The 57671-nt window shown below is 44.8% G+C and carries 40 protein-coding genes (1 of these 40 running past the window's edge); 23 read left to right on the top strand and 17 right to left on the bottom strand.

The annotated features are described in order from the left end of the window. Window positions 1–563, bottom strand: the 5' portion of a protein-coding gene (locus ACRBG0_RS16355) for a hypothetical protein (RefSeq protein WP_431487941.1). The gene continues 163 nt to the left of window position 1, outside the view; 563 of the gene's 726 nt are visible here — the first part of the coding sequence; the start codon lies at window positions 561–563; the stop codon falls past the left edge of the window. A 185-nt stretch (window positions 564–748) separates the two neighbouring features. On the opposite strand from ACRBG0_RS16355, the gene rpsT reads away from it, so the two are divergent. The 5 genes from rpsT to ACRBG0_RS16330 all read left to right on the top strand — a co-directional run bounded on the left by rpsT (window position 749) and on the right by ACRBG0_RS16330 (window position 4471). Further along, window positions 749–1003, top strand: coding sequence for a 30S ribosomal protein S20 (gene rpsT / locus ACRBG0_RS16350; RefSeq protein WP_431487940.1), 255 nt, complete (start codon window positions 749–751; stop codon window positions 1001–1003). A gap of 230 nt (window positions 1004–1233) precedes the next feature. Next, window positions 1234–2301: a 1,2-phenylacetyl-CoA epoxidase subunit PaaE gene (paaE, locus tag ACRBG0_RS16345; protein ID WP_431487939.1), complete on the top strand. Its 1068-nt coding sequence runs from the start codon at window positions 1234–1236 to the stop codon at window positions 2299–2301. A 45-nt stretch (window positions 2302–2346) separates the two neighbouring features. After that, entirely contained in the window at window positions 2347–2925 is a 579-nt protein-coding gene (locus ACRBG0_RS16340; protein ID WP_044085405.1) for a TetR/AcrR family transcriptional regulator, read from the top strand. A gap of 220 nt (window positions 2926–3145) precedes the next feature. Beyond that, window positions 3146–4012 (top strand): twin-arginine translocase subunit TatC, encoded by an 867-nt coding sequence (tatC, locus tag ACRBG0_RS16335; protein WP_431487938.1) that lies wholly within the window; start codon window positions 3146–3148, stop codon window positions 4010–4012. Window positions 4013–4024: 12 nt separating this feature from the next. Further along, window positions 4025–4471, top strand: a complete 447-nt coding sequence (locus tag ACRBG0_RS16330) for a hypothetical protein (RefSeq protein WP_431487937.1) — start codon at window positions 4025–4027, stop codon at window positions 4469–4471. A gap of 107 nt (window positions 4472–4578) precedes the next feature. On the opposite strand, the gene ACRBG0_RS16325 is transcribed toward ACRBG0_RS16330, so the two are convergent. The 3 genes from ACRBG0_RS16325 to ACRBG0_RS16315 all read right to left on the bottom strand — a co-directional run bounded on the left by ACRBG0_RS16325 (window position 4579) and on the right by ACRBG0_RS16315 (window position 6645). Further along, on the bottom strand, window positions 4579–5193 hold the full coding sequence (locus ACRBG0_RS16325; protein ID WP_431487936.1) for a trimeric intracellular cation channel family protein: 615 nt from the start codon (window positions 5191–5193) through the stop codon (window positions 4579–4581). A 79-nt stretch (window positions 5194–5272) separates the two neighbouring features. Further along, the gene (locus tag ACRBG0_RS16320; RefSeq protein ID WP_020534732.1) at window positions 5273–5884 is read right to left on the bottom strand and encodes a tetratricopeptide repeat protein; all 612 of its coding nucleotides are present in this window, start codon (window positions 5882–5884) and stop codon (window positions 5273–5275) included. Window positions 5885–6063: 179 nt separating this feature from the next. Then, the gene (locus tag ACRBG0_RS16315; RefSeq protein ID WP_020534731.1) at window positions 6064–6645 is read right to left on the bottom strand and encodes an RNA polymerase sigma factor; all 582 of its coding nucleotides are present in this window, start codon (window positions 6643–6645) and stop codon (window positions 6064–6066) included. Window positions 6646–7253: 608 nt separating this feature from the next. Here ACRBG0_RS16315 and sucC point away from each other — a divergent pair. From sucC to ACRBG0_RS16295, 4 genes are all read left to right on the top strand, one after another. Beyond that, entirely contained in the window at window positions 7254–8459 is a 1206-nt protein-coding gene (gene sucC / locus ACRBG0_RS16310; protein WP_020534730.1) for an ADP-forming succinate--CoA ligase subunit beta, read from the top strand. Between the two features lie 119 nt (window positions 8460–8578). Next, a complete protein-coding gene (locus tag ACRBG0_RS16305) occupies window positions 8579–9847 on the top strand; it encodes a hypothetical protein (protein ID WP_431487935.1) in 1269 nt (422 codons plus the stop codon). A gap of 133 nt (window positions 9848–9980) precedes the next feature. After that, the gene (locus ACRBG0_RS16300; RefSeq protein ID WP_431487934.1) at window positions 9981–11306 is read left to right on the top strand and encodes a hypothetical protein; all 1326 of its coding nucleotides are present in this window, start codon (window positions 9981–9983) and stop codon (window positions 11304–11306) included. Window positions 11307–11400: 94 nt separating this feature from the next. Then, window positions 11401–12888: an amidase gene (locus ACRBG0_RS16295; protein ID WP_431487933.1), complete on the top strand. Its 1488-nt coding sequence runs from the start codon at window positions 11401–11403 to the stop codon at window positions 12886–12888. Between the two features lies 1 nt (window position 12889). On the opposite strand, the gene ACRBG0_RS16290 is transcribed toward ACRBG0_RS16295, so the two are convergent. The 4 genes from ACRBG0_RS16290 to ACRBG0_RS16275 form a co-directional block, all read right to left on the bottom strand. Beyond that, window positions 12890–13714, bottom strand: coding sequence for a rhomboid family intramembrane serine protease (locus tag ACRBG0_RS16290; protein ID WP_431487932.1), 825 nt, complete (start codon window positions 13712–13714; stop codon window positions 12890–12892). 9 nt (window positions 13715–13723) lie between these two features. Then, window positions 13724–16471, bottom strand: a complete 2748-nt coding sequence (locus tag ACRBG0_RS16285) for a PKD domain-containing protein (protein ID WP_431487931.1) — start codon at window positions 16469–16471, stop codon at window positions 13724–13726. Between the two features lie 405 nt (window positions 16472–16876). Beyond that, the gene (locus ACRBG0_RS16280; RefSeq protein ID WP_431487930.1) at window positions 16877–17311 is read right to left on the bottom strand and encodes a DUF983 domain-containing protein; all 435 of its coding nucleotides are present in this window, start codon (window positions 17309–17311) and stop codon (window positions 16877–16879) included. A gap of 581 nt (window positions 17312–17892) precedes the next feature. Further along, window positions 17893–19011, bottom strand: a complete 1119-nt coding sequence (locus tag ACRBG0_RS16275) for a T9SS type A sorting domain-containing protein (protein WP_431487929.1) — start codon at window positions 19009–19011, stop codon at window positions 17893–17895. 112 nt (window positions 19012–19123) lie between these two features. On the opposite strand from ACRBG0_RS16275, the gene ACRBG0_RS16270 reads away from it, so the two are divergent. After that, window positions 19124–20575: a hypothetical protein gene (locus ACRBG0_RS16270; RefSeq protein WP_431487928.1), complete on the top strand. Its 1452-nt coding sequence runs from the start codon at window positions 19124–19126 to the stop codon at window positions 20573–20575. Between the two features lie 251 nt (window positions 20576–20826). Here the strand turns inward: ACRBG0_RS16270 and ACRBG0_RS16265 are convergent, their stop codons facing one another. Together ACRBG0_RS16265 and ACRBG0_RS16260 are read right to left on the bottom strand one after the other, a co-directional pair. After that, a complete protein-coding gene (locus ACRBG0_RS16265) occupies window positions 20827–22569 on the bottom strand; it encodes a T9SS type A sorting domain-containing protein (protein WP_431487927.1) in 1743 nt (580 codons plus the stop codon). A gap of 61 nt (window positions 22570–22630) precedes the next feature. Then, window positions 22631–23293, bottom strand: coding sequence for a hypothetical protein (locus tag ACRBG0_RS16260; protein WP_431487926.1), 663 nt, complete (start codon window positions 23291–23293; stop codon window positions 22631–22633). Window positions 23294–23723: 430 nt separating this feature from the next. On the opposite strand from ACRBG0_RS16260, the gene ACRBG0_RS16255 reads away from it, so the two are divergent. Next, window positions 23724–26222: a TonB-dependent receptor domain-containing protein gene (locus tag ACRBG0_RS16255; RefSeq protein ID WP_431487925.1), complete on the top strand. Its 2499-nt coding sequence runs from the start codon at window positions 23724–23726 to the stop codon at window positions 26220–26222. Between the two features lie 300 nt (window positions 26223–26522). Here ACRBG0_RS16255 and ACRBG0_RS16250 read toward each other — a convergent pair. The 3 genes from ACRBG0_RS16250 to ACRBG0_RS16240 form a co-directional block, all read right to left on the bottom strand. Continuing rightward, on the bottom strand, window positions 26523–29515 hold a 2993-nt coding region (locus tag ACRBG0_RS16250), incomplete at its 3' end, for a WD40/YVTN/BNR-like repeat-containing protein (RefSeq protein ID WP_431487924.1). A gap of 80 nt (window positions 29516–29595) precedes the next feature. Continuing rightward, on the bottom strand, window positions 29596–30267 hold the full coding sequence (locus tag ACRBG0_RS16245) for an OmpA family protein (RefSeq protein WP_431487923.1): 672 nt from the start codon (window positions 30265–30267) through the stop codon (window positions 29596–29598). Window positions 30268–30278: 11 nt separating this feature from the next. Further along, complete coding sequence (locus ACRBG0_RS16240) at window positions 30279–30818, bottom strand: AAA family ATPase (protein WP_431487922.1); 540 nt, start codon at window positions 30816–30818, stop codon at window positions 30279–30281. Between the two features lie 73 nt (window positions 30819–30891). Here ACRBG0_RS16240 and ACRBG0_RS16235 point away from each other — a divergent pair, with 73 nt between their 5' ends. After that, window positions 30892–31473, top strand: a complete 582-nt coding sequence (locus ACRBG0_RS16235; RefSeq protein ID WP_431487921.1) for a hypothetical protein — start codon at window positions 30892–30894, stop codon at window positions 31471–31473. Between the two features lie 82 nt (window positions 31474–31555). Here ACRBG0_RS16235 and ACRBG0_RS16230 read toward each other — a convergent pair whose 3' ends face one another. Then, complete coding sequence (locus ACRBG0_RS16230; protein ID WP_431487920.1) at window positions 31556–32104, bottom strand: hypothetical protein; 549 nt, start codon at window positions 32102–32104, stop codon at window positions 31556–31558. A gap of 308 nt (window positions 32105–32412) precedes the next feature. On the opposite strand from ACRBG0_RS16230, the gene ACRBG0_RS16225 reads away from it, so the two are divergent. The 7 genes from ACRBG0_RS16225 to ACRBG0_RS16195 all read left to right on the top strand — a co-directional run bounded on the left by ACRBG0_RS16225 (window position 32413) and on the right by ACRBG0_RS16195 (window position 48820). After that, the gene (locus ACRBG0_RS16225; protein WP_431487919.1) at window positions 32413–39036 is read left to right on the top strand and encodes a PKD domain-containing protein; all 6624 of its coding nucleotides are present in this window, start codon (window positions 32413–32415) and stop codon (window positions 39034–39036) included. Between the two features lie 278 nt (window positions 39037–39314). Beyond that, the gene (locus ACRBG0_RS16220; RefSeq protein ID WP_431487918.1) at window positions 39315–40028 is read left to right on the top strand and encodes a pyridoxine 5'-phosphate synthase; all 714 of its coding nucleotides are present in this window, start codon (window positions 39315–39317) and stop codon (window positions 40026–40028) included. A 306-nt stretch (window positions 40029–40334) separates the two neighbouring features. Next, window positions 40335–43499 (top strand): SusC/RagA family TonB-linked outer membrane protein, encoded by a 3165-nt coding sequence (locus tag ACRBG0_RS16215; protein ID WP_431487917.1) that lies wholly within the window; start codon window positions 40335–40337, stop codon window positions 43497–43499. Between the two features lie 22 nt (window positions 43500–43521). Next, entirely contained in the window at window positions 43522–45219 is a 1698-nt protein-coding gene (locus ACRBG0_RS16210; RefSeq protein ID WP_431487916.1) for a SusD/RagB family nutrient-binding outer membrane lipoprotein, read from the top strand. Between the two features lie 68 nt (window positions 45220–45287). Further along, window positions 45288–46244: a hypothetical protein gene (locus tag ACRBG0_RS16205; RefSeq protein WP_431487915.1), complete on the top strand. Its 957-nt coding sequence runs from the start codon at window positions 45288–45290 to the stop codon at window positions 46242–46244. 115 nt (window positions 46245–46359) lie between these two features. Continuing rightward, the gene (locus tag ACRBG0_RS16200; protein ID WP_431487914.1) at window positions 46360–48066 is read left to right on the top strand and encodes an arylsulfotransferase family protein; all 1707 of its coding nucleotides are present in this window, start codon (window positions 46360–46362) and stop codon (window positions 48064–48066) included. A 211-nt stretch (window positions 48067–48277) separates the two neighbouring features. Beyond that, entirely contained in the window at window positions 48278–48820 is a 543-nt protein-coding gene (locus ACRBG0_RS16195) for a transposase (RefSeq protein WP_431487913.1), read from the top strand. 89 nt (window positions 48821–48909) lie between these two features. On the opposite strand, the gene ACRBG0_RS16190 is transcribed toward ACRBG0_RS16195, so the two are convergent. Together ACRBG0_RS16190 and ACRBG0_RS16185 are read right to left on the bottom strand one after the other, a co-directional pair. Continuing rightward, entirely contained in the window at window positions 48910–50688 is a 1779-nt protein-coding gene (locus ACRBG0_RS16190; RefSeq protein WP_431487912.1) for an FG-GAP-like repeat-containing protein, read from the bottom strand. A gap of 46 nt (window positions 50689–50734) precedes the next feature. Next, window positions 50735–52462: an amidohydrolase gene (locus tag ACRBG0_RS16185; RefSeq protein ID WP_431487911.1), complete on the bottom strand. Its 1728-nt coding sequence runs from the start codon at window positions 52460–52462 to the stop codon at window positions 50735–50737. A 93-nt stretch (window positions 52463–52555) separates the two neighbouring features. Between ACRBG0_RS16185 and ACRBG0_RS16180 the strand changes: the two genes are divergently transcribed. Then, entirely contained in the window at window positions 52556–53002 is a 447-nt protein-coding gene (locus ACRBG0_RS16180) for an N-acetyltransferase family protein (RefSeq protein ID WP_431487910.1), read from the top strand. 495 nt (window positions 53003–53497) lie between these two features. Here ACRBG0_RS16180 and ACRBG0_RS16175 read toward each other — a convergent pair whose 3' ends face one another. Then, window positions 53498–54475 carry a polyprenyl synthetase family protein gene (locus ACRBG0_RS16175; protein ID WP_431487909.1) on the bottom strand — a complete coding sequence of 326 codons (978 nt, stop codon included), beginning with the start codon at window positions 54473–54475 and terminating at the stop codon, window positions 53498–53500. 341 nt (window positions 54476–54816) lie between these two features. Here ACRBG0_RS16175 and ACRBG0_RS16170 point away from each other — a divergent pair, with 341 nt between their 5' ends. The 3 genes from ACRBG0_RS16170 to ACRBG0_RS16160 form a co-directional block, all read left to right on the top strand. Further along, complete coding sequence (locus ACRBG0_RS16170; RefSeq protein WP_431487908.1) at window positions 54817–55263, top strand: response regulator; 447 nt, start codon at window positions 54817–54819, stop codon at window positions 55261–55263. Window positions 55264–55340: 77 nt separating this feature from the next. Further along, window positions 55341–57296 (top strand): response regulator, encoded by a 1956-nt coding sequence (locus tag ACRBG0_RS16165; RefSeq protein WP_431487907.1) that lies wholly within the window; start codon window positions 55341–55343, stop codon window positions 57294–57296. Between the two features lie 104 nt (window positions 57297–57400). Next, the coding region (locus ACRBG0_RS16160; RefSeq protein WP_431487906.1) for an NAD(P)-binding domain-containing protein at window positions 57401–57671 on the top strand (271 nt) is incomplete at its 3' end.

Here is a 57671-nt window from a genome sequence, read left to right as displayed (position 1 = left end):
CCTTGTGGCGTTACAAAATCAGTCAGGCCATACTCTACACGTAGACCAGCTTTGAATACCATAGCCTCTGACCCGGAAAGGAAAGCCCCAAGGCCCAAAACCCCCGAGATATAACTGTCTTCATACTTCCCTTCTACAGACACTGGCTTGATACCCGAAGTCTGGGTGAGCTCCGTTATAGAAGTATATTTGGCACCACCTTCTATGTACACACCCGATTGGGGGTAAAAGCGATAAAGGCCATAGTAATCGTAGACTTCCCACTCTAGGTTGTTACGAAAAGATTCGTCTGTACTCGGGCGATATGTAATATTTTGAAAAAATGTTGCTCTCATTATTTCAAAATTCAAGCCATGATGATCTCCAATATTTAGCCCAACAGTACCTCCGTAGCTGTAGGCTAAATTAAGGCTATAGTCATGCTGATTATCACTGGCTAAGGTAGAGTTATAGTAGCCGGCTGGGCCAAAACTCGCTTTAGGACCCAGTTCCAACCATATTTGTGCAGAAGCGATGGTCGTAAAAAACAGAAAAACGAAAGTGGGAAGAATAGCTTTTCTCATAATGCTGATTAGTCGTTACAATTAAGGTGTGTAATTACAGCAGTAAGATACGGTAAAGCCGCAAAATGTTACCCCCATTAACGTTTTTAGAAAAAAAGGTCAAAAGTCTTTCATCTTCTGATGAATAATATTACCTTTGCCAACCGAAAAAATAAAAGCATAGACTAAAATTCGCAATTAAGCGTATGGCACATCATAAATCAGCTAAGAAACGTATCCGTCAAGACGCAAAGAAGCGTTTGGAAAATCGTTACTACAAAAAATCTGCACGTTCAGCAATTTCCAAGCTACGTGAGATGGAAGATTCAACCGAAGCAAGCACCTTCCTCCCCAAGGTTGTGAGCATGATCGACCGTCTGGCAAAACGTAACACTTGGCATGCGAACAAAGCATCCAACTTGAAAAGCAGCTTAACTAAGCATGTTAAAAGCCTGGGCTAAGCCTTAGGCATTTAGTGCTTTTCTTTTTAGGCATGCCTTGCATCTTTTTTAAAAGGTGCAAGGCATTTTTTTATTACCTTTACGAACGAACGTTCATTCGTAAAGACAACATGAAAATAAATTGAGCGTCCGTTTTTCAAATAGATGCCTAGGCGGTTCATTGCAAGGGTGCCAATTGTTTGGAAAACTTCAAAGCACACTCCATTTGTTTTTTTGCGTAATACAATTGTATGACTAGATTTTACCCGCTTACCGTCAAAGACATTCGCCGCGAAACCGTTGATTGTGTTTCTGTAGCATTTACTGTTCCTGAGTCTTTAGCCGACACCTTTGCTTTTAAGCAAGGGCAGTACATCACGCTCCGCACGCAATTGGAGGGAGAAGAAGTACGCCGCTCTTACTCTATTTGTGTAAGTCCTTTAGACAACGAGTTACGAGTAGCGATTAAGGAAGTCCCTGGTGGTCGCTTTTCCACTTTTGCTAACCAGCAACTACAAGTTGGAGATGTTTTAGAGGTAATGCCTCCCGAAGGTCGCTTTTTTACGCCTCTGCACTCTGAGCAAACCAAACACTACGCTGCCTTTGCCGCCGGTAGTGGCATTACCCCGGTTTTCTCTATCATGAAAACCATCCTGGAAACGGAACCCAATAGTCGCTTTACCCTTTTTTATGGCAACCAACGCACGGAGACCATCATTTTCCGCGAAGCCATCGAAGCACTCAAAAACATATACCTCCAGCGCCTTAGCGTTTATTATTTACTAAGTAAAGAACATACGGGCAGCGACCTCTTCAGTGGACGTATTGATCGTGATCGTTGCCGTACTTTCACTGAGAAGCTCATTCCTGTTGGTGATGTCGACGAATTTTTCTTGTGTGGCCCTGAAGAAATGACGCTTGGTGTTCGAGATGAATTGCGTGAGCAAGGCGTCGCCCGAGAAAACATCCACTTGGAGTTATTTGGCACCAACACTGGCAAGCGTAAGAAAAAAGAACGAACTGCTGTCAGCGGTGAATACGCTGCCGAAGTAAGTATTCAGCTGGATGGCAACGCCTTTACTTTTGTTATGAATGATCAGAATGAGAGTGTCCTGGATGCAGCACTCCGCAATGGTGCCGACCTGCCTTTTGCCTGCAAAGGCGGTGTGTGTTGTACCTGCCGAGCCAAAGTAGAAGAAGGAAAAGTGGAGATGGATGTCAACTACGCCCTTGAACCCGACGAAGTCGCCGCTGGGTTTATTCTCACTTGTCAGTCACACCCTACCACTGATAAAGTCGTTGTTAATTTTGACGCCTGATAAAATTCCTTACCTTTCCTACTTAATCTTCACTTCTTCGATCCTATGGCGACCATTGAGACATCAAAGAAACAACGTATCATGGAAGCAGCAGCTAAGCTGTTTCGCGATAGAGGCTACTCCGCTACATCAATGCGCGACCTGGCGAAGGCTGTCCATTTACAAGCTTCCAGCCTTTATAGTCACATCAATAGTAAGCAAGAAATTCTAAAAGATATTTGTTTTCAAAATGCCCATCGCTTCCTGGCTGGCATTGAACAAATAGAGCAAACGGGGCAACCACCACGTGAACAAATTCGCCAGTTAATCTTCCTGCATCTCAATGTAGCCACCAGCGACGCCACCTCTATTACCGCCTTCAACGATGAGTGGCGTCACCTAGAGGAACCCGATCTTGGGCAGTTCATCAAATTACGTAAGCGTTACGAAAACCGTTTCCTGGCCATCATCCAACAAGGTATCACCGAAGGTACTTTCAAGGAAATAGACCCAACCATTAGCATGTATACCATTCTATCTTCCCTGCGCTGGGTCTATGATTGGTACCAAGCTGGAAAAACGACCTCCATTCAGGATGTCGGTGATCAGATTACACTGATTGTTCTTGCAGGGATAGAGAAGTAAGAGTGTTTGCCCACTCATGGTTGTGTTCTTCCGCCGTGAACACTACCCCTACGCCCCAATTCATTGAAAGAGCACCACTGCGAGTACCGCGTAGCGGGATGAGCGGGTAGTGAGTACCTAATTACAAATATATTTCCGTCCTAATTAGAGGGATAGTCCCATTAAGTAAAGCGATTTTGTTAATTTTGCAGCCGGTAAATAACTATTCAACAACCAACGTATGGCCCTGGACCAGGTAGACATTGAAGAATACGAATGGCACGACGGTGAGCTTCAACCACGAGAAGACAAGGAGATGTCTTTTATGGATCATCTTGAAGAGCTACGTTGGCACATCATTCGGTCTTTAATAGCCATTTTTGCGGGTGGCATTGTGCTTTTTATTTTCCACGATTGGTACTTCAACAAAGTTATTCTTGGCCCTGCCTCTAATGATTTTGCTTCCTATAAATGGTTTTGCGACCTCTCTCACAAAATTGGTGCAGGAGAAGCCCTTTGTATGACGCTACCTGATTTCAAAATCCAGGCCGTTGCTTTTGCCGAACAGTTCATTACGACTATCAAACTGTGCTTTATTGGCGGTTTTGTCATTTCCTTCCCTTTCGTTTTTTACGAAATTTGGAAGTTTGTTGCCCCTGGTTTGTACCCCACTGAGAGATCAGCAACCAAAGGGGTGGTCTTCATTTGTTCTCTACTTTTCCTGATGGGTGTACTGTTTGGCTTCTTCATCGTTGCTCCTTTTGCGGTCAACTTTCTTATGGGCTTTACAGCCTCTGATACAGTGGCCAACAACCCTACGCTTAGCTCTTTTGTACTTTATATGGTCATGTTTACACTGCCGGCTGGTCTCATTTTCGAGCTGCCCATCGTTGTGTATTTTCTGGCCAAAATGGGCATCGTCACCCCAGCAGGCATGCGCAAATACCGCCGTCATTCTGTGATCGGAATACTGCTACTGTCAGCGATCCTTACCCCACCCGATGTAATCACGCAGTTTCTTATCGGTATTCCGCTTTACATCCTTTATGAAATCAGTATTTTAGTAGCCACACGTATGGCCAAAAAATATGAACAAGAACTCCAGTAGTTAACACCAGATATGCAAAGAATTAGCACCAACGCGACCATCTTTTTCAAGTTTTTTATCCCCGTTTTTTGGCTCGTATTTTTCGGGGCATTCCTTGCTGCCGTCTTTGCCTACGGTGCCGAAATGGCTAGTGGTTTTTCCGGTACAGGCTTCCGTATAGGGGCCGTATTGTTCTACCTCAGTGGCCTGGCATTGTTTTACTTCACCCTTTTTCCGCTCAAGCGCGTCGAAGCCGACAACGACTTTCTTTACGTCACTAATTATTTCAAGACCTTTCGCTACCCTTGGCACAATATCGAAAGCATCACTGACAGCACTTTTCTCTTCTTTACTATTGCCCGTGTCGAGCTGAAAGAGAAAGGTAACTTTGGCAAAAAAATGCCTTTCATGGCCAGCCGCCGCCTTTACCAGGATTTCTGGAAAGAACACTCCGAACTAGCTGATTTGCGCAAAGTATAATTAGGAAAAAATACAAGAGCGCGAGGTGCCAGCTATTTAAAGAATCTTAAGAAAAGTTTGATTTTCTTGTAGGGGGCTTTTGAGTTGTACAAGCGCTTGTTTCAGGATTATTGACTGTCCTTGTATAATTTTGGAATTATCCAGTTGTAACGAACTGCTAGTACCCTTAGCACAACGACCATTGTACTGGTTAGGATATAGGCCCAGTTAGAAGGTAAGGCAGTTTCCTGTAAAAGAAGATAGGTCATGCCGCCAAGAATACTTAGTGATGCATAAACCTCTTTGTGGAAAATGAGCGGTACCTCATTGGAAAGAATGTCTCGAATGACACCACCAAAGGATGCACTCAGGGTGCCTAAGAGGACACAAATGACGGGATGTAGGCCTGCTGCTACACCTATTTCTACGCCAATAATGGTGAATAAACCCAGGCCAATAGCATCAAAAAGGAACATGGTTCGGCGAACGTAGATCAGGTATTTTCTGAAAAGGATCGCAATAAGTGCTCCGGTGATAATAATGTAAGCATAATTGATATCCTGCATCCAGCCTACTGGTGTACGGCCAATAAGGACATCCCTAAGGCTACCGCCACCTACAGCAGTGACTGCTGCTAAGATCAACACTCCAAAAGGATCGAAACGATGGCGCATACCTGCCATTGCTCCGGAGATGGCAAAAACACAGGTGCCGATATAATCGAGCAATAAAATGATCGTCATTAGGAAAAGCTAGCTGAATCCTCAAAAATGGGTTTTAGTTCCGACTTCCGACTTCCGATTTCAGATTTTTGACCTTGTTTTATCTCATCTTTGGCCTTCTGCGCTTGCCTTTACCGCCTGACATGCCGTGGCCCGCGCGTCCTTGGCGCATAGCGGCTTTCATTTGGCCACTCTGGTTGATGGCCTGTTCTAATTGACGGAATTGATCCTTGAGTGGGCCTTCGGAAATTTTCAGTCCTTTCGCTTTCTTGTAATGTATTTTAGCTTCCTGGAAGCGTTGCTTGCTCAGGGCAATCTGTGCCAGCTGAATTTGCAACATGGCACGCTCGTTATCTGAAGGAACTTCAACAGCTTCCGCCATTTTGAGGTAACGCTCTCCCTCGTTTACATCTTTCCGAGCAATGGCGATAGACCCCTTAAGCATATAGAAATAGGCTTTATTGGTAGAATAGAGCCACTTGGGATTAGGTGTAAGGTTGAGCATTTTTTCGGCCTTGTCAAAATCAGAATCTTGCAATGCCTGAGCTGCTGGCCCTACAGTACCCAAAAAGATAAGGCCCAATAATAGGATAACCCCCGTAAGTACGAAGAAGAAGCCGTACCAAAAACCAAAGGCAGCCCAGAGGGCAATACCACCAACAATACCCAATACAATAAGGGCAATGCGGATATAAGGAGGAATGATGAACATAGCGTACTATTTAATTTGTCGCAAAAATAACTAAAAAACTGTGAGGTTTAGCTTAGTTGAACATATTCGTGTCAGGTATAGTTTTTCAAATACAAAAAAAAACGAGGCGAGCAGTTGGGTAACTACTCGCCTCGGGTTCAAATGGTAATTTGGGGTATTAATATCGTTTCGTCAGTTTTCTATTGTAGGACAATGTCCTTTTCCTCAACCATCTTGCGGATATTGATCAAGGCGTAGCGCATCCGCCCAAGGGCTGTATTGATGCTAACGCGGGTGAGCTGTGCAATTTCTTTGAAGCTCATATCTGCATAATGACGGAGGATAACCACTTCGCGTTGCTCAGGTGGCAGCTGATCTACCAGGTGGCGAACCTTCTGGTGTGTTTGGCTACGGATGATATCCTGCTCAGCGTTCAAGTCGTTGGACTTGAGCACATCAAAGATGTCAAATGTTTCCGTTGGAGATAGTTGCGGACGACGCTTATTGCGGCGGAAGTGATCTACACACATATTGTATGCAATGCGCATGGCCCACTGCAAGAACTTGCCTTCGTGGTTGTATTTACCCTTGCGCAGCGTATCAATGATCTTTATAAAGACCTCCTGAAAAATATCCTCAGCTAAAGATTGCTCTTTGACGAAGAGATAGATCGAGGTATAAATCTTTTGTTGGTGACGATTGAGCAGTTCTTCGAAGGCTCTTTCATTTCCATCTAGGTAACAAGCAATGAGTTGCTGGTCGTTTAATGCTGTAACTTGCATGACGTAACGATTTAGCTTTAAAAAGGGATTACAACAATTTTACATTGTTGCTAAACGTTAAGTGTAGAAGTTACGAGCTATAGAAGATAGATTAAGTGAAAGATTGAAACTGCTCCTTTAGTGAAGCTGGGTCAAATATAAGCGCATCTTATGTAAAGAACCAAGGATCGCGTGTTTTTTTTTATGGCCTTAACGCTTTTTTAACGTCTCTCTACCTAATATTAAGCGGCTTTTTTGTTGTTTTTGTAGTCGTTTCTTTTCCCTTCCAAGCCCATACTTATTGATAATTTGGTTGATTTGTGATACTCGTCGAGATAAGAATAAATTTTTAGTGATTTTTTTCTGATCTCTACCTATGACGACTCAGTAATGTATGCATCAAATGCGATAATCCATTGAACGCTGAGGAGCTCAGAGGACAATAGCGACGATCATCGCAGGTCGTTTGGGAAGCATAAAAACAGGAGGGATTAAATACTATTTACCCTTTAATCATGGTATGGTTGTTTTTTACCAAATGAAATTTCCCAAGAGGCTCTACTATTATTCTTTGCCTGTATGCGCATTTTGTCTACCTTTGCAACGTCAAAAAACAACCTGCCTCAAATATGAATTTGCACGAATACCAAGGGAAAGAAATTCTAACCAAATATAATGTACCTATTCAGCGCGGCAAAGTAGCGGAAACTGTAGAAAAAGCAGTAGAAGCTTTCCATGAGCTACGTGAAGAAACGGGTAGTGATATCTCCATCATTAAAGCCCAAATCCACGCTGGTGGTCGCGGGAAAGGTGGTGGTGTGAAACTCGCTAAAAACCTGGAAGGTGTTAAAGAACATGCCGGTAATATTCTGGGCATGATGCTGAAAACGCCACAGACTCCTGGTGGTTTGAATGGCCCAGGCAAGCTGGTTCGCAAAGTATTGGTAGCAGAAGATGCTTATGCACCTGATTTCGATGCCTGCCGTGAATTCTATGTTTCCATATTGATGGATCGTGGCCGTAAGTGCAACGTTATTGTCTATAGTACCGAAGGCGGTATGGACATCGAAGAAGTTGCAGAGAACACGCCTGATAAGGTGTTGAAAGAATATATTGATCCCGAGCTGGGACTGCAAGGTTTTCAGGCCCGTAAAGTGGCTTTCAACCTAGGCATGAGCGGACAGGGTTTCAAAAACATGGTGAAATTTATCAGCAACCTGTACAAAGCCTTTGTAGGATCTGATGCAAGCATGATCGAAATCAATCCTTGCATGTACAATCCTGGTGATGAGCGAGTGATTGCTGTAGACTGTAAGTTTACCCTAGACGAAAACGCTTTGTATCGCCACAAGGACTTGGCTGAGTACCGTGATGTACACGAAGAAGATCCTACCGAAGTAGAAGCCAAAGCTTTTGGCCTAAACTATGTACAGCTGGACGGCAATGTAGGTTGTATGGTCAACGGTGCGGGACTAGCGATGGCTACGATGGATATCATCAAGTTGAGTGGTGGCGAACCTGCCAACTTCCTTGACGTTGGTGGTACTGCTGATGCCAAGCGCGTAGAAAATGCCTTCCGTATCATTTTACGTGATGATCGCGTAAAAGCAATCCTGATCAATATCTTCGGTGGTATTGTTCGTTGTGATCGCGTAGCGCAAGGCGTCGTTGATGCTTACAAGAACATCGGAGACATCAAGGTGCCGATCATCGTTCGTTTGCAGGGTACCAATGCTGAAATTGCTAAAGAAATTATCGACAAGAGTGGACTTAATGTTCGCTCGGCTATCGCTTTACAGGATGCTGCCGATGCAGTGAAAGCTGTAATGGGGTAAGTTTAAAGTAAAGATCATTGAGCAAGGGGCAATACCGACAAGGTGTTGTCCCTTTTCCTTTTTTATCAGCTAAGCTATTAATACCTTACCTTGGCGCTAGATAAGCTTAAACTTTAAGTATGAATACGCGCAACTCGCTCTACAACCTGTTCTTTCTTGTTTTTCTAACCGCTTTTAGCTGTGAAAAGGAAAATGCTCTTGAATGCCCTGGTCAGGAGGACCGGGCAATAGATGTGATAACTGGCCCCAATTTAGGGATTCAGACAGTTGCTTATTTGACGAATGAATATGGTGGCTTACGCGATGTACAAGATGTGAGTACTTATCCTTTGTTCTTAAATTGGCTAGGTGGGTGTCAAGAGCAGTATACTGTTAATCTATTGAAAAGGAGTTATTTTGTCTTCCCAGGAGGCCCTGCCTACGAGCGTTTTTCCTTGTTCTCTTACTTTGGTGTTAGTTATGGGGAGGCCGTAAATCTGGATATAGAAATGCCCAATGAAGACAACGCTACTATTGCAACAGAGTCATTTATACTTACTATTTCAGAGGTTCCTTCTGTTGAGGAAATTGTCATTTTGCCTTCGATGTCTTTTTCTTCGTCTTCTGATCCTGGCGAGCAGACGTTAAATATCAATTTGTCGGAGTCTGGAACCAACGAAAATCAACCTTGGCGTTATGTAGGGTTGCGGCTTGCTGGATCTTCAGCGTTGGTCGCGGTTTGTATAAATATGATGGAAAATCAAAACAGAACCATCAATTTTAGTGAGTTTGATCAAGTGCTTACAGAGCAAGAAGTTTCACTTTCTGGAGAAGAAGTAAAGTTTGCCGAGGTTAAAGTTGTACTAGATATTACAGAAGAAAAAATGGTAGAGTTAGGAGTACAGACCCTTAATGAACAAAAAATAAGTACGTGGATGCCTACAGATTCCGAAGGAGTACTGTTGGAATTTTATGGTCCATATTCAAACTCGAAATCATGGAAAAAACAGGCGTATTACGAAGAGTTACCTGCTGAGGTCTCACTTCAGCCTGATATGATAGCATCTATTGAAATAGACTATGATTTTGTTAATGTTCAATTAAATAAATCTGGTTATGTGCATTTTTCAAAACCGACTTTCCCTATTGGCGTAACAGATATTGAACGTTCTCTGAAAGGGCTTGTACCTGCGGGGAAGTCCCGTGTACGCATACCAAAAGTTGCTGATGAGTTTGTAGAGCAATTTCCAGAAGCAGCATCTTTAGATAGTATCTGGGAGGTAAGAGGTTTTGAAGCGACACTCTATCATTACCCTGCAGCCCAGTCGCTAGATCAATATAAAAGGCTATCGGAGCTTTCGTGGTTGGGTCGCCAGCAGTACCAATGGTATAGAATGGAGGTTGAATGAGTTTTTAGGGGCTGTCAACTCCAGGGTTTTGATTTCTGAATTGATAAACGATATATTTGTCGGAACGTGACTTGGATCTGATCTGATCAGAATTGCCTTGCCCTTGAGGTAAAGTCATTAAAACTTACTTGTAATGCGTGTTTTCTGTCTCTCAATGATTTTCTGCACTATATTCTTTACTTGTGAAAAAGAAAAAGAAGAAATAACAATAGAGAGTTGCAATGCTATTTATGGCATTGATATAACTTTCGCCGTTATTTTAGACCCAGTGATCTGGCTCAATGATGCAGCAGATAACGTTATCTTTCAGGATGGAGAAACAGGTGCAAGAGGAACAACTTATTTCCTTAATACGATAGCCTGTGAGGAAGAATATACCCTGAGTATTGCTGGTAGAGATCGGGTTGAACTTCTTGAAGAAGGCGAAACAAATCGGATTGTAACACGGCAAATAGCACAAGTCGGACAAGGCAGCGGGATACGATTAGCTGCTATTCAGGAGGTTTTTCTGACTTCAGTGGTCCCCATTTCTCCTTCAGACTTGGTTGTGTTTAGGAATTCGCCGGAGGTTGACTCTATCATTTTTATGGGGCTGGCGGGCGAACGAGATGTGACAGGTCCACGGCCACCTGTGAGTTATTCTTATGAAGAGGAGGAGCAGGAATTAAGGGTTTATTTCAATGGGTTTGCATCAGATAATACCAAGGGGTTATTAGCAGTGAGGTTAGCGGCTAGCGGAGCTTGGGTAGGCCAGGAGGTTGACTTCTTGTCTAGAGCAACTTTTGGGCCATTTGTTGGCTTTGAACCTTTGGAGTATAAAACCTTGACCTTGAATATACCAGCAGATGTTACGGCCCATCAGTTCCGTGTAAGCTGGTTGAACGATAATATTTCTATCTCTGCTACGGTGTTAGGAGATTTCGAAAACACTTCTTCGGCGAGCTTGCTTGTACCTAGCGATGGCAATGGTTTTTTGATACGTACTGTTGTTCCCGGTGAAGCTACCTATCTGAACCAACAGTATTTTGAGCAATGGCCTACTGAAGTGAATGTGACTCCCCGTTATTTTCTTGATGAAGCTCGATTAAGTTACCCTACGGTATCGATTTATTCGAATGATGGTGATGTCGTTTTTTTAGAGAATGATTATGTTTCTCCAGGGAATAATGGAAGGTATTGGAAAAGACAATATGTTGCTCCACTTGATCCTAATTTTACATCAGTTCAAATACCAATGGCTGAAAGCTCTTTGTTTTCAGGGAGTTATAGCCTAGGGTGGAGTTACAGTGACTATAAAAATAGCTTTGACGAAGAGGTGAAGGTTAGTGTCTATGACTATCCCCTGCTGTCAGATGGGTACCAGGGATTTCTGCGTGATGCTTTTCGTATTTCCAATAGCCAGGAAGGATGGTTGAGAACGCAGGTGTATGAGGCGGTAAGCCAGCGGATAATAGATTAAGCGTTTGTTCGCAAAGTTTCCGGGCAAGCTCTTAATCGTATAGAGGGATTTAATTTTATCTTTGGTAGCGAACCAACGACAAAACAAAACGACCATGACCTTCTCCGAATACCGCCAATACGATGCGCTGGGCCTTGCCGAACTCGTGCGAAGCGGACAAATTACGGCTGCTGAATTATTGAATATTGCGATCACTCGTGCCGAGGAGGTAAACCAGCAACTCAACGCGATTAATCACCCCCTTTTCGAATATGCGCGAGAGCAACTCGCTAACCACCCACCCACGGCAACACAACTGTTTGGTGGTGTACCTTTTCTCATCAAGGATTTGGGCTTGGCGCTAAAAGGGACCCCTTTGCGGATAGGCTCTCGCTCGACAGAAGGGATGGTGTCGGAAGTGGATAGCCATTTGGTACAGTTGTTCCAAAAAGCAGGCTTGTTGATTTTGGGTAAAACCAATACCCCGGAATTTGGCCTGACACCTTTCACTGAGCCCGAAGCCTTTGGGGCTACACGCAATCCCTGGCATACCGATTATACCTCTGGCGGTAGTTCGGGGGGTAGCGCAGCAGCAATAGCCGCAGGTATAGTACCGATGGCTACTGCTAGTGATGGTGGTGGATCAATTCGAATGCCAGCTTCATGCTGTGGACTGTTTGGCCTCAAGCCATCAAGAGGTAGATTAAGCCTGGGCCCTGGTTCTGGCGAGAGCTGGAATGGCGCTGTGGTAGAAGGTTGTAACAGTCGGAGTGTGCGAGACAGTGCCGCTTTCCTGGATACTTTTTCTCAGCCGAGTATTGGCGAGTTGTACTATGCGCCCAAGCCAGAAGTACCTTATGCTGACTTGTTGACGGCATCGCCCGAGAAGTTGCGGATTGGATTTTCTACAAAACATCCTCTAGGGCTACCTGTAGATAATGATTGTAAACAAGCGGTGGAGGAAACGGCTCACCTATTGGCCGATATGGGCCACGAAGTGGAAGCTATCCCCTTGCCTTATCAGCGGGAAGACCTGACCAAGACCTTCCTGCACCTGATAATGGGGGAGGTAAGTGCAGAACTTAAGAGAATAAGCAAGACACGAGGTAGCAAGGTCGGCAGAAGTGAGGTGGAAGCCAATACTTACGCCTTGAGTTTGTTGGGGGATGCTATTTCTGCGGGCGATTACGCTTATTATCGCAGTCTTTGGAACGACTTGGCCCGCAGGCAGGGGAATTTTCACCAGACCTATCATTGTTTGTTGACGCCAACGGTAGCTATGGCGCCCTTCCCGGTAGGTAGTTTACAATCAACACCAGCGGAAAAAATGCTTGTAAATATCCTCACGCGTTTGCGCCTCGGAAGCCTGATGAAGGCCAACATTGAGCAATTGGCGGAAAAGATATTTGCTTATATGCCTTATACGCCCATTGCGAATATGACAGGACAGCCAGCAATGTCGATGCCGCTGCATTGGAATGCGAAGGGATTGCCTGTTGGGGTAATGTTTACAGCAGGTATTTACCGGGAGGATATCCTCTTTAAATTGGCTGCTCAACTGGAGAAAGCCAAGCCGTGGATGGAGCGGGTGGCGGAGGTGTAAGCTACATCTCCTTCCGATATTGATCCAGTAACTCCCTTTCTTTAGCCGTAAGACTATCAATACCTTGATGGTTGATTTTATCAAGAAGGTAATCCAGGCTTACTTTGTTATTAGAGCGAGGGGGCTTTGACTTACGAGAAACGTTAAGCCCTTCCCCCCAGTAGTTGTCAATCAATAATATGGCGGGATTGCGGACAATCAATACAAGGAAAACGGTGGCAGGTACAAGGATGAGTAAGATCAACCACCAGCTGGTTTGCAAAATAGAAGGCTTCATAATGATGGTGAGCAAGACGCCAACAATTGCGCCTCCAAGGTGGGCATCGTGGCCGATATTGTCAGATTGAGATTTAATCCCAAAAATGGAGATTACGACGAAACAAAGTCCAAACACCCAGGTGCTGATTTCAAAAGGGAGTAAAATAAGAGAGATTTTGACCTCAGGAAAGAGGACGACTGATGCGAAAATGACACCACTGATAGCACCTGAAGCACCTACGGCCTTATAATCGGGATGATTACGGTGGAGGTAGAGTGCCAAGAGATTCCCGCCTAGTAGTGCACCCACATATATCAAAAGGTATTTCGGGACTCCCAGTACAAACTCCAATGACCAACTAAAAGAGAGCAGCGCTATCATATTGAAGCCAAAGTGCATCCAGTTGGCATGTAGGAATCCTGATGAAAAAAGCCGGTCGTATTGCTTATCGATCAAAATAGGATCAGTATGGAATAAATGGCGTTCGAAATACTGTCGATCAAGGAAGCCTTTGTAGGTCGCCAAGCCAGTAAATAGTAAGATGATGGTGCCAATTACACTGGACATAGGCGTGGATTAATTAATGATTATTTCCCCAACGTAAGTCTGTTCGCCACTGCGTAAGCGGTAAGCATAGACGCCAGCGGGAAGTTGATTGATCAGTATTTCTCGTTGCCATTCTTCTCCCGACGTAGCGGGGAAGGTGATTTGCCGAAGGCGTTGCCCCAGGAGGCTAAAGAGCTCAAGTTCGACGGTTGCTGAAGAAGCTTCCTGAAGGTAGAAAGATAGCTGATGATCGGCGGGATTTGGGAAAACTCGCCAAGCTTTAGGGGCCGGATAACTGAAAGGAACGAGGTTTGAATAGGTGAAAGCACCGTCGGTAGTGGTGACTTTAACACGGTAGATATTGGCACCACGGAGAGGGCTTTCGTCGATGTATTGATAGTGCTGTAGATCAGTATGGTTACCAGTTGTAGGTATCGTTGCTAATACTTCATAAGAGAAATAGTCATTGCCACGCTGGAGCTCCATACTGGTGATGTTGTCTTCAAATTGTGTGCTCCATTGTAAGGGTATACTGGATTCCTGCACTTCGCCGGTGAGGTTGACCCATTCGACGTAGGGATCACCGCAGTAGGGGTAAATTCGTTGAGAAACTGTTGTGGATAATCCTCCGGGGTCGGTGACGGTTAACTCGATGCGGTAGAAATAAATTTCCTGTTCACAGCCTAAGGGGCTGATGAGAAAGTGACTCTCGCGGTCGAAGATGACGGGGTCGGGGTGGAAGTGGTCATTGTGATGAAGGAATGTTCGCCATTGATACATCAGTGTTTCCTCAGCATGTTCGGTATCGGTCACGTTGGCGGCCAGCCGGAGAAGAGAGGTGAAGCCAAGAGGGTATTGATCACCATCGTTGAAGGAAGATATCTCTACCTGGGGAGGCGTATTGTTGAGCGAGACGATCCGCTCTGCCGCATTGCTGGCTCCTTCTTCATCTGTGACGGTGAGGCGGACGGTGTAGCTGGTGGGATCATTGCTGTTGCTAGTAAAGGTGTGGCTGGGGTCGGAGAGTGTACTCGTTTCGCCATCGCCAAATTCCCAAAGGTAGGTGAGTGCGGTATTATTGGGATCAAAAGAGCTGCTGGCCGAAAACTGTACCGTTAGTGGCCCGGGGCCAAAGTATTTGTCGGCATTGATGACGGCTACGGGGGCGGGGTTGCCACCGTAGGTGATTTTATGAACTTCTCCGGCAAGGTTGGTGTAGTACAACGATCCGTTGGCTAAATTTTGGGCAAGGTAAATAATATCCTGGCTGTACTCATGGAAGAGGTCGACGGCACTGAGTTCGTTGTTATCATCGATGGTAAGGGTACGAATCCATCCGCTGAAGTCTACGTGGAAATATTTGCCTCGATAGTCTTCGGGGAATTGATCACCCTGGTAGACAATGCCCGCCAGACTAGAGTAACCATCAAACATCTCGCCGGTGACAGGGCTATCATCGTCGACAAGATAAATACTGCTGGGGTCTCCGGTATCCGTCCAGCCGGGTACGGCTGTGCGAGCAGGAGGATTCCAGCGGGAGTTGCTCCAGGTAATGAGCGGTTGCTGGGCATAGGTGGGGAATACATCTTGTGGGATGGGTTGGGTCGCATCACAAGGGTTGCCGGGTACATAGGGGCCACTTTCGAGTGGGCGAGCGAGCAAGTCGCGGAAGTTGAAGAAAGGCTGGTCACAATTACTTAGCGGGTTGGGGGCTAATGGATTGATCGGAGCCTCTATGATCCAATATTTCCAGGCGAGGGCATTGCCTTCCATGATTGGCCAGCCAAAATTTTGACCACCGTGCTCTATAACGTTGAGTTCTTCCCATCCGCCATTGCCGACGTCTCCGAGAAAGATAGTCCCGGGGTTACCTTGGTCGGGGTAATGACTGCCGGTATTGGGTTTGAGCATCATGCGGAAAGGGTTACGGAAGCCCATTGCCCAGGTACGTGACTGTGCAGAACGAGGTGCCTCAGGATCGTAAAAAGGGTTGGAGGCGAGGCCGTCTCCGGTGTTGGGGTCAATGCGGAGTACCTTACCATTGAGGGTGCCGAGGTATTGTGATTTATAGGACCCAAGGTCTTGGTCGGGGGTGATGATTCCCCATTCGATAGCCTGGGGAGCATACTCGTCGCCGGGTTCATTGCCAATACCGATATGGAGTCCTCCCGTTGTTTCACCTGCCGAGAAGAGCAGGGTGCCGTCTAATCCCTGGATAAGGGTACCAGCGCCGTGGAATTCGTAAAGAATAGGTACGCCGGTACTGATATCCTCTCCGAGGAGGATTTTTTCAGAATCTGGAACGACGGTTGTAAAGTTGGTTGCCTGGTCGGCTTGATAGCGAACGATCCGCGCGAAACTAGGCTTATAGGTGACGGTTGTATCTGGATGGTACTCGGGGGTGCCGTAGTGCCAATAGTGGTGAAGGTCGACGACGTAATAGAGGTAGAAGTAGCCATTGGTGGTAAAATCATTGTCGAGGCAGAAGCCATTTAGGCCGTGGTCTTTCCAGCTGGCCACTTTTTCGCTGATGTCGATTAATGGCTCGGGAAGCAGTTGCTCTGAGGTGTCCATGACGTATACTTGGCCTGCTTTTTCCCATAGGTAGCCCTGGCCATTTTGGTCGAAGGTGATGCCAAGGGGAAGTTCAAGGCCATCTATGATTTTGGTATCGTAAAAGTCGTCGGGGAGTTGACTCCAGAGTGGTGTGCAAAAACAGAGTAAGCTGAAAGTAGCGATTAAGAAAAATCGGAAATTGGAGGGATGCACTGTGGACATGATAGCGAGAAATTAGTCGTTTGTGCAAAAATAAGGCATTGTGGTGAGAATAGCGGTAGAGGGGGGCAATCGTACTAGTGCGATCTACGGTTGAGTCAAAGTGGGAGATCGGAAGTGGGAAGTCGGAAATGTTGTGACACGCGCATTAGCTAGAGGAAAGCTGACCATTAGTGGCCTTCAAAAACTTCCGACTTCTGACTTCTGACTTCTCATTTCTGACTTAGGAAAAGGTCACCCTGATCGTACCAGTACGATTGTACGTTTGGATATGGTTGTTGCGAAGCGAATAGCTGAGCTCGGGGGGCGGAGCCCGCAAGGACCAGCGGTGGTAGCCAAGCAGCGAAGCGCTGGGCGGACGACGCGGCACCAAGCCCCAAAGGGCGATGGTGGGGCCCCTAATAACAACTAATTACCGAAACGAGAAGCGGTACTTTTTTGATTGGCCTTGCTTTTACCTTTTTCGATGGCGTTGGGGTCGTAGTGGACGTGCATATTGATGTAAAGGGCGCGAGCCAATCGGAAAATGTAGACAAAGAATACCCCTAATACTACTAGTAATGCAGTGAAGCTGGCGGCAGTACTCCAGTCGAGTACCCAGTGCAGAAACAAGACGAAACCGATGGAGAAAAAGGCTGTGAAAATGTAGGACAGGAACATGGCGCCGTAGTAATAGCCGGGCTCGGGGAAGAAGTCTTCATAGCATTTGTCGCAGCGCTCTTTCATTTCGAAAGGTTCTTTGAAACTGAGGCTCCCGGTAGGGAACATATCACTTTCGGGGCACTTTGGACATTTGATGTTGAAGATGCTGTAAGCTTTGTTGCCTTTGCGAAAAATACCCATGATGCGCTTCGATTTTGTTCGAAATGCAAAGATGGGAAAAATAGAGATATTAGTGAGTGATAATGATCACATAAAGAGATGTAGAGTCGTCGAAATAAATCCAGGGCAAGGCAGGGGGGAGCTAAGGAAGAGGAGCCATCTGATCATTTGCACAGAAATCGATACCATTAAATGGCGATACCGATTTTCTGATTAAGAGTGGTTGTCTCCAAATATTTTTGAGTGCCGTTCTTTGGAAGATAGCTCGAGCGACTTGATTCTAAATGTATGAAGGTAAGTCAATCGTAGTCCACAAGTTTCGTAGTGCGTTTTTTACATTTCCTTGCGTTGGTGGATTGGTTTTTGTGTAAAATATTGATTTATAGGTGTTTGTTTTTCATGGGGTGGCTCGCTCATTATTTTGCGTGTTTCTTACGGATAGGCCGTTTGGAGCACCAGAATACGCCAGGTTTTTCAAAAAACAAAACCCCCGATTAACCATTACTGGCCAACCGGGGGAAGAATTACTGAACTTAAATTTTACAAGAGGGAAATGCCTTTCTGTTCAGTAAAATCGTTTTCAAATGGTGTCGAGGGCGTTTTTAAAGTTTGATTACCCGTTGTATGTGGGGCGTTTTTCCATCGTCATAACGCAGGATATAGGTGCCAGTGGGCCAGTTGTTCATGTCTACGGTCAGGCGTAAATCTTGGGTGTTTACCTGGTGCCATACCTTGCCGTTGATGTCCATAATTTGCACATTTCCACCTTGGGCGGGAAGCTCAATGGTGAGGCGATCAGCGACAGGGTTGGGGTAGGTTACAGGAGAAGCGGGGGTAGTAGATGACTGCTTGGTAGTAGTAGCTGTTGAGTGCTCGCCAGGGGTGTTTTGCGATGTGAGAGCTGGGTTGTGATGGCCAGGGGGGGGAGTTATCGTATAGCTAAACCCAATGCAGTTATTGTAGCTGACGATTACATCTTCTACCCAACGCATTTCCAGAATATTACCTGGAGCTAAGACATCGTTCACTTGAGTAACAAAATGCCAGTTGTTAGGACGGCCATATTCATTCATGAAGATATTATTATTTCGGTCAATAAATATCCTATTGGTATGAGCCTGGAGCACACCGACCAATAAATTATTAGGAAAAGAGGTCATCGTGTTTTTGAATACGACTATTTCAAAAAACTCGTCTTCTATTGGTGAACCTGGAGTTGTGATGTAAATATTTAGGTAGATCGCACCCGCGATACTGAGCGGCGCCAGCGGAACACTACCTACTGTCATCGTGAAAGCGTCATCTCCTGCTATTTCGCAGTTGATCGGATCAGCAATGTTTATATCCTCAACAATGATGACTAACCCGCTTTGGGTACGCGCTTTTTCCCCCTTAATAGTTTCGGGCCCAAAAGCTTCTTCTGTACACCCTGATTGAGCACCGATGGTGAAGACTGTACTAGCGGGTAAGTCATGAAAAGTAAGGAAGTTTTCTTCTGTTTGAACCTGTTGTATTAGTTCTTCACCATCGTGTATATAGAGATTGATTTGATATAAAACGGCTCCATCTACTGCTTCCCATTCAAAACTAATAGAGTGTTCTGTCTCTTCAATAATATTAAGGTCAGGAGCAGGTAGTGTACAGTCTTGGGCAAAGATTGTACTGGAGTAAATAATCAAACAGATGGTCAGGGAGAGTACTTTTGAGAATAGAAATTTCATAGTTCAGTTTGTTTAAATTAAGTATGTTTACTTGTCTGGAAGCAAAGATGAGGGAGAGTAGAAGAAAAAAAAACTACACTTTTTCCCGATTTTCTGTAACGAGCCCCTAAATATGATCAACCAAAAGTTAGTTGAAGTTCTTCAATGCTTAGACGCAGAAAGTCTAGAAAAGTTAGCTTTATTCCTGCGGTCTCCTTATTTTAATAATGCTTATAATGCAGAGCAGATCGTAAATCTATACAGTTATCTTGCTGCGCCAAGTCAGATAAGACGACTAGATAAGCTTGATAAGGAATCATTGAATACCAAGTATTTTCCTGAATACACATATCGGCCAAAGCAAAAAAATCCAATTGATGCCTTAACTACAGATTTGTTCAAACTGGTTAAGAAATTCATTCATGTCGAAATGGCCAGTAAAGATAATTATGAATCGAAACACTTTTTATATCTGGCTAGGTTTTACTTACAAAACAACTTGCCTGAGCGATTTCAACAAACGATGAGCCAATTTTGGAAATACCAAAAGAAGAGAAAGGATGTTGGGCCTTGGTATTATTTGGACAGTTTTTTGATGGAATTAGAAGGCACCCTTTTTAAAAGTATTTTTAACACTTATACAGATGATATAAACTTGATATCAACCCATAAAAGCCTTGATCAATTTTATAAAGTTTCGAAATTAGAACTGACTGCTGCCCTTAAATATCAAAAGAGGTTAGGAGCAATTGATGATGAGGGAATATTGGAAAAAACACAAGAATTATTCCCTACGGGAGAAGACGATAATTCAGATGGCTATCCATTAAATGAATATTACCAGATAATCATCAAATGGTTGGATGTGCCTCCAACCCTTGAGGAACTGGAAGCATTTTCAGGAAGTATATTGGAACATCGTGGGAAAATTGAAAACCATGCAATCAGGAATTTGATGGCCTTTTACAGGAACTTTTATTTTCAGGCTTACCGCAAGCAGGAAAACCCTAAGGCCTACTCGAAAGAACTCTTCCGTATTTATAAACTCCACTTGGAAGAAGGTTTTTTTGATACTTATGATAAAATATTACCAGTTGCTTTACACGTAGTTATTGCTATTGCATTAAAATGTGATGAGATAGAGTGGGCAAAAAAAGTATTGAAGAAATACCCTGCTAAACGGATTATTGGCACCCATTTTGCAGAAGAGGCACATTGTCTCAGTGAGGCAGAAGTTTTTTTTGCCAATCGAGAATATGACCTAGCTATGGAAAAACTGGTGTATCGTAATTTCGAAAATGTGAACTACAGCATTATAGTAGACGCATTATTAATTAGGATTTACTATATGACAAATAATGAGTTGATAGACAATAGAATTAGGGCATTAGAACAAAAAATAAGAAGATCAAAAGTAGCAAAGAAAAGACGAGATTCTTTCCTTAGTTTTTTGAAAATATTGAATCAGGTATTAAAATATGAGCATGATAAGACTTCTGATAAGTGGAAGAAAATACAAACTAAAATAGATGTTACTAGTAATGTTATTCATAGGGAATGGCTCCAACAAATCATCAACGAATAAAAGCTACCCCACCAAAAATAGCAGGACTGCATTAGATTATCAAAACAAGTAATAAACAAACTATTCTGACTTTACTGTTTAATCACAGGTTTACTTAGCAGTTCTGGTTAGAAAATTTATAATGATTAAGTATTAGGTTGAAAAAATGGCCACATCAAAAGTGGCTTTGCTAGTACTCGTCTAGTTGTGCCAGATTATAAAAGCCACCCCGTAACGGCTGTTGCAGGGTGGCTATCCTTCCTGATAAGGAGTTACTTCGTAATTACGATAGTCGAAAGGTGGGTCGTCCCATTGTCGGAAAGGAGGCGCACGAAATAGGTGCCGCTGCTGTGTTTGCTGAGGTCTAGTGTGAGGGAAGTATTCTGACTTTCGTCTACTTCTTCCTGCCACACTACTTGCCCAAGGATATTCACGATCTCCAAGTTGGCTAGTGTGCCTGTTTCATTGGCGGGCATTTCAATGTTGACGATGCCTTTGCTAGGATTGGGGTATACAGTGGTTGAATTAGAAGCTTTTTGGGTACGCTCCTGAATGGAGTGCGTATCATCTTGCTGGCCTTGTAGCCAGTGGCCTGGATCATTGGGATCATCGCCGCCGCCACCGCCAGGGTTGCCGTCACCACCTACACAAATGGGCAGGCAAATGATATTAGAAGCGGTACCTGTATTATTGTCGAGGTAAGAGATGTCAACTTCTTCACAGAAGACCTTGGTGCGAAAGCAGAATTCAAAATTCTCATTCAGCATGCAAGGCACTAATTGTTCTGTGATCCAACTTGGTACTTGGTAGCTGTTGAACTGGTCGGCAGGTCCCATTTCCATCGGTAACCAATAGGAAGCACCTGAACAGTCATTGAACAAAAATTCGTAACTGACAAAGCCATTGTGTGGGTTGGTCAAGTTCAAGTTGAAAGGATCGCCAGGGCTAATACTGGTGCTGGTTGTCGTAAGTTCCCCTGCTTCTTCGGGAGAAAGTGTAATCTCTATGTAGTAGAAGTAGGGGCATACGCTTTGTATATCCACCAACTGGAAGGTATAGTTTCCGTTTTCGGTAAAAGTGATACATGGTGAAGTGCTCGGGTCAAATTGATCAATAAGCTCTCCTTGTTCATTGTAAATGCGTAGTGCAATAAATTCACTTAAGTCAGAAAAGCAAAGTATTTGCTGATCACAGTTGCTTTCGACGATTTCATAGGTCAAGTCTGTGAGGATGACAGAGGGCTCGTAAGATAGGGTGAAGCTTTCTAGGGTGTTACAATGGTCCATTTCAAAAACAGAAATCTCATTCTTTGCAGTAACTAAGATGGGGAAAGAAGGACTAGGGTTGGCCGACATAGACCAAGTATAGGTATGAGAGAAAGTACGACTGTTTGCTCCGGATATTATCCGCTGATTACTTTGACCATCGCCCCAATCCACCGTAAGGTTAACGCCAATGAGTAATCCTGAAAGGTCTGCGTTTATCGTTGGGGTAATCTCAATAGTTTTGCTGTATTCATCTCGTATAGGGTCGTAATTACAGCTTGTTTCCGTGATGGTGAAGTCTGGGACTTTCGTGCCAAATACCTCAACGGATGCCGTAAGGCAAAGTGGACCGCCAGTACATGGCGTAGCGATAATTTGCCCACTTACGTTATCTCTTACATTTACTTTAAACTGTAACACCCCTGTTTCATTACAGGTGTAATTAAGAGAAGGTAGTGTCGTAGAGATAGGAGTAGGGGTAAGTATGGTAACATTGTTACAGTCTGTGGTGAGTGTAGAAGGGTCGAAAAAACACTTTTCTACGGTCCATTCATAAGTTACGTTTTGCCAATCGACACATTCAAAAAGCATGATGTCAGCGACATCGCCCAGGCAGAGTTGGGCAGGGCCATTATTAGCGGTTCGGGTAACATCGCATTCCTGTGCGTTTAGACTGCCGAAAAGAGAGAGGAAGAGAAAGAGCACCGAGAAGATAGCTCTTGGAGTATGGGTATTGATTGAATAGTTCATTTTGAGAAGTATTGTACCCTCATCACGAGGATGAGGGCTTGTTTTTAGAAAAAAAAGAGAATTACACAACAGAATCGTCAAGAAGAAGAGGAGCACAGTGCAAGGAAGCAGCAGTGAAGCAGATCAGCGTATTTGTAGTACATGTTAGCTTTCCCAGAAAGTCATCGTTGAGTTCATTGAGTGCACAACCTACACACGACCCAAAAGAGTTGGAGGATGCTCTGCAAGTAGGTTTGTAGATACCGCCCACACTGCCTGGATCAACGGAGGTAACAGTGATTTCGCCAAGGTATTCCAGGGTAGTGAAATCAATGGCTACGACTGTAGAGTTTTGCTCGTCGATTGGGAATTCCTCTACCATTAATGGGTATAGTCTTCCATCTCGAGGGTATAATGCTAAATTGATGATACGACCTTCAGGGTGGTAAAAGTCAATCGAATAAAAGACTTCGTCGGTATCAGTGAAAACTTGGTAATACTGGGCTGGAGAGAGCGTGTTTTCCACTAAAAAGTTTTGGTATATTTCGGATTCTGCTAAACCATCGATTTCAGCGAAGGAGATTTCTACAATATCAGTAGGACGGGGGTACTGAGCAAGCTCGTCTGAACGGAATTCTACGTTTTCATTCAACAAAACGGGGGCGTTGTCTTCTTGTTGAGGTTGGCAACTAAAACCAGTAACAATGATTAAAAGAAAGAGAAAGAGATACAGTGAGTTTTGCATGATAAATAGTGATTTGAATGAATAATTGAACAGCTTATTTGTGTTCTTTTGACATTACAAATCTCTCCCTTCTTGGGCGCTGATAAAATCTCAGTATTTGGGTGTTTTAAAGTTGGGTTTTAAGGGGTGTTGTTGCTTTTGAAAGAATTTATTTTTTTTAATCGACTGATTTTAAGGTGTTTGTGGGTTTTGTTTTTCCTATGGATTTTCCTCGTTTTCCTTGGTGCCTAGTGTTTTGCAGAGGGAAAAGATGAAATAATCGCTGTTTTTTGCTGTTTTTATTAAAAAACAATCATCTCTGCCCGTCTTGAACAAGGAAAGCGCTTCTCGACTACTTTACTGCAAATTCATCAGGATTCAAATCATCGTTTAGGTACACCTAAACTCAATGTTCACTTTTGTGTTTCTTTAGTCTAAATGCTCAATAACCATGAAACGATTTTACCAACGTACGCTACTCTTTAGCGCATTTCTCCTTTTAGGTACCCTCTTAATGGCGCAGCCACCCTGGGGTGGGGGAGGTGGTAAAAAAGGCCCAACCATCAAAGGCCGGATTACGGGCACCTTGGTGGATACCCTGAGTGGGCAGCCGGTAGAGTTTGCTACCCTGGTGCTCATTCAATCCTCTGATGGCAAACAACTGGATGGTGGTATCACGGAAGCTGATGGTAGTTTCAAAATCATTGAAGTAGAAAATGGTGCTTATGAATTAAGCATCAGTTTTATGGGCTACGAAAGCCGTTTGGTAAAAGGTGTGGAAACCACGCTGGAGAAACCTGATCTCGATCTGGGAACGGTTTATCTCATTCCTACGGGTGTTAATCTCGACGAGATTGTGGTCACCGAACAGGCAGCGCTGGTAGAGAACAGGATTGATAAGCTGGTTTACAATGCCGATAAGGATGCTACCACTACTGGTGGCGATGCCGCTGATGTGTTACGAAATGTACCTATGCTATCGGTAGACTTGGATGGTAATGTTAGCTTACGGGGATCTTCCAATATTCAGATTTTGATCAATGGCCGGCCTTCTACGATGTTTGCCGCCAATCCCGCGGATGCCCTCAAAACCATTCCAGCCAATCAAATAAAGACGGTAGAGGTCATCACCACTCCTTCTGCCAAATATGATGGAGAAGGCAGTTCGGGAATCATCAATATTATTACCAAAAAGCGAAATGCAGAAGGCTTTACGGGGTCTGCCAATACTTCTATTGGTACGCGTCAGAACAACGGTGGCCTCAACCTCAACTGGGTACGCGGTCGTTTTGGCCTTAATGGTGGAGCAAACAGCTTCTGGTCGTGGCGACGGGAGGGTAATATTGAATTCCTACGGGAAGAATACGATGGTGATTTAACCACTTCTGTCTTTGAGCAGAAGGGGCCTAATAGCAGTCAAGTGCTAGGATTTAACGGCAACTTTGGGGCCTTTTATGATTTCAATGCCTATAATAGTATCAACTCTTCTATCCGTTTCAATGGGTTTAATAACTGGAGAGACGGTACACTGAACGGACTGATTTCACCAACAGGCGTTACAGAATCAACCACTTTTGCAAGAACCAACGATAATGAAGGTTTCCGCAACGGCTTCGATTGGACCACCGATTATAAACGTACTTTCCCGGATTCTGAGCGCGAGTTTTCCGTAGCTTTTCAAATGAGTTCTACGGCCAGCGATCAGGAGAACATTACAGAGCAGACCGGTACTTCTGCTATTTACGAAGAAGACATTCGCAACTTCAATAATGGCCTCAATCAGGAATATACCATGCAGGCCGATTACGTCCATCCTTTTGGCGAAAAGCTGAAATTAGAAACAGGAGTTAAGAGTGTTATTCGCCGTATTGATAGTGATTACGAAACCCTGACGCGTGCTACCAATGGAGACCCATTTACGCAAGTCAGCCAGTTGACGGACAACTTCCTTTACGACCAGGATGTCTATGCGGGTTACGTTTCCTTCAACATGAAGTTTGGCAAGAGTATAGGGTTTATTGCCGGTGCCCGCTACGAGCGTACGACCATTGGCGGAGCGTACCAAGAACTGGAGGTAGCTCCATTTACCCAAGAATACGACAACCTGCTACCCAGCTTTATTCTGAGCAAGCAATTCGAAAATTTCAGTAATCTGAAAGTTAGTTACTCGCAGCGTATTCAGCGCCCCAGTTTGTTTTATATCAATCCTTTTACGCAGCTTAACGACCCTAATAATGTCGTTTTTGGCAACCCAACCCTTGACCCGGAGGTTGTTGAGCAGTACGAACTTAGTTATGGTACCTTCGTAAAGGGCGTTTCTGTAAATGCATCGGTTTATTACCGCAAAACGACGGATGTTATCGAGAGTTTTGTGCAAATCGAACCTTCGTCGGAAGTTTCCAACACCAGTTATCTTAATATAGGAGTGAACAATAGTGTAGGCGTCAATATTTTCACTTCGATAAATGTCAAGAAGGTGGGATCATTCCGGTTGGGCTTCAATATTTTTACCTACGACGCGGCATCTACCATCGATTCGATTGACCTGAGCCGCGATGCGATTGTTTGGAGTACGAATGTCGGCGCCAATATCAATCTGCCCCGCGACTGGAAGTTTGACCTCTTTGGCTTTGCTCGTTCTCCCAATCAGACGCTGCAAGGACAAAATCCTAGCTTTTGGATTTACGGAATGGGCTTGCGCAAAGAATTCAACAAGCGCTTCAGCTTGGGTGTGCGTGCCATTGAGCCATTCAACAGGAACAAAAGTTTCCCTTCTGAAATTCGCGGAGAGAACTTCTACCAGCGCTCTGATTTTAGCATTCCTTTCCGTTCGGTTGGGGTGAGTTTGAGCTATAACTTTGGGCAGCTAGATTTTGAAGGTAATGGCCGCGGTCGTCGTTCTAAGATCAATAACGATGATCAAAAGGGGGGAGGCAGTGATAATTTTTAAGGTACAGAAAAGCTTTTAGAGCTAACATGAGGAGTCATCCCGTATTGCCAATATACGGGATGACTGTTCTTAACGTGTTCACTCCTTATTGCACCATCACTTGGCCATGTAGCCATCGCGTATTTGTTTCCAAGATCAACCAGTATTGGCCTTTAGGTAAACCTTCGGTAGATAACTGGTTTTGACTAGGATCAAACTGAGGAATGGTCCGTAAACAGCGGCCAGTAGCATCAAATACGGACAGGGTGCCCGTTTCGTCATCGGGAACCGCAAGTTGAAGCGGGGCACCGTTATTCACNNCACACAGGGTTCGGCCAGACCGTTAAGGTGGTGCTAGGCGTAATAATGTTACGTGTACCCGTAAAGTCTTCGACCAAAGTGGTAGCGATATTGGTGATGATTGGTGCATTGAAATCAAAGAAAATAGCGGCTTGATTCGGGATGGTATCACCCAGCATTAATGAGGGGTGCGCCTTAATGCGGTAAGTGATGAAACCGTGGCTTTCTTGCTCGTTGCTGGTGCTATCGGCCAATTGTATATTATCAAAGACAAAAGCCAATTCCTGATTGGGCCTGCGTTCTACCACTACAGGATGACTTGTAATGATATTATTGACACTGCTGATATTCAAACCACTTGCCAGCTTATTAAGGACAATGACCTTGTCTGCGGGATAATTCCCGGTATTTTGAAAGCGGATGCGGTATTCCAACTCAATCTCATTAGCTACCTGGGTAGGGTTGATCCGGGTTAGGTTAACCTGTATGTCGTTGGGGTCATAAGAGCCTACGACGATATCCTCCAACTGAAAAGTATTATTGTCTGTATTAGCATCAACGACAGGGATGTTGGCCTCAAGTGTACTTAGCACGGTTGCCCCCAGGGGGGCAGCTACGTCCATCGTAAAATCAACGACGATGGTGCCGCTAGCTAATGGTGCTAAAGCTCCTAATTCAAAACTTAGCTGATTGCCCAAATGGTTGCTGGGGGCAAGTGTCGCGTTCTCGAAGTCCAGGAACTCATAATAAGTAAGTTGTAGGTTAGCGGAAGAAACAGCATTGGCTAAATTTTGGTACTTAAGGTAGTACCGAGAAGGGAAACCTGGTCGGTGTACCTGGTCGGTATGCAGGCTTACACAAAAATCAGTTTGCGCTGCATCTAGCTGCAGCGCAAAGTCAAGGGTTCCTGTTTCCGTAGTACTGCGCTGGCCAGGAACGGCAGTGAGATAAGGGTTTTCCAGCGCTGGTCCGAAATTCCCATCATTTACAAAAGCTAGTTGGTATTCTCCATCCTGATTGGTAAATGATAAATCACTTTCATCTTCCAGTACCAATTTTACATTGGGCAACAACGGCTCCCCGGCATTGAACTGGCCATTGGTGTTTTCGTCAAAGAATACCCTGCCATTGATCGCTTGTAATTGGATGTTTTCGGCGGTTAGTTCCCAAAAACCGTGTCGGCTAGTTGCTGCAATAAGGTGACCATCGTAGCTCGCCAGTTGATTGATCGAATTCGTTGGCAAGCCATTGTTATAAACGGTCCAGTTGAGGCCCTGGTCGGCAGAAATGGCGATCCCCACATCCCGTAGTGCCATGATGTGGTACCCTCCCAGGGCAACGATGTTTTTTACTCCTTGCGGTGAATTGAGGTAGGGTAAAATAATGTCTGGCAAGTCTGTAGCGGTAGACTGCCAGCTATCGCCATCATCGTGGCTGACAAAAAACTCAATGAAGTCATCACTGCCTCTGGCCATTAAAAGAAAAAGTGCTCCTGGTGTGCTTTTTAGGCGAACATCACGCGAGCTAGCTCCAATCGGGAAAGTCTCCAAGTCGAGGCCGTTGGTCACCAGCTCCCATTCGGTTTCACCATCGCGTAAACGTCGGATGCTTTCGTAACCAACATTAAAGACGGCATCACCGTGTCGTTCGTAATCATAGCTGTATTCTCCTTCGTGAGTAAGGTTTTGCAGGTTTTGCCAGGTATCGCCGTTGTCGGTGGAGTAAATAGGGATAGCTGTATCAAAATACAGGAGTTTATCATCGGTGTATTTCAAGTGGTCACTTACGAGCCAACTGCCGTTATTGGAGCCGTGAATAAAAGTGGTCGTACCGTCGGGAGCGACCCTGAAGATTTCGTGCAGATAACTCGCTGAAAAACCGCCGGACTTGTTGATATAGTAGTAACCACCGCCACTTACCATCTCGTCCAATGCCAGACCATTTTGAACAGGGGAGGTAGTCGTAATTTGGTTGGCATCAATATCTGCTAATCGGAGGTTGCTATAATTGTAATACAATAGCTGATTATCGAGTAACCTGAAATCGTAAATGGTGCTACCTTTTAGGCCTTCCATTACGGGTGTCAGTGTTTGAGAAAAGTCTGGTGACTGATAAATCGCTTCCGATTCTATGAGGAGGGTGTAATCTTCAAAAAAGATCAAGTCTTCAAAGTTCGAATTCAGCGGTGATATTTGTGTCCAGGTTACGCCCTGGTCTTCACTTAGGTATAAGTCGCCTTGATGGAGTGTGTAAAGTTGTTCACCATTTGGCCAAAAGCCTTCATTGTCGCTTGACCAACTTGCAATGGAGGCAGAATTGTTCCAGGTTTGTCCACCATCGTGGCTGTACTGAATAGGGTTCTGACTAATGCCTGCGAGCATAAAATCACCATCAACGTACATCAGTGGGTATTGTCCGGGTTCTAGCTCGATGGGGACACTCGTCCAATTTTGTGACAAACTATCCGAACGCCAGAAATTAAAGTCAGGATCAACCATAAAGAACAAACCATTGGCCATGCGTAGCTGATTGGGCAAAAAAGGCAGGTTGCCCTGGTTTTGAACGGACCAGTTTTCGCCCAAGTCTGTTGACACAAAAAGGACGTTGGATATTTGATAAATGATGGTCTGTCCGTTGAAGAGTAATCTGGTGAAATTGCTGCCTACTCCAGGAGGCAGAGAAAAATCTGTCCAGTCATCACCATTGTTTTCACTTATAAATATGTGAAAATCATTCGTTTCCGTAGATCGGACCCGGCAGATAACAATGGGTGCTGCAGTTTGAATTACACTCGCATAACCACGCTCGTATTCTCCTGAAAAAGCCCTCGTCCATTGGTTGTCACCTTCCTCCATATAATACAAGCCCGAAAGGGTAGAGACAAAAGTGCGGGTTCCCGACTGCACCAAGGAGTGCATTTCTGCCCCCGCAGGGCTTTCAATGGGTTGCCATTGAGCGTGGGCGTAATTGGATGCAAAAAACAAAGTAAGGCCAAGGAGTAGTGTTGATCTCATCGCGAGGGAGTTAGTGATACACAGTTATGTCAAGGTGTATTGCGCGACGAAGATAAAGGTTAGCAATGGCTTGGTATGTTTTACTCCAAATCTCCCCGTCTCGCCGCTTTCTGCAGCTTTTTATTTGCATAAATAGCAATTTCTACCCGCCGATTTTGCTGGCGACCAGATGCAGTGTCATTATCGGCAAGGGGTAAACTTTCGCCGAATCCCTGGACGGTAAATCGAGGAGCCGCCACGCCTTGGCCGGTAAGGTGATTGCGAACGGCTTTGGCGCGATTTTCGGAGAGTTCCATATTCAGTTCGTCAGACCCTGTACTGTCGGTATGGCCCTGAACAAGAATTTCGGTGTCTTCGTATTTACTGAGGGTAGCTGATAGCTCATTGAGGTTGGCTTTGGTGGCAGGACGGAGGGAGAATTTACCTACGTCGAATAGTAAGCCAGAGTCGAAGGTGATGAGGATACCTTCTCCAACTCGTTCTACTTTTGCTCCTTCGAGGTCGCGCTGAATTTCGGCGGCCTGTTTGTCCATGTAGCGACCAATAATGGCGCCGGTAGCCCCGCCAACGGTAGCTCCAATCAGAATACCTGCTGCTGTATTACCGGAACGCTCTCCGATGACACCACCAATGATTCCTCCGGCACCAGCACCAATGGCACCGCCTTTAGTAGTACGGCTGGCCTGGCAAGCACTGCCGAAAAAGATGACGAGGAAGGTCAGGGAAATTAAAAAAGCTGATTTCGTTTTCATAAGTGTAGATTTTATATTGAAACCTGATTTTTAGTGTTTGTGTTCAATAGTTGCTGGACAGCAGTAATAGCCGCGGCTGCTCTTGCCTCTCCCTGGCCTTTGACGATGAGATAAGGAGTGTCCAATTGTTGTAAAATGCGCTTATACTCCTCGAAATGTTGTATTCGGTCTGCTTGCTGAGGTGCTTCCCGTAGCGGGTCGGGTTCCCACTCTAAGTCTGGTGTGCATAGGAGGGTCAGTGGATATTGGTATTTGCGTAAACTGGCCTCAATAAAAGCGTCTATCCTGCCGAATTTTACTTTACTCCACACGTAGATAACCTCGGGGCCGGTATCGCAAAAGAGCAAAGGAGTTTGGTGATGCTGATGCTGTAGCCGGAGTTGACCATTGAGGATTTTAAGGAGGTCTTCTTCTTCGTAATCCTGCTCCAGTGCATTGAGGTAGGTACGTGCAAACTCAGGTACCCAAGGGCAATGAAACCTACGAGCAAGGGTTTGTGCCAACTGCGTCTTACCGCTGGATTCGGGGCCGGTGATCAGTATTTTTAGCATGAAATAAGTTTAAAAAAGAACTCAACCTTAGGGTAAAAATAGTGTTTCGTAATTATATCATTGAGGAAAAAATATGCAAGACCTTGAACCTTTCTTCCGTTGGCGTGATGAATACAATGCTGCTGATGACGAGCGCTCTCCCCTTTACGGTAGAACCTATAGTGAGTTTGAATTCACCGACACCATCTATAACTACTACATTCATCCACAGTGGGACAATATCGGTTCGTCAACGTTGTATTTGAAGGTCTTGTTTGCCGATTATCACCAGCATTTTGCCATCATCGAATTGATTGGCGAATGGAACGATGCTGTACACAATGATATCATGTTTCTCAAACGAGAACTCATTGATGAAATGATTCCGGCAGGTATCTACCATTACATCTTGATTGGAGAAAATATCCTCAACTATCACGGCGATGATGATAGTTACTACGAAGAATGGAAGGATGACCTCGAGGAATACGATGGCTGGGTGGTGCTACTGAATATGCAGGACCATGTACTGGACGAAATGCGCGAAACCCAACTCGATAACTACCTCCATTTCGGAGAACTCTTCAACGACATCAACTGGCGCCCTCATAAACCCCGCCGTGTTTTTGCCGCCATCGAAGGCGTGCTATCCCAAGAGGAAAAGCGCTTAGACTAAAGGCGTAAAAGTTGGGTGGGTGTAAGGGGGGAAAGGTTGTTTTCTGACGTTTACACCCTTACACTTTTCTATCCCTTACCCCCTAATAAAACAAAGTGAAACCGAAGCGACCATTGATTAGGTTGTTCCGATAGATAGCTTGCAGGTTGAGGTCGTAAGCCAGCATCAGCTCGAAGGTAGGATTGCTGCCACCGCTATTCATACCGATGCCGATGTAGGCATTCATGCCATTGTAGCTGATTTTCTCACCATTGCCAATCGGGACCTGAACATTCTCGTACATCAGTTCGACTTGAGCAAAATATTGCCGGTACACTTGCCCTCTGATAAATGCTCCAATACCAGTGTCTACGATATTAACTTTTTCGAAGACATTCCCAAAATCATCTCTAAAGCGATAGTGGTTGTAAAGGATACTTGCCCTAGGACCAACACTGATTTGAGGGATGATCCGGTAGCCATACATAGGAGCAAGCCCAAGCGTGTAATTAATGAGGTTTGTACTGGCACCAAAACCAATAGCAGTATGAGCTCCTACCCACCAACGCTGGCCTTGGGGTTCTCCTCTTTGAGCTTGAACTGCAAGCGTGCAGCAGAGTACTATAGCGATAAGAAGTGAAAAACGTTTCATATTGTCAGGTAATTTTGCTTTTATAAGACTTCCAGAAAGAGCAGTACAGGCGTAAATTGAGCGCTAACTTAGGGACTTATCACTAATTCAGCGTACAATAGCCGACAAAATAAGTTATTTGTAACATCCATTACCTTCCCGCGTATAGGTAATCAGAAAAAAAAATGAAAGGATATTATATTTGCACACCCACGCCAAGAATCCAATCGAAGACTGTTTGAATCCGTGCTTTACCGCCTCACCTTATCAACCCGGATTAATTAATTGCCTAAAGAACATCTTCTAGGTCGAAAACACAACTACTTTTCATGATGAAGTTAGCAGCTTTTTTCCCGCTATGGCTATGCCTACTGACGGGTACGCTCTTTGCTCAAACAACGGTGGATTTATTGCCTTTGCCGCAGGCCGATGCACCGATTCTTTCAGAACAATTCAAAGATTACAAAACAGTATCGTTGGATTACGAGGCACTCTACGAAATGTATCGGACGTCTGCGAATGACGTAAAGTTTTCGTTGACTGCAGCGGGGAAGCAACCACTCAAATTTAGCCTCACGGGCTATGATTTACGCTCTGCTGGTTATGAGCTCCAAACAATGATCGATGGCCGTATGAAGGGCGAGGCACCTACACGCACCGCAACTTTTCGTGGAACTGTTGGTGAAACCAATCCTCAGGAAGCACTCTTTACGTTTGACGAAAATTACGTACTGGGGCGCTGGGAAGAGAATGGTGCCGTTTATTTTATCGAACCTTTATGGCGCTTTGTTCCCCAAGCAGACCCTAGCCATTACCTGGTGTACCGGGAACAGGATGCTATTATCCCGGAGGAGTACTGTGCTACGCACATTCCTGCACAGGTAGAAAGATTACAAGACAGATCTTCTGGCCCTAGTAGAATAGCAGGAGAATGTTTGTTGGTAGAAATAGCATTGGCTTCGGATTTTGAGCTGTACCAGGACTTTGGGAGCAACGAAACCAGCGTGGAGAACTTTATGCTCAATAGCTTGGCAAACGTCCAAACCAATTATGACGATGAGTTTGCGGATGAAATCCAGTTTGAGGTAGTTACCACCTTCATTGCTACTTGTAGCGCTACCAGTTGTGACCCTTGGACCAATAATACAAATGCAGGAACCCTACTGGACGACTTTACCGATTGGGGTAATGGTGGTGGTTTTGGTGTAACCTTCGATGTTGCCACTTTATGGACAGGCAGAAACTTCAATGGTGGTACTATTGGGGTTGCTTGGTTGAGTGGTGTCTGTAACAACTTACGCTACAATACTTGTGAGAACTTTAGCAGTAATGCCAGCCTAATTAGGGTTGTGTGGGCACACGAACTTGGGCATAACTTCAGTTCAGGTCACGATGCCGGAGGTAGCGGCTTTATTATGGCTCCTTCTGTAAATAATACCAATACTTGGTCTCCTGCGTCGATCAATACGATTAACAACTTTGTATCTAACGCCAATTGTTTGGGCGATTGTGAATCTTCCCTGGATCCTCCGATTGCGTTTATCGAAGTGTCTCGTGACGAGGCGTGTACAGAAAGTTACGTAGGCTTTTTTGACGAATCTGAAGGTGTTGTGTTTACCCGTACCTGGGACTTTCCTGGTGGAACGCCAAGTTTCTCAACCGATCCCCATCCTGTTGTTTACTATGATGAGCCTGGAACTTATCAGGCTTTCTTAAGTGTGGAAAACAACGTAGGTGACGACTTTACTTCATTTACTATTGAGGTAGGTTTGGATGAAGAGTACCGCAAAGTCATTCACTTTGAAAACTTTGAAGATGGCTTTGGCGGCTGGGGTGTTGAAAACCCAGACAATGATGAGACCTGGGAAATCACAGGTGTAGCAGGCAACTTTGGAGACAATGCTGCCTTTGTTAATAACTTTGATTACGATGCAGATGGTGAAACGGATGGGCTTATTAGTCCCGGGTTCAATTTGTCTGCTGAGGGTGACGTAAGGCTTTCTCTGGAATATGCTTACGCTCGCTTTAATAATAACTTACGTGACCAATTGCGCATTTATGTTTCTACAGATGGTGGCGAAACCTTCCCGGATTTACTCTTTGAAGGTGACGAAACTGGCGGTGGAAACTTTGCAACAACCGGCGACCGCAACAATGCCTTTACTCCTGAGGATGAATTCGAATGGTGTACCAATAGCCCAGGATGTATTGACCTGGACCTTTCCGCCTATGACGGGCAGAGTGATGTTGTGATTATGATTGAGAATGTCAACGGTTTTGGTAATAATATGTACGTTGATAACATTTCTTTGACTTCCTTTTGTGGAGCACTGGAACCTCCTGTGGCTGACTTTGAACTGAACCCAACCATTGGTTGTGCACCGCTGCTGGTGTCTTTCGATGATTTATCAACGGGTGTTGTAGAGTTTTGGGACTGGTCTTTCCCTGGTGGAGATCCTAGCTTTAGCAATGACCAGTTTCCTTTTTCTGAGTACAACACGCCCGGTGTTTACGATGTTAGCCTAACGGTAGAAAATAACGTAGGCAGTGATACGCATACCGAAATCGGAGCGGTGACGGTACTAGGTTTACCTACACCTGGCTTTACTTTTGTGCAAGTCTCTGGTTATAATTACCAATTCACGAATACCTCTTCCTCTGATGTTGAAGATTTCGCTTGGGATTTTGACGATGGTTCCTTCTCTCAACAGGAGAACCCCGAGCACACCTTCCCTGGCCCCGGTAGCTACGAAGTAGAGTTGGAAGTGTTTAACGAATGTGGTAGTGATATCATCATTCAAACGGTCGTTGTAGAACCAGGCTTGGTTGCTGATTTTACGAGTGATGTAACCAGCGGTTGTGCTGACCTTACGGTACAGTTTACCGATTTGTCTGAAGGTGAGCCAGAGGCATGGTCGTGGGAATTTCCCGGTGGCCTTCCTGCTACTTCTAGTGACCCCAACCCTGAGGTGGTATATTCCACACCAGGTGTATACGATGTAACTTTGACGGTAGAGGCTGGTGGTTTATTTGAAACCATTACGCTTTCAAATTACATTACCGTTCTGGGGCTACCCAACGCGAGCTTTACAGCTACACTTGCACCTGGTGAAGCTACTCCTGTTATTGTAAATAATACTACCAATGCAGACAGCTACACTTGGACTTTCGGTAATGGAGAAACCTCAACGGAGGAAAACCCTACTGTTACTTACACCGAGCCAGGAACTTATATTATTACGTTAAGTGCGCTTAACGAATGTGGCCGAGTAGAAACAACTCAAACAGTAGAAGTTATCTTCCCGGTAGATCCTTCTTTTGCTAGTACGGCTGCGACGGGTTGTGCGCCATTAAGCGTAGACTTTACTGCACAACCTCAAGAGGATGGTTTGATTTATGAGTGGGATTTCCCTGGTGGTGATCCTGTTACCTCAGCAGATCCTAACCCTACCGTCAGCTATCTTTCTGCGGGCGTTTATGATGTAATCTTGACGATCACCAATGCGGCTGGTTCTGCATCGGTAACAGAAACGGGATACGTTGTTGTTAACGAAGGCCCTACGGCAGGTTTCACTGCAACGGCTACGCCTGGTAGCCTTACGGTAGACTTGGTCGACATGAGCAGCAATGCAACTAGTGTAAGCTGGGATTTTGGCAATGGCGACAGCACGACTGACACGCCATCTTCTTATACTTATGATCAAGAAGGAACTTATACCATTACCCAAACCGTAGAAAACGAGTGTGGTACAGATGTAGCTACCCAAACCGTCACCTTGGTATTGCCAGTGTCTCCGGTGATTACCTCTTCGGTGACGAGTGGCTGTGCACCGTTGACGGTCAGCTTTACAGCTAGCCCTCAGGCGGATGGTTACACCTATGAATGGAGCTTCCCTGGTGGAGCACCGATGATGACTGATACACCTGAAGCAACGGTGATTTACAATAGCCCCGGCACTTATTCTGTTTCCTTGACGATTACCAATGCTGCCGGAGCCAGTACGGTTACCGAAACAGATTTGATCGTAGTAGGAGAGGGCCCGACGGCTGATTTCTCCTTTACGAATACGTTAGGAAGTGCTGTTGTGAACTTTACGGACAACAGTTCTTTAGCGGATGACCTACAGTGGTTTTTTGGAGACGGAATGATGTCTGTTGAAACTAATCCTGAGCATACTTACGCTGCTGAAGGCAGTTACGAAGTAGCACTGGTTGCGAGCAACGAATGTGGTACCGACACCAGCCGGCAAACCATTGACATTATTTTTGTTCCTGAACCTACCATTTCGGCTTCCGTAAGCAGTGGTTGTTCGCCGCTGACGGTTACTTACACTGCTCAGCCCCAGGGTGCAGGCTATACCTACCTTTGGGATATTCCTGGAGGAGTGCCTGCCGCCAGTACAGACCCTGTTATTACGGTGGTTTATAACGAACCCGGTAATTACACGGCAAGTGTAAGTGTTACCAACGCCGCAGGAACAGGTACTACGCAGACGACCAACCCTGTGATGGTATTGCCAGAGCCGATGGTGACCTTCAATATTGACTACGCGCTAGGCGATTACTCCGCTACCTTTACCAGCACCAGCCAAGGTGTTGATAACCTGGTCTGGAACTTTGGCGATGGCAATATGGATGAAGGAGCCATGGTTACGCATACGTATGCCGCCGCAGGAAACTACGAAGTAAGCTTGATGGGAACTGGCCCTTGTGGTTCAGAAACGATCACGCAGACCATCATGGTCGTTGTAGCGCCTACGGGTGGATTTACGAGCACAGGGCAAAGTGGTTGTGCACCATTTACAACTTCATTTGCTGCTAATGACCAAGACGGCACCTATACTTATGCCTGGACCTTTATTGGTGGCTCACCTGAATTTAGTGATGAAGCCAACCCAACGGTGACGTATAATACAGCCGGTGCTTATTCGGTAAGCTTGGTTGTTATGAATGCAGCCGGTACAGCTACTGAAAACCTGGAAGAGTACATTGTAGTAGGTGAGGCTCCATCAGCTGACTTTACACTGGATTCAACACTGGGCAGCCTTACTATTGGTGCTACTGGGCCTGCAGATGCAGGAATTACCAGTTGGGCCTGGGACTTTGGCGATGATACACAAGGTAGCGGTATGAGTGTTATGCATACCTACGAAACTTCAGGTACCTATACCGTACAGCTTACAACCACGAATGAATGTGGTAGCACAACGACAGAACAAACAGTAACCGTACTCACAGCACCAACAGCAGCCTTTACTGCTAGTAGCCTAAGCACTTGTGCAAATGAGTTGATCACCCTTACGGCTGATGAGCAAGGACCTGGTTATACTTACAACTGGACCATCGATGGAGGCATGCCGGCTATGAGTACCGATGCGACAGTGATGACCTCCTTTGCCGCAGCAGGTTCCTATCAGGTAAGCTTGAGTGTGACGAATGCCGCAGGAACTACGACCACCGAGCAGACGGTAATGGTGATAGGCTTGCCTACGTCTTCTTTCACTTATACCTTAAATGGTTTAACGGCCACCTTTGATAATTTTAGTACAAATGCAATTGCTTACACCTGGTTATTCCCAGGCGGCACGACGAGCAATGACGAATTTCCTATGTTTACTTTCCCTGGGGTAGGTACCTATATCGTTCAATTAAGTGTTGATGGTGAATGTGGTACCGTACAATCAGAAATGAGTATCGTTGTAGAAGGCGCTATTCCTGATATTGATTTCACATTGGAGAACAACGAAGGATGTGCTCCTTTAACGGTTTCCTTCTTTAGTACAACGGAAAATGCAGATGAACTCTTGTGGAGTTTCCCTGGAGGCACCCCAGCGACTTCAACAGAAGTGAACCCTGTTGTTTCTTATCCGGTGGCTGGTACCTACAATGTTACTTTATCAGCGACCAATGCTTTTGGTACCAATTCGGTAACGATGCAGGATGCTGTAACGGTCAACCCTACGACGACTGCCGGGTTTGATTATACCCTTGATGGAACAACGGCTACCTTTAATAATACCTCTACCGGAGAAACAGGTATTGTGTGGACCTTCTCTGACGGATCTACGTCAACGATGGATAATCCAACCTTTACTTTCCCAGGTAATGGTACTTACGAGGTGAGCTTGTTCGCAACCGGCTTATGTAATGATGAAGAGACAACTCAGACGATCGTTATTGACGGTCCGCTTCCAGAAGTAGTATTCAGCACTAATACGGATGAAGGTTGTGCACCACTGATGGTTACCTTTACGGATGATTCGGAAAATGCGCCGACCAGTTGGTCTTGGTCGCTTCCTGGTGCGACACCTGCTACAGGTGATGAGTCCGAAGTGACGGTTACTTACGAAACAGCCGGTACCTATGGGGTAAGCTTGGAAGTGAGTAATATTTACGGTACCACTATGGTTGAGGTGGTGGACTTGATCACTGTGCTAGCAGCACCAGAATCACCTGAATTTACAATCGTTACAGATGATGAGATGACCTACAACTTTACGGTTGACTCTCCTGTTGCCGGGTGGACTTACTCTTGGACCTTTGGTGATGGAGAGGTTACTACCGGAGATAATGTAGCGCATACCTACCTGGAAAATGGACCATTTGAAGTGACCTTGGTCGCTATCAACGATTGTGGTTCAGCTACGGCAGCAAAGACGGTTAACCCGATTATTTCAGGCGTAGACACCCCAGCGTGGGCCTTCGATCTGACCCTGTCACCTAACCCTACCAGCGATCAGTTGTACGTAAGGGCAACCAACTGGCCTGCTCAGGGGGGCTTGTCATTCCGATTGGTAAATGCATTAGGGCAGCACCTAGGACAGGAAGTTCACGATGTAAATGCCGGTAACTGGCAACAGCAATTGGATATGAGTAAGCTTCCAAGTGGAACTTACTGGCTCCAGATCAGCTGGGCCAATGAAGTATGGTCACAAAAAGTGATCAAGCTTTAGAGCCTTTTTCAAAGGCGTTAAGTTTTAAGGAACAGCACGAAAATAAATCGCGATTTCGCTTCGCGTCTACATACGTGGTTGTTTTTCATAATAGTTGAATAAACGGTTCATTTTAACTATTTGAAAAACTCAAAAAAAATCGCGTTTTATTTTCTGCGCAATACTAAGTGGTAATCCCAGGTTTTGATGACAATCAGAATCTGGGATTACTCATTTTACTCCGTGGTTGTCAAATAAAAAAACGGATTACCTTTGCTTCCCTAACCATCACTGAATAGATGACTCGTTTAAGTGTAAACATAAATAAGGTGGCGACCCTGCGTAATTCCCGTGGAGGTAATTTGCCCGACTTGATACAAGTAGCCAAAGATTGTGAAGCATTCGGTGCCGAGGGAATTACGGTGCATCCGCGCCCTGATGAGCGGCATATTCGCTACAGCGATGTTCCTTTGTTGAAAAACATTGTTACTACTGAATACAATATCGAAGGTTATCCCAACCGGCCTTTTCTTGATTTGGTTTTGGCCAATCGGCCTGATCAATGTACGTTGGTTCCTGACGGACCAGGCGTACTTACTTCGGATCAAGGGTGGGATACTATAGGGCAGGCAGCCTTTCTGAAAGAAGTAGTGGCAGAATTGCAAGCTGCTAATATCAGGGTGTCTTTATTTGTTGACGCAGAAGAACGCTTTATTGAAGGAGCTAAGGAAGTTGGGGCCGAACGCATTGAGTTTTATACCGGGCATTATGCCAAACAATTTTCAAATGATCCTAAGAAAGCGGTTGCACCTCATACTCGTTGTGGGGCCTTGGCCAACCAGATTGGCTTGGGAATTAACGCCGGGCACGATCTTAATTTAGAGAACCTCTCCTATTACCGGAAAAATGTACCGGAGTTGCTAGAAGTGTCAATTGGGCATGCCCTGATAAGTGATGCTTTATACTTTGGTTTACAGAATGTTATCCAAATGTACCTGCGTCAATTGAAGTAGGGTTGCAAGATTTGTTTTGGCAGTAAGCAGCGTTTGCAAAGAAATATGCGTTGTTAAGAGTGTGTTAAAGTCGAAAATATTTCTCACCTTAGCCCTGCCAATAGAAAAACAGTTTTGTGTTATTGAATTTTTAGTTCAGCATTAGTAAAAAAAAGTCTCCTTTCGCTCAATAAGGAGAATTCACCCCTCCAAGAAACCAAATTAAAAAAATCACCGATGCCTTAGGGGTCGGTTAAAGAAGTACATCTGTTCTTATGGGACAGGTGTTGTGTTGACTAGTATTTTTTTATTTAAAACGCCATTAGTATGAAAAAACTCTCACTAGTATTATCGCTAGTGCTGTTTGCCGTGAGCTTTGCAATAGCTCAGCGGACAGTATCGGGTACCATTACCGATGACGGCGGCGAGCCGTTAATTGGTGCGAGTATCCTCGTAAAAGGCACTTCTTCCGGTACAGTAACCGATATCGACGGTTCTTATTCCTTGGAAGTTCCTGACGGATCTACCACATTGGTAGTTAGTTACACGGGATTTGAGACCCGTGAAGTAGCAGTAGGTGCCAGCAATTTGCTGGATATTACCATGAGTGAAGGGGTAGCCCTTGACGAGGTGGTAGTAACTGGTTTGGGTATTCGACGGGACAAGAAAGCCCTCGGATATGCGGTAACCACACTTGGTAATGATCAACTCGAGCTTCGACCAGAGGCGGATGTTGCGCGTGTATTACGCGGTAAGGTACCAGGTGTAGATATCTCTCAAACTTCCGGTCTTGCCGGTTCTGGTACTAACGTAATTATCCGTGGTTATTCCTCTATCACCGGTTCAAATCAGCCATTATTCGTTGTTGACGGAGTTCCTTTTAACTCTGACACGAACAATGACCGTGATTTTGCCGATGGTGGTTCTTCGGCTTCCAGCCGTTTCTTGGATATTGACCCCAACAACATTGCAGAAGTTTCTGTATTGAAAGGTCTTTCTGCTACCGTACTTTACGGTGAAGCGGGCCGTAATGGGGTTATCCTGATTACCACTAAGAATGGTAACATCGGTGATTTGGACAAGAAGTTTGAAGTAACCGTTGACCAGTCATTCTTTGCGAATGACATTGCGTCTTTACCTGAAGACCAGGACAGCTGGGGTAATGGTTTCCACAACTTCGCTTCTGCAGCCTTCTCTAACTGGGGAGCTAATTTCAACGAGCGTACCGCTAATGACGGTGTAGCTGCTGATGGAACTGTTGCTCACCCTTATGATCGTTCTGCATTAAACGGTGTTTTACCTCAGTACGTAGGTGCTCGGTACAACTACCAAGCTTATGACAACTTGGAGAACTTCTTCCAGACAGGCTTGATTGCGAGCACTTCGGTGAATATCGCTAATCGTCTGTCAGAAGGAACTTCTTTAAACTTCAGCTACGGTTACCGTTCTGAAGAGGGATTCATTCCGCTAAGTACATTTGACAAGCACAACCTTGGTTTGGGTATCAATACTAAACTAGCAAATGGTTTAGAATTGGTGAGTACGTTTAACTACGTTACTTCTGAGCGTCAGGCACCACCAACTGCGGTTAGTTTTTCTTCTAACCCTACTGATGCTGCTTCGTTGTTCTCGAATGTGTTCTACACACCTCGTTCTGTTTCATTGGAAGACCTTGAGTATGAAAATCCTCAGGATTTCTCCAGTATTTACTACCGTGGTGGTAATGATATTCAGCACCCTTACTGGACGTTGAATAACACTTCTGATAACGAACGCGTTAACCGTTTCTTCGGTACAATTGCACTGAAGTACAAGTTGACAGATTGGTTGTCTGCCATGTACCGTGTTGGTTATGATGGATTTACTCAAACGCAGCGTTACTCCGTCAACAAAGGTGGTGGCCAATTGCCTTTAGGTCTTTTGGAAACATCAGAGCGTGGCAACACGATTGTTGACCATAACTTGAACCTTCAGTACAATGCTCGTCTTAGTGACGATCTAACACTGGATGGTGTTGTAGGTATGAATGTTCGCCGTGATGTACGTCAGCGTACGTTTGCAAACAGCTCTCAGCAGTTTGTTTACAACCTGTTGACGCACGACAACTTTATCAACCACACCAATACATCAGATTTCCGCGAAGAGAACTTGATTGGTGCTTATGCTACAGCCTCTTTAGGCTTCAAGAATTTCTTGTATCTGAATGTGCAGGCGCGTAATGACTATACGTCTACGCTTGAGAAGGAGAACCGTTCTATTCTATATCCTTCTGTTTCTGCATCTTTCATTGCTACAGAAGCATTTGCTGGTTTGCAGAACAACAGCACGCTGAATTACCTGAAACTTCGTTTGGGTTACGGTACTTCTGCTGGTTATCCTAACCCTTACCAGACGCGTAACATCCTGGGTGTTGCTACACGTGAGTTTATTACCAATGGTGGTACTGTTGTGAATACCAATACAGTAGACAACCGTTTTGGTAACCCTGATCTTAAGCCAGAGCTACACTCAGAATTGGAGCTTGGTGTGGAGGCACGTTTGTTCAATAACCGCTTCGGTATTGATCTGTCTTTATACGACAAGCAGTCTACGGACTTGATTATCGATTTGGATCTTGATCCATCAACAGGTTATGAAAACACGACGATCAATGCTGCTGAAATTAGCAACAGAGGTATCGAGTTAGGTCTTGATCTGGCAGTTGTTCAGACGAGTAACTTACGTGTTGCACTGAATGCCAACTTTACCAAGAACGTTTCTAACGTTGAGAAGCTTGCAGACGGTATTGATCAGCTGGTTTTCGCTGGCTACTCTAACCTGGGTAACTTTGCCATCGTTGATCAGCCTTACGGTGTGATTCAGGGAGAAGTTATTTCTCGTGATGCCAACGGTAATCGTATTGTTCAAAGTAATGGTACTTACCTTACGGCTCCAGACCTAGGTATTTTAGGTGATCCTAACCCTGCTTACGTAATGAACTATGGCCTTAATGTAAACTTCAAGGGAATTGCCTTGAACGCATTGATGACCTATTCTGATGGTGGTGTTATTTACTCTACTTTACCTTCTACCTTGATGGCTCGTGGTATTCTTGCAGAGACGGACTTTGACCGGTACGTACCTGTTGTTGCTCCTGGTGTTAAAGAAGATGGTACGCCTAATGATATTCAGATTACTTCTACCCAGCACTACTGGCAGAATGGTGGTGTATTCCAGGATGAGATGCGCGTTTACGATGCATCTTACCTGAAATTGCGTGAAGTTTCTATCTCTTACAGCTTGCCTGGTAACTTGATTGATAATTCACCATTTGGTACGGTGACTATGACCCTGTCTGGCCAGAACTTGTGGTTCAAAGCACTTGGTTTCCCTGAAGGAGCAAACTTTGACCCTGAAGTACTTTCATTAGGTGTAGGTAACGGCCGTGGCTTTGAGCTGATGAACGTTCCTACTTCTCGTCAAATTGGTGGTAGCGTACGCGTCACCTTCTAAACAACCAAAAGTGAATAACAATATGAAAAATATTTTAAAATACAGTTTTCTTGCATTGGTAGCCCTCGCAATTGTGGGGTGCCAAAGCTTGGAGCTTGATGAGTTGTTGGATAACCCCAACTCGGTTTCGCCCGAAAAGGCAGAATTAGACTTGGTGTTCAATGCCGTAATGCTGGACTTCAAAGACTTCGTTGATGAAGTGAGTGATGAAACCATGCCTTATGTGCGTATGGCAGCTATGGCTGACGGTTATTTTTACAATAACCAGGACGGTCCTACCAGCTTCGATTTTATGTGGGAAACTGCCTATTTCGATTTGCTGCCGGATCTTAACCTGATCATTGACAATGCTACTGAGCGTGATCTTACGACCTACGCTGGTATTGCAAAGACGATGAAGGCTTATATCCTATTTACCTTGGTAGATTTGTACGGAGACATTCCTTACAGCGAAGCTTTTCAAGGGGTAGTAGTACCTAGCCCGAAGGCTGATACAGATGTGGCTGTTTACGGTGCTGCAGCGGATTTGTTGACTTCAGCTTTGGCTGATTTCTCAAGCCCGAAAGGAGAGTATATCGGAGACCTTTACTATGATGGTACTGGTGAATCATGGGCAACGTTAGCTAATACACTTCTAATTCGTTACAATGTAATGACTCGCCTAGCAGGTGGAAGTGGTGCTGCTATCGATGCTATTGTTGGAGGCGGTGATTTCATCGACGCAACTAGCGAAGATTTCCAATTCCAGTATGGTACTAACCGTGCTACGCCTGATTCTCGCCACCCTTACTATTCTGATGGTTACGAAAATGGCGGCCCAGGCTGGTACATGAGTAACTACATGATGTGGCAGATGTTCGGGGATAAGGATAACGAAGACCCACGTCTACGTTATTACTTCCGCCGCCAGGATGGGTTTGAAGACAATGAAAACCAGTTTACCCTGGATTGTACTACAGCTCCTTACCCTACGCACTGGGAAGACGGTTACCCTTGGTGTACCGCATCTGGTGACTACGGTGATCCTGATGGAATTCGCGGAGGATACTGGGGCCGTAGCCACGGTAATGCCGACGGTATTCCGCCTGATGACTTGAAGCGTACTGCTTGGGGCTTGTACCCTGCTGGTGGTGCATTTGATGATCTGCCAATGATTATCCAGGACGAAGATACTGGTGATGACACTTGGCAAGTATCTAATGGTGGTACTGATGGTGCACGTGGTGCTGGTATTCAGCCTATCTTCTTGTCTAGTTGGACGCACTTCCTTTTGGCAGAAGCGGCCTTGACAATGGGAACAAGTGGCGATGCTCGCGCATTGTTGGAAACTGGACTACGTCAGTCTATCAGCAAAGTAATGAACTTCAATACTGCTGTCGTTGATGCAACGCTTGTACCTACTGACGAAGCAGTTGATGCTTATGTAGCTGAAGTAATGGGCTTGTATGATGCTGCTGCTGATGACGAAGCTCGCTTGGATCTCATTATGAATGAGTACCGCTTGGCTTCTCATGGTATGGGGCTGGAGCCATTCAATAGCTACCGTCGTACTGGGTATCCTTCTTTGATGGAGCCTACACGGGAATCTACTTCTACAAGCTTCTTCCCACGTACCTTCTGGTACCCTGCAGTATACGTTAACTTTAATGCTACCGCTTCTCAGCGTCAGGATTTGAGTGGCCGTGTATTCTGGGATACGAAGCCTGGTGATTTACGTTAATTTTGTCTAACCGATTCCGGTGGTCTTCTGTACAGCAGAGAACCACCGGGTTTGAAAATAATTTTGCGATGAAAAAACTTTTTTATTCGCTTTTCGCACTTTCGATCTTGGTAGGTTTTACCGCCTGTGAAGAAAAGGAACGTGCATTTCCCGAATACGAAAACTTAGAGCACGGAGCTTTTGCTCGTCAGTTGACTAAGGCCGGGAATTTCTTTTTGACTGATATTGATAACTCAGCCATCGATATCTCTGTAGAATTCTACGATGAGAATGACGGTAAGAACGTAGCTTCTTACTCTTGGGTGGTAGAGTACATTGACAAAGCTAATGGCGGTGCTAATAGCGTTGCTCCTGTTAATATTTTGACGATTGATGCTGGAGCATTCAGTACTAATCCTGACACAGGGCTTCCTTTCACTAGCTTCGGCTTTACTTTGCCAGAGGTGCTTTCTACGTTGGGTATCACAGCTGCTGATGTAGACGGTGGTAGCACTTTCCGTTTCAATGCAACGCTAACCTTGAATGACGGTCGTACTTTTACGGCTGCCAATACAGGGTCTAACGTTATTTCTTCTGCGCCATTTAGCGGCTTGTTCAGCTTTGATGCTGACTTGCTTTGTACTTCTGATCTTTCAGGAATCTACGAAGTAACGACCGAAGCTTGGTGTGGTGATGTTGGTCCAACCATCATGACCCAATGGGTAGAAACGGCTAGCGAAGGTGTTTACGATGTTATAGATCCTGCTAATCCTGATGATCCGGATGCGGCTGATTTCTCTTTCGGTGCTTACACTCCTTGTTATGGAGAAGGTTCTACTTTACCTGGTGGTACCCTTCAAATCAAGGATGCTTGTAACATCATCGCTCCTATCGGCTCTAGCCGTTGGGGTGAGTTTTACACGTATGAAAGTGTAACCGTTAGCGGTTCTACTTTGGTGATCGTTTGGTCCAATGACTATGGCGAAGGCGGTACTTCTACTTTCGTTCGTACGGATGGTACAGACTGGCCTCCATTGACTAACTAAGATGATTAAATAATTTACCTCGTGTAAATTTATTAATCGCTTTATATTAAGCCACCTGGACAACGAAAGTTATCCAGGTGGCTTTTGTATTTTAGCTACACTTAAAAAATGAGGTATGCGAAAACGCTTTTCTAAAAATGCTTTGTGTATTTTTTTTTGGTTTTTAATGGTAGTAATGCCTTCTGTCAGTTTTACACAAAACACAGTTGGGTTATTAACCTATAATTCGGAATCACCCATTGAAGATTACCTGCTTATCTACCCTGAGCAACAATCTACTGTATACCTGTTGGATGCCTGTGGGCAAATTGTACATAGCTGGGAGGATGGTGATTTTGGCGCACGCCCTGGTGCGGTAGCTTACCTTTTGCCTGATGGGCGTTTGCTGCGGGCCAAACGTTATGCACCACTTTTTGAGGGGCCTACCTTTGGCTCAGGTGGCGCGGGCGGTGTTGTTGAATTGGTAAGCTGGGACAATGAAGTATTGTGGACCTATGTGGTTGCGGATAGCCATGAACGGCAGCACCATGATGTGCATTACCTGCCCAATGGGCATATACTGATACTGGCCTACGATTTTATTGAAAGTGAGGAAATTATTGCCAATGGCTTTGATACGCTTTCTTACCCACAGCAGAGTATTTGGTCGGAAAAAATTATAGAGGTAGACCCATTGACCGATAGTATCCACTGGGAATGGAGAGCCTGGGATCACTTGGTTCAGGACTTTGACGATGCTGCTGAGAATTTCGGAGAGATTAGTGCTCACCCTGAACGTATTAATCTTAATTATCAAGAATTTTCTGAAGGTAGAGATGATTGGGTCCATGCTAATGCGATTGATTACAATGAGGAGCTGGACCAAATTATGATCAGTGCTCGAAATTTCAACGAAATATGGATCATTGATCATAGCACCACCACAAGTGAAGCTGCAACAACCAGTGGCGGTAACAGCAATCGTGGAGGCGACCTATTGTGGAGATGGGGCTCGCCACATGCTTATCAACAGGGGACATTAGAAGAGGAAAAATTATTTTCGCAGCATGATGCACAATGGATTGATGATTTTGTAGCGGAGAATTATGAGCATTATGGTGCGATAGCGGTCTTTAATAATTTTGTTAATTTTTCTGTGGAAGACGGCTTGTCCAGAGGGCAGATTATTACCCCCGTTTGGGAGGAAAGCACCCAGTCTTATTCCCAGGGAAGTGGCAGTTTTTTACCTGAAGCGTTTAGTGCTGCTTTTGTACATCCAGATACAGCTAAAACCTTCTCCACCAATGCATCCAGCATCCAGGTATTGGGTGATGGGCACGTTGTGATTTGTGCGGCACGCCAAGGGCGTATTTTTGAGCTTGATGAAGAAGGAGAGCTTGTTTGGGAATACCTTACTCCTCTGCGATTCGGGCAAAATTTTCCTCAAGGAGGAGATTTGAATGTAGGGGATAATTTCACCTTCCAGGCAGAAAGATACCCCGCCGATTATGAGGCTTTTGTGGGTAAAGACCTCAGCCCACAAGGCTACCTGGAACTTGATCCGAATGAAGAGTTTTGCAGTGTGGTCGCTGTTGATGAATTGAACGAAAAGCAATCGTCGGTAACGGTTTTTCCAAACCCTTCTACAGGCCAATTTTCGGTCAATGTAAACACAGCAACAATTGGTGAAACGCTGACGATAAGGGACATGCGAGGTGTTGTGGTTTTACAACAATCATTGCTATCCAATAGTGTTATGTTAGATATGAGCAACTACTCTGCTGGTATATATTTTCTGCAAGTCTCAGGAAAGGCGGAAGTGCAGAAATTCATTATAAAGTAAAACGGGCTTTAGCCCGTTCGTAAAGTAGTAAAGTGATGTAGGGTACGCCCGGGATAAATCCCAGGCTACATTGTAAAACGGGCTTCAGCCCGTAATAAAAACCAAAAAAATGCCTTCTCCGAAAAAAATATATTACAAAAGAAACCTGCCTCATTACCAACCACCTGGCGGCACGTTCTTTGTTACTTTCAGGCTGAAAAATTCAGTGCCTATGGCTACGTTAAGAAATCAGAAACGCAGCCAGGAAGAAGAAATGATTGCTAAGAGAGACCTTTCCCAAGAAGAAAGGGATGAGTATCATTTACAGCATGTTTTTGCTAATGATGAATTGCTTGATAAAATAAAAAGTGGACCTTTTTTCTTGCAAGAAAAAGCTATTGCTCAATTGGTAATAGAAAGGATCGAAGAATATGATACACAGCTATACGATTTGTTGAGCTATTGTATAATGCCTAATCATGTTCATCTCTTGATTGATACCCAAATACAGTTGGCTGATGATGGTAGTATCCCTGGAGATTATGTCCAGCTACAAGACATAATGCGACTAATTAAGGGTGGGACAGCTACAGCAGCAAATCGTTTATTGAATAGGAGTGGGCCATTTTGGGAAAGTGAAAGTTATGATCATTGGGTAAGAAATGAGGATAGCCTTTTTCGTATTATAGCTTATATTATGGAAAATCCCTGTAAAGCAAATTTCGTAAAGAGGTGGCAAGACTGGCCTTACTCTTATGCCAAGGGCTACATGTAAAACGGGCTTCAGCCCGTTTGTAAAGTAGTAAAGTGATGCAGGGTACGCCCGGGATGACCCTAGGCTACATTGTAGCCCGTTCGTACGGCTTATCCTTTGTACCACGCCACCACTTGTGTTGCTTGTTTTCCTGACCCTAGTAGCAGATAATAGATGCCAGCAGGCAACTGGTGAATATCAATAGGAGAAGAGCTGCCGGGGGAGGTCTTGCCACGGTAAACCAGTTGACCAGCACTATTTATAATGCGAAACTGCGTAGGAGAGGCTAACTCCTGAATAATAAAAAGCTCCTCTTGTGCTGGATTCGGGTAGATCTTTAGCAATGGGCTTTCAGTAGGGGTAGAGGTGCTTACCAAAACAGCATCAAGGCCAGTATCTGGATCTGGTAGGATGTCTCCTCCCGTGCTGCCCCCTTCTTGTAGATGGAATTGCTCATCCGCAGGTAGGTTGTAGTACCGGTCAGTATGTCCGCTGGGCCAAGTGACAATTAAAGAATCTACCGCTTGAGCATCACCTAGGCCAAAGATATTGGTGCCTGAGTTTTGCCCTAGAAAACCGTTTCCGCATTGTGTGTAAAGTTGTTGGTACCGATCATTAGCGTAACATTCCAAGCGGGTGCCGATGCCATTACGATTGCTGACTACCCCCTGTAAGCTTGTTTTTATCCAATGATGTTCAAGCGGTGGGCTAGACCAAAGTTGAGCATAAAAAGGGTAGAGGTTGATGACCATAATATCTGGGTAGCCATCCTGATTATAGTCGCCAATGGCATTGTTGTACGATTGGGTTGTATCGCCGATAAAGCCCAGGTCGGGCTGGCTAAAAGTACCGTCATTTTCATTTTGATAAAAAGCCGCCGAAGTTGCATCACTGCCGGCTACAGAACCGCTCACGTAGAGGTCGAGGTCACAATCGTTGTCTGCATCTAGGAATACGGCCCCCCAAGAGTCTTGATAAAACCCAACACCGGAAGCGGCTGCTACCTCTGAAAAAGTATACTGCCCATCTTCATTAGGGCCATTGTTATGTAGTAAGTTGTTGCCGTTAACGATATTGGTAACATAGATGTCTATCAGCGTGTCGTTGTTGTAGTCGCCGATGGTTACGGACATGGCATCAATGGCGATATCTGCGCCAGCGGCAGCGCCTGTGTTGAGGAAGGTGCCGTCGCCTTGGTTTTCTAACAAGGTGTTCTTATTGCCCATTCTGTCGTGAGCAGTATAGATGTCGGGCCATCCATCCTGGTTGTAGTCCAGAAAGCCAGAGCAAAATGGCCGTCCGCCTGTATCAGCAGTTTGAGTGCTTTCTGTAACGTTGGTAAAGGTTTGGTTACCATTATTACGAAAAAAAAGATGCTCATCATCAGCTCCGTTATTACGCACACTAAAGTACAGGTCAACCCAACCATCACGGTCATAATCGCCAAAGCAGGCACCAAAAGTTTGGGTGTTGAACGTAGGTAAGCCAGCGGCAAGCGTGATGTCTGTCATCTGAAGATCGCCCGTATTTTCATACAAACGATTTAAACCATAGTAGGTGGCAAGAAACAAATCCTGATCACCATCATTGTCAAAATCCACCCAGAGGAGTTGCTTTACTTCGTCCTCATTATCAACCAGTGGTGATAAGAGCATAAAATGCCCACCCATGTTTTGATAAAACTGTACGGGGTCTCCCTGCGCATTCGCCAGACTGAGATCGTCTAGTCCATCTTGATTGAAGTCGTAGAAACTGACCCCACCTCCGAGAAGACTTGACAAGTATCTATGGTTGATTCCACATTGTCCTGCCCTATCCGAGAAGTTTAGCTGAGCCTCTACCGAAGTTCCTGCCAGGAGTATTCCGATCAGTAATAAAAAATTCTTCATTGCTTAAGCGTTCATCTATCGATCATACTAGTATTCAAAAATACGATCATTTTTCATTCCGCTGATACTTCACCTCGCCATTTACAATGGTCGTGAGTACTTTCGTTTCCATGATTTCAGCTTCGCTGCAACTTAGAAGGTTATTGCTTAACACGACGATATCTGCCAGTTTTCCAGGGCTAAGACTGCCTTTGTCGTTTTCTTCAAATGCGGCATAAGCATTGGCCATGGTGTAGGAATAAATACCTTCCTCTCTGGTCATCGCCTGTTCCGGGAAGAATTCCATGCCGGAATCGGGGCGCTTGCGGGTAACGGTAGCATAATAGCTGGCCAAGGGGTCAACATCCTCTACGGGCACATCGGTGCCATTGGTTACTACAGCACCAGCGTCCAGTAAGCTGCGCCAGGGGTAGGCTCCGGTGCGGGCACGCTCTGTGCCCAAGCGCTTCTCTACAAACGGCGCATCTGAAGTACAGTGAATGGCCTGCATAGACGCAATAACACCTAGTTCTGCAAATCGCGGAATATCTTCTACCGCCAAATGCTGACTGTGCTCAATTCGCCAACGATAATCCTGTTCGCCGTTTTCAGCAAAGCGTTTTTCAAAAAGGTTAAGCACCTCTTGATTGGCACGATCGCCAATAGCATGGACACATAGTTGCATTTTTTTATCAATGGCCAAACCCGCAATACTGTCGACTGTTTCCAGCAGAGTAGTGTTTTGTCCAACAAAATCGGGTTTGTCATCATAAGGCTCCAGCAGCCATGCACCAAAGGCACCCAGGGCACCATCTACTTCGGATTTAATAGCCCGACAAGTAAAGAAATGATCACCTGCATCTACAATTGGAAATTGGTTGCCTAAGCCAGCAGCCAGTTTGTTATAGGATAGTCGAGCCATGACCCAAAGCCGTAGATCAAGCTCTCCTGCTTCGGCCAGTTTTTGGTAGTCTTCAATTTCTTGAAAAGAAGAACCTGCATCCTGGAAAGAGGTAACCCCTTTGGCCAAGCATTCTTTTTGTGCTAGTTCAATGCCTTCTTGCCATTCTCCCACCAGGGCTTGTGGCGAAAGGCCATCGCGATAAGCAGCATAGGCTTCGTTGATAAGACTCATCGCTCGTTCTTCGAAGACGCCGATGGGTTGGCCTTGATTGTCTTTGAGGATGTGCCCGCCCCTGGGATCAGGGGTTTCGGCGGTGACGCCCGCTAGTTTCATGGCGGCTTCGTTGGCAAAAAGAGAGTGGCCGCTGGCGTGGCGTAGTACCACGGGGTGGTCTTTGGTAAGTACACTGAGGGTATGATGAGAAGGGTAGCCGTGTTGTGCCAACTCAGGGGCTGTTGTCCATTTTTCCTGGTGCCATCCTCTGCCGGTAATCCATTCGCCATCAGGCGTTTTTGCGGCTTTTTCGGCGACCATCTGCACGATTTCATCCCAGCTTTTTGCTTGTAGGAAGTTGAGATTCATCAATCCGTAGCCGAGGCCAGAAAAGTGACCATGTCCTTCAATAAATCCAGGCATCACAAATTTTCCATCGAGGTCCATGACCTCTGTAGCTTCTGAGCGATATTCCTCTATGGTGGCCTCATCGCCAATGGCTAATATGCGCCCGTCTTTGATTGCCATCGCCGTAGCAGTGGGTTGGTCAGGGTCAACGGTATAAATATCGGCATTGGTGAGGATCAAATCTGCGGCGACTTGTTCCTGTTTACAAGCAGTTACGAATAGCAAAAGACTTGTAAAGAGGAAAAGTAGACGATGGTTAGTAAGCAGCATATTGTATTGTTTTCCAGCGGAAGCTCAAAGATTGAACTTTAGAGAACTTCCCTAACTTAGCGATTAGATTATTCGACAAAATACGAAAACCTTATGTCCAGTATCCATATCCGTAGAGGAAATACCGCAGACTTAGCTGCCGTTCACAATTTAGTGCGGGAATTAGCTATTTATGAAAAAGCAGAAGACGCACTGACAGCGACTGTAGAAGATTACAAACGCGATTTTGATGCGGGGGTATTCGAGTGTATAGTAGCCGAAGACAAAGGCCAAGTCATAGGCGTGTGCTTGTATTACCTGACTTATTCAACCTGGAAGGGGCGTATGCTTTACCTCGAAGATTTTGTGGTAAATGAATCCTATCGGCGCACAGGGCTGGGGCAACGATTATTTGATGCACTGAAGGTTCGGGCAATAGAGATGGAGTGCCGGTTGATGAAGTGGCAGGTGCTAGACTGGAATGAACCGGCTGTTCGGTTTTATGAAAAGAACCATGCCATTATTGAGAAAGAGTGGTGGAATGGGAAGCTGTTTTTATAAGGAGTTTACAAAAAAAAGGCCCATGCCTTCTACTGAGGTTGTTAATTCAATTACTTCTTAACAAATAAATAAAAATATTATTTGATTTATTTAAATAAGTAAATATCTTTGGTACGTAAAATAATGATATTCGACCACTTATAGTGTTTTTGCTACCGGTTCTGTGATTGGCGAGGCGGTGCAGATCATTAAAGAATACAGCATTTAATTTTCTATTCTCTTGTGATTTTACCTGTTTGAAGGGGGACACATGAATTAGAAATCAAGATTTATAGTGTTTCATAGTGTAGGGGGTGGCCGCTAAGGTTACCTCCTTTTTTTTGCCCTTAGTATTGCGCAGAAAATAAAGTACGATTTAGCTTCGCTGCTTCTTCGAGGTTTCTCAAGTTTTTCAAATAGCTAAAACGCTTAAAATGAAGCGCTTATTTAACTATTGTGAAAAACAACCACGAAGTAGAGGCGTAGCCAAATCGCTTTTTATTTTCGTGCTGTTCCTTAGAGTTCTCTGACGAGTAAAGATTCTGCCAAGCCAAAGAGTATATCCTTTTTTTCTTTAGGGGCATTTACTTGTTCAAGGTGTTGGTAAGCGCGTTTTTGGTAATCATTACGCAGGTTTCGAAGAAATTCAGGGATGCCTAATTCTACAAAGATATTGGTGACGGTAGCTACTTTTTCTTGCTCATTACCTGTTTGCTGGGCGTACAGGTGTAATAGCCGTTCTCGTACTTCTGGAGTGGCGAGTTCCAAGGCTTTAATAATGAGGCAGGTTTTTTTGTTTTGCACAATATCTCCACCTACTCGTTTTCCTACTTTTTGTGGATCGCCAAAGGTGTCGAGGAAGTCATCCTGTATTTGAAAGGCAATTCCTGTGAGTCGACCAAATTCACTTAGGTGCTTTTGATCTTCAGGGTCTGCGCCTGCTGCTATAGCTCCCATTTTTAGGCTCCCTGCAAGTAATGCAGCAGTTTTCATTTCAATCATTTGGAGGTATTCCTCAAGGCGAACATCATCTCTTTGTTCAAAATCGATGTCATACTGTTGGCCTTCACATACTTGGATAGCAACCTCAGAGAGGGTTTGGTAGAGCTGGGCAATAGCTTGCTGTCGGGGGCTATGCCGCAGGTAGTCATAAGCGAAAATAAGCATGACATCGCCGGAAAGTATTCCGCTGTTGAGGCCGTACTTACTGTGAACCGTAGCTTGGCCACGGCGTAAGGGCGCTTCGTCCATAATATCATCATGGACAAGACTGAAATTATGAAAAACCTCCACGCTTAATGCTACAGGAAGTGCCTTTTCGACTTCTTCTTCAAAAAGATAGCATGCCAGCAAAGCCATGACTGGCCGCATTCTTTTACCTCCTATGTTCATGATGTAATTGAAGGGTTCGTAGAGCGCCTTAGGTTCTTTGTCTATGTGATTGTCGAGTAAGTATTGATTGAAAAGCTGTTGGAGGGTGTTGATATTTTGCATGGAAGTCTTCTTGATAAATTGGCGGTAATTTACCCGTTATTATAAGTAACATTTTGCAACTTTTCAGGGTATAAGTCAATCGTCAGGTGATTATTCTATAAAAAGAGAATCCCGAACTGCTTTTGTGCTGTTCCTTGTCTGTCGAGAGTGTTTTTTACACTAGGTAAACGAACTATTAATGATGGAATGAAGAAATTGTTTGCGGCCTGTATAGAAAAAAAATAAAAACTATACACTCGATTATACTAAACTGGGGGTGGATAGTCCTATTTTTATACTAAATTTAGGCTCTTAGCTTTTTAGTTAGGAGCATTTATTGACACCTGAACAATAATCAACACATGAATAAAAAATCACGGCGTTACTGTATTCTTTTGATTGAAGACAATCCGGGGGATGTACGTCTTACCAAGGAAGCGTTTCGAGAGACAGGTGCAGATATTGACTTGCAGGTGGTTATGGATGGTGTTGAGGCTGTGGCTTATCTGCAGCAAGAGCGTGAATACGCAGAGAAGCCAATACCTGACTTAATACTTTTGGATTTGAATCTTCCTAAATGGGGGGGGAAGCAAGTGCTTGAAAGAATTAAGAAGGATGAACGTTTTTTGCGTATTCCTGTTGTTGTTCTGACCACTTCTAATGCGTCAGCAGATGTATTGGCTAGTTATAATTTACATGCGAATTGTTTTATCAATAAACCAGTAGATTTTGATAACTTTTTTCAGATTATCAACTACATTCAACAGTTTTGGTTAGAAACAGCTACGTTACCGGGTAGTGTTTCCTAGTTTAATTTATAGTCTGTAAACCCGTCCCCATATTTACTAATGATAATTTTTTTCCTATGGCGGGGTCATTAAAAGAAATGTTGAGAATACTTGTAATTGAAGATACCAAGGAGGATACGGAGATGATCCGTGTTTACCTGGCGGAAGCAAAAAACAAGTACCAGTTGCGATGCGCAGAGTCGTTATCGGAAGGTTTTTACATTATAGATGAACATCCAGTAGACCTGGTGCTACTAGACCTTAATCTGCCTGACAGTAATGGGTTCAATACGTTAAGGCGCTATTTGGATAAAGCGCCGCATGTACCTGTTGTGGTGATGACAGGAGTAACGGATCAACGCAAGGGAACAGAGTCCGTTAGGGCTGGTGCTCAGGATTTTCTGGTCAAGGGTGAATTCGAATCCCGGCAACTGGTCAAGGCTATCCGTTATTCGTTGGAACGGTTTCGTTTGCACGCTGATGCGGAAGAAAGAGCAACAAAAGCTTCAGATGAGAAGAGCCGTTTAGAAGCTTTGCAGAAGATGGCTTCTTTAGGAGACTGGGAAATGGATATTGTAAGTAATACAATGACTTGGTCAGAGGAGCTGTTTCAAATCTTTCAGCTTACGCCTCACAGCTTATCTCCTTCCCTTTCGGATTATCTACGTTATGTTCACCGTGATGATAGAGATCAGGTAGAAGCGTTTTTTGAAAAAGCCGTCCGCTATGAAGAGTACGGGCCTCTAGAGCATCGAATTCTCATCGATAACCGGATCATTAAAATCCTTAGCCTCAGAACCCGTATCAGGTTTGACGAAAAGACAAACAAGGTATTGCTTTTGGGGAGCGTTCAGGATATTACTCCTTCGGAAAGTGCAGGGGTGCCAGATGCTTCGAAAACGCCAGAACCCGAAGCGTCTAAGCCCAATCCTTATTATTCCAGAGAGCTTTTTAATCAGATCAGCTTTAATATTCGCACGCCTTTGAGCACCGTGGTGCATTTGTTTTATCTACTGGAGCAAACCAACCTCAATAAGCAGCAATCGAAGCTGGTGCAGGATTTGAAAACTACGATTAATGACCTGAGTTTTACGTTGAGTAACCTGGTGAATTTATCGATTTTATCGAATGACAATCTTCCGCTAACCCTCGAGCATTTCCGCATCCTGGATATTTTGGAATCGATCCAGCGGGTGATGTCCTTTAAAGGTCAGCAGCACAATAGGGAGGTAGATATTTATATCGATCCCCGCCTGTTAGTTACCGTCAAAGGTGATTCTAATAAACTGGCCCAACTGTTTTTCTGCCTTATTGAATTAGCATTTGCTTACAGTGTTTTCGAATCATTTGTTAAGCTGCGTTGCACGCTAGATGATGATGAAGAAAATGGCCGCGTCTTGCATGTGCAGATGGAGTATACCGGGGAGTTGCCTATTTGGCCAGATACCGAAACGGAAGCCACGGCAGAAGAAATTCTTTCTTTGTTGCAACCGTCATCCGTCGATGATGGAAGAGATCAATTGCTGGCGGTCGTCTTTCTTCGCTTGTGTGAGCAACTTAAAGTAGGGCAGCAAGTAAGTAGCCAAAAGGGAGAAGTGACCATTGACCTAACGATTCCCTTGCAGGTTAGTAACCAGCAATCAGCGAACATTCCGAAAACTCCTCAAAAAGACATCCAGATACTTTTAGTCGAAGATCATCCGATGCAGCAAATTGCGACCAAACAAATCCTAACCACTTGGTCAGATAAGGTATCAGTTGTTGTAGCTGATAATGGAAAAAGAGCTTTGGCCCAAGCCAAGGATATGGCTTTTAATATCATCTTGATGGATTTGCAAATGCCAGTGATGGACGGTTGGGAGGCCACCACACAGCTCCGCCAATTTTCCACAGTACCGGTTATTGCGCTTTCAGCCAGCAACAGCAAACAGGAGGAAGATCGCTGCTATCAAGTAGGGTTTAATGACTATATCGCAAAGCCATTTCAGCCAGAAGAACTTTATCATCGCATTATGCTGCTGATTCATGAGGATAATGGGAATGGTGTAGATTAAGCTGGACTTTCTGCAAAAAGGTCCGAAGGTCTAGCTAATTACAGCGACGACAAAACCAAGGTAGACTTGCTGTTGTTGGAGAAGGATACGCGAAGATCAAGAATATGTACGATTTAGTTATTATTGGCGGCGGTCCCACGGGGCTCAATGTCGCATTAGCTGCTGAAAAAGCAGGTATTAAATATTTGGTACTGGAAAAGGGGGTATTGGTAAATTCTATCTACCATTTTCCGGTTAATATGACCTTTTTCTCTACGTCTCAGAAATTGGAAATTGGAGAAACGCCTTTTATATCCCATACTGATAAACCCACCCGGAAAGAGGCGCTTGAATATTATCGCAGATTGCAGCAAGCTTACCAACTAAAGGTGAAGC

It is taken from the genome of Lewinella sp., assembly GCF_050633125.1.
Lineage (GTDB): Bacteria > Bacteroidota > Bacteroidia > Chitinophagales > Saprospiraceae > Lewinella.
This window is presented reverse-complemented; position numbering and strand designations above follow the sequence as displayed.

Excerpts from the sequence above, each read along its gene's own strand:
- rpsT (WP_431487940.1), top strand. The coding sequence starts at position 749 with ATGGCACATCATAAATCAGCTAAGAAACGTATCCGTCAAGACGCAAAG.
- paaE (WP_431487939.1), top strand. The coding sequence starts at position 1,234 with ATGACTAGATTTTACCCGCTTACCGTCAAAGACATTCGCCGCGAAACC.
- ACRBG0_RS16340 (WP_044085405.1), top strand. The coding sequence starts at position 2,347 with ATGGCGACCATTGAGACATCAAAGAAACAACGTATCATGGAAGCAGCA.
- tatC (WP_431487938.1), top strand. The coding sequence starts at position 3,146 with ATGGCCCTGGACCAGGTAGACATTGAAGAATACGAATGGCACGACGGT.
- ACRBG0_RS16330 (WP_431487937.1), top strand. The coding sequence starts at position 4,025 with ATGCAAAGAATTAGCACCAACGCGACCATCTTTTTCAAGTTTTTTATC.
- ACRBG0_RS16325 (WP_431487936.1), bottom strand. The coding sequence starts at position 5,193 with ATGACGATCATTTTATTGCTCGATTATATCGGCACCTGTGTTTTTGCC.
- ACRBG0_RS16320 (WP_020534732.1), bottom strand. The coding sequence starts at position 5,884 with ATGTTCATCATTCCTCCTTATATCCGCATTGCCCTTATTGTATTGGGT.
- ACRBG0_RS16315 (WP_020534731.1), bottom strand. The coding sequence starts at position 6,645 with ATGCAAGTTACAGCATTAAACGACCAGCAACTCATTGCTTGTTACCTA.
- sucC (WP_020534730.1), top strand. The coding sequence starts at position 7,254 with ATGAATTTGCACGAATACCAAGGGAAAGAAATTCTAACCAAATATAAT.
- ACRBG0_RS16305 (WP_431487935.1), top strand. The coding sequence starts at position 8,579 with ATGAATACGCGCAACTCGCTCTACAACCTGTTCTTTCTTGTTTTTCTA.
- ACRBG0_RS16300 (WP_431487934.1), top strand. The coding sequence starts at position 9,981 with ATGCGTGTTTTCTGTCTCTCAATGATTTTCTGCACTATATTCTTTACT.
- ACRBG0_RS16295 (WP_431487933.1), top strand. The coding sequence starts at position 11,401 with ATGACCTTCTCCGAATACCGCCAATACGATGCGCTGGGCCTTGCCGAA.
- ACRBG0_RS16290 (WP_431487932.1), bottom strand. The coding sequence starts at position 13,714 with ATGTCCAGTGTAATTGGCACCATCATCTTACTATTTACTGGCTTGGCG.
- ACRBG0_RS16285 (WP_431487931.1), bottom strand. The coding sequence starts at position 16,471 with ATGTCCACAGTGCATCCCTCCAATTTCCGATTTTTCTTAATCGCTACT.
- ACRBG0_RS16280 (WP_431487930.1), bottom strand. The coding sequence starts at position 17,311 with ATGGGTATTTTTCGCAAAGGCAACAAAGCTTACAGCATCTTCAACATC.
- ACRBG0_RS16275 (WP_431487929.1), bottom strand. The coding sequence starts at position 19,011 with ATGAAATTTCTATTCTCAAAAGTACTCTCCCTGACCATCTGTTTGATT.
- ACRBG0_RS16270 (WP_431487928.1), top strand. The coding sequence starts at position 19,124 with ATGATCAACCAAAAGTTAGTTGAAGTTCTTCAATGCTTAGACGCAGAA.
- ACRBG0_RS16265 (WP_431487927.1), bottom strand. The coding sequence starts at position 22,569 with ATGAACTATTCAATCAATACCCATACTCCAAGAGCTATCTTCTCGGTG.
- ACRBG0_RS16260 (WP_431487926.1), bottom strand. The coding sequence starts at position 23,293 with ATGCAAAACTCACTGTATCTCTTTCTCTTTCTTTTAATCATTGTTACT.
- ACRBG0_RS16255 (WP_431487925.1), top strand. The coding sequence starts at position 23,724 with ATGAAACGATTTTACCAACGTACGCTACTCTTTAGCGCATTTCTCCTT.
- ACRBG0_RS16245 (WP_431487923.1), bottom strand. The coding sequence starts at position 30,267 with ATGAAAACGAAATCAGCTTTTTTAATTTCCCTGACCTTCCTCGTCATC.
- ACRBG0_RS16240 (WP_431487922.1), bottom strand. The coding sequence starts at position 30,818 with ATGCTAAAAATACTGATCACCGGCCCCGAATCCAGCGGTAAGACGCAG.
- ACRBG0_RS16235 (WP_431487921.1), top strand. The coding sequence starts at position 30,892 with ATGCAAGACCTTGAACCTTTCTTCCGTTGGCGTGATGAATACAATGCT.
- ACRBG0_RS16230 (WP_431487920.1), bottom strand. The coding sequence starts at position 32,104 with ATGAAACGTTTTTCACTTCTTATCGCTATAGTACTCTGCTGCACGCTT.
- ACRBG0_RS16225 (WP_431487919.1), top strand. The coding sequence starts at position 32,413 with ATGATGAAGTTAGCAGCTTTTTTCCCGCTATGGCTATGCCTACTGACG.
- ACRBG0_RS16220 (WP_431487918.1), top strand. The coding sequence starts at position 39,315 with ATGACTCGTTTAAGTGTAAACATAAATAAGGTGGCGACCCTGCGTAAT.
- ACRBG0_RS16215 (WP_431487917.1), top strand. The coding sequence starts at position 40,335 with ATGAAAAAACTCTCACTAGTATTATCGCTAGTGCTGTTTGCCGTGAGC.
- ACRBG0_RS16210 (WP_431487916.1), top strand. The coding sequence starts at position 43,522 with ATGAAAAATATTTTAAAATACAGTTTTCTTGCATTGGTAGCCCTCGCA.
- ACRBG0_RS16205 (WP_431487915.1), top strand. The coding sequence starts at position 45,288 with ATGAAAAAACTTTTTTATTCGCTTTTCGCACTTTCGATCTTGGTAGGT.
- ACRBG0_RS16200 (WP_431487914.1), top strand. The coding sequence starts at position 46,360 with ATGCGAAAACGCTTTTCTAAAAATGCTTTGTGTATTTTTTTTTGGTTT.
- ACRBG0_RS16195 (WP_431487913.1), top strand. The coding sequence starts at position 48,278 with ATGGCTACGTTAAGAAATCAGAAACGCAGCCAGGAAGAAGAAATGATT.
- ACRBG0_RS16190 (WP_431487912.1), bottom strand. The coding sequence starts at position 50,688 with ATGAAGAATTTTTTATTACTGATCGGAATACTCCTGGCAGGAACTTCG.
- ACRBG0_RS16185 (WP_431487911.1), bottom strand. The coding sequence starts at position 52,462 with ATGCTGCTTACTAACCATCGTCTACTTTTCCTCTTTACAAGTCTTTTG.
- ACRBG0_RS16180 (WP_431487910.1), top strand. The coding sequence starts at position 52,556 with ATGTCCAGTATCCATATCCGTAGAGGAAATACCGCAGACTTAGCTGCC.
- ACRBG0_RS16175 (WP_431487909.1), bottom strand. The coding sequence starts at position 54,475 with ATGCAAAATATCAACACCCTCCAACAGCTTTTCAATCAATACTTACTC.
- ACRBG0_RS16170 (WP_431487908.1), top strand. The coding sequence starts at position 54,817 with ATGAATAAAAAATCACGGCGTTACTGTATTCTTTTGATTGAAGACAAT.
- ACRBG0_RS16165 (WP_431487907.1), top strand. The coding sequence starts at position 55,341 with ATGTTGAGAATACTTGTAATTGAAGATACCAAGGAGGATACGGAGATG.